Raw genomic sequence first — 57,671 nt, forward strand, 5'->3', positions numbered from 1 at the left:
TCCTCGGCCGCAGGCGCGGTGGCGGGGAGTGGGAGTTCGACGGACCGCATTTCAACGCGCAGGCGGTGTACGCGGTGGGGATCGACCGCAGCGCGGACACCCCCCGGCTGCTGGTGGGCGGGGACAGTGCGCACTGGGGCCCTTCGGTGTTCCACTCCGACGACCTGGGGGCGACCTGGACGGAGCCCTCGCAGCCCTCCGTCAAGTTCCCGAAGGACACCGGCACTTCACTGGAGCGGGTGTGGCAGCTGCATCCGGCGGGGCCCGCCGCACCGGGGGTGGTGTACGCGGGGACCGAGCCTGCGGCGCTGTACCGCTCGGCGGACCGGGGGGAGACCTTCGCGCTGGTGCGTCCGCTGTGGGAGCATCCGACGCGTTCGCAGTGGGTGCCCGGCGGGGGCGGTGAGGCGGTGCACACCGTGGTGACCGATCCGCGGGACGCGGACGCGGTGACGGTGGCGGTGTCGACGGCCGGGGTGTTCCGGTCGCGGGACGGCGGGGAGAGCTGGGCGCCGTCGAACAAGGGAGTGTCCGCGGTCTTCCTGCCGGACCCCGACCCGGAGTTCGGCCAGTGCGTGCACAAGATCTCGCAGGATGCCGCCGATCCCGACCGGCTGTATCTGCAGAACCACTGGGGCGTCTACCGCAGCGACGACGCGGGGGCCAACTGGACGGACATCGGCGCGGGGCTGCCGTCCACGTTCGGCTTCGCGGTGGCCGCGCATCCGCACCGGGGGGACACGGCGTACGTCTTCCCGATCACGGCGGACTCCGACCGGGTGCCCGCGGACCGCAGGTGTCGCGTCTACCGGACCTCGGACGCCGGCAAGAGCTGGGAGCCGCTGACGGCCGGCCTGCCGCAGGAGGAGCACTTCGGGACGGTGCTGCGCGACGGCATGTGCACGGACGACAACGACCCGGCGGGCGTCTACTTCGGCAACCGCAACGGGGAGGTCTTCGCGAGCGACGACGACGGGGACAGCTGGCGGCAGGTCGCCTCGCATCTGCCGGACGTGCTCTGTGTGCGGGCGGCGGTGATCGGCTGATTGTCGGACCGGCCCAGTAGAGTGACGCCCTGTGACAGCAAGACCGTTGAAAGAGAGCGTCGAGCCCGGCTGGGCGGACGCACTGGAACCCGTGGCCGGACAGATCGCCGCGATGGGCGACTTCCTGCGGGCGGAAGTCGCCGCGGGGCGCACCTACTTGCCGGCGGGCGCCAACGTACTGCGGGCGTTCCAGCAGCCGTTCGACGAGGTACGGGTCCTGATCATGGGCCAGGACCCGTATCCGACGCCGGGGCACGCGGTGGGGCTGAGCTTCTCGGTGGCACCGGACGTCCGCCCAGTGCCCGGCAGCCTGGACAACATCTACCGGGAGATGCACGCCGACCTCGGCCACCCGCGCCCTTCGGACGGGGACCTCACCCCGTGGACCCGGCAGGGGGTGCTGCTGCTCAACAGGGCGCTCACCACCGCACCTCGCAAGCCCGGCGCCCACCGGGGCAAGGGCTGGGAGCAGGTCACCGAGCAGGCGATCCGGGCGCTGGTGGCGCGCGGCAAGCCGCTGGTGGCGGTGCTCTGGGGCAGTGACGCCCGCAGGCTGAAGCCGCTGCTCGGCGATGTGCCGTGCGTGGAGTCGGTGCATCCCTCGCCGATGTCGGCGGACCGCGGGTTCTTCGGGTCGCGGCCGTTCAGCCGGACCAATGAGCTGCTGGCGGGGCAGGGAGCGGCCCCGGTGGACTGGCAGTTGCCGTAGGTGAAGGACACGGGGTACGTACTGGGGGTCGACTCCGGAGGGTCCGGCGTCCGCTTCGCGCTGGCGCGCGTCGGGGACACGGACCGTGCCGGGGGCGCTGATCGCGCCGGGGACGCCGACCGTGCCGGGCCGCTGACCGCGCCCGTGGTGTCCGGTACGCCGGTGCGCACCGGCCCCGGCGGGATCGAGGCCGGGCACCTGATGGAGCAACTGGCGCCCGCCGCACGGGAGTTGCTGGCCCGGGTGGGCGGTGACGGCTTTGCCGCCGTATGCGTCGGGGCGGCCGGGATGGCCACCCTGGGCGACGAGTTGCGGGCGCGGCTGCCCGGACTGCTGGTACGGGAGTGGGGTGTGCGGCGGGTCGCGCTGGCCGCCGACGCGGTGACCGCGTACGCGGGTGCGCTGGGGCTGCGGGCGGGGGCGGTGGTCGCCGCCGGTACCGGGCTGATCGGCGTCGGCACCGATCTGGTGCGGTGGCGGCGGGCCGACGGCTGGGGGTACTTGCTGGGCGACTGCGGCGGTGGGGCCTGGATCGGGCGGGCCGGCCTGGAGGCGGCGATGCGGGCCTTCGACGGGCGGGACGGCGGGAGTGCCGCGTTGCTCGCGCGGCTGGAGAAGGCGTTCGGGCCCGCGGCCGGGGTGCCCGGACAGCTCTATCCACGCAGCGACCGGGCCGCGGTGCTGGCCTCGTTCGCTCCCGAGGTGGCCCGCTGCGCGGCGGAGGATCCGGTGGCGGCGGGAATCCTGCGGGAGGCGGCGCGGCACATCGCGGGGACAACGGCGGCGGTGTGTCCGGCGGAGGGCGGCGAGGTGGCGCTCACCGGTGGGCTGTTGAAACTCGGGGACGTACTGCTGGAACCGCTGCGCACGGAGATTTCCGTACAAGTGCCGCGGGCCCGGCTGGTTCCGGCGGCCGGGGATCCACTCGACGGGGCGCTGTTGATCGCCGCACAGTTGGCGCACGACGAGCCATCATTTCCGTACGATCCACGCATGTTGGATGTATACGGACATCAAACCCGTTGAATTGCCGCGCATTCACCGTCATTCACTGGATAAATCGGGACAGATACCGCTCGAATACACCCTCCCCGAACGCCCGCACCCGTTAAGCCAGTAGCATGCGGCGCCATGAGCTCCCCCACTGGGCCCGCTTCCGGCCTGCCTGTACGAATGCCGCGCCCACGCCAGCCCGGACGCCACCGTCGTCCGGAGCCCGTGGCCGCTCCCGAGGGCGCACCCGCGCTCGTTCTCGCCGTTCCCGGCGAGCCGACCACCGCCACGCGAAGCCTGGCGGAAGAACTCCTGAGCATCGCCCGCTCCGAGCTGCCGGGCCTCGACGCCCGGATCGGCTACCTGGACGGCGACGACCGGAGCGAGTACCCGACGCTGGACGCCGTGCTCGCGCACGCCGCCGCCGAGCGCACCGCCCGCTACGAGCTGGCCCTGGCGGCCGGCCGCGAGGTGGCGAAGCCCGAGGGCCCCGTCGCCGTCGTGGTGCCGCTGCTCGCCGGTCCCGAGGCCGCGACGATGCGCCGGATACGGCAGGCACTGGTGGACAGCCACGCCGCCGCCGAGCTGACCGACGTACTCGGACCGCACCCGCTGCTCGCCGAGGCGCTGCACGTACGCCTCTCCGAGGCCGGTCTGTCGCGCGCCGACCGCGCCCGGCTGTTCACGGTCGCCACCGCGGCCGACGGCATCGTGCTGGCCACCGTCGGTGGCGAGGAAGCCGTCCAGGCGGCCGGCATCACCGGCATGCTGCTGGCCGCGCGCCTCGCCGTACCGGTGATGGCGGCGGCGCTGGACGAGGAGGGCTCGATCGCCTCCATCGCCGAGCAGCTGCGCGGTTCCGGTTCGGCCAACCTGGCGCTCGCGCCGTACCTGATCGGCCCGGAGGTCGCCGCCGACCTGCTGGAGACGGCCGCCAAGGAGGCAGGCTGCGCGTTCGCCGAGCCGCTCGGCGCCTACCCGGCGATCGGCAAGCTGGTGCTCTCGCAGTACACGACCGCGCTGGGCATCACGCCGCAGCCGCAGGGGGCCCCGGTCCACTGACCGAGGTTCACGCACGCCTCACGCACGCATGGGGAAGGGCCCGCACCGGACAGCCGGATGCGGGCCCTTCCCCATGCGTGAGGTTCCCCGTGCGCGAGGTTCCCCCGTGCGCAAGCCCGGAATCAGCCGAAGATCACGCAGGACGCCGCCGGGGCCTCCACCGACCCGCCCCGCTGCGGAATACCGCTCCCGGGGTCGATGTCGAACCAGGTGACGTCCCCGGAGCGCTCGTTGGCCGCGTACAGATGACGGCCCGCCGGGTCGATGGCCAGGTCGCGCGGCCAGTGCCCGCCGCAGGGCACCGTGGTGCGCAGCTCGGCGCGTGCGCCGCCGTCGGAGAGGCCGAGCACGGAGATGCTGTCGTGGCCCCGGTTGGCGACCCACAGGAAGCTTCCGTCGCGGGCGACGACGGCCTCGGAGGCGTAGCTGGGGCCCTCGGTGCCCTCCGGGACCAGCGGGACCTCCGAGAGGGGCGTGAGCGTGCCGGTGGCGGTTTCCCAGCGGCAGACCGTGACGGTGGGGGTCAGCTCGTTCACCACGTAGGCGTACGAGCCCTCCGGGTGGAAGGCCAGGTGGCGGGGGCCGCTGCCGGGCCGCAGGGCGACCTCCGAGGTCACCGCCAGGGTTCCGGTGGCGGTGTTGAGCGTACAGACGCGGACCGAGTCGGTGCCGAGGTCCACGCTCAGCACCCGGCTCCCGGAAGGGTCGGGCAGCACCTGGTGGGCGTGCGGCCCCTCCTGCCGGGACACGTCCGGGCCGCTGCCCAGGTGGTGCAGGACGCAGGACGCCTCGCCCGGGGTTCCGTCGTCGTGCAGCGGGAGCACGGTGACGCTGCCGGAGCCGTAGTTCGCGGCGAGCAGGTGTCCGTCGGCGAGCGCGAGGTGGGTGGGCGAGCCTCCGCCGACCGGCACCGGCTCCCCCAGCTTGGCGAGCCGCAGGTCGAAGGCCGCGACCGCGCCCTCCTCACGCTCGCTCACCGCGTACACGGTCCGGCCGTCGGCGGCGAGCGCCAGGTACGAGGGGTCGGGCACGGCATCGGTCGCGTCGAGCACCGTGAGGGCGCCGGTCGCCGGGTCCACGGCCGCGGCGATGACGCCACGACCGCCCGCCGAGGTGAACGAGCCGATGAAGGCGCGCGCCCCCGGGCCGTCGGGGTGTCCTGCGGGCTGTGCCTGAGATGCCGTGCTGCTGCTCACCGTGCAGCCTCTTTCCGCGAGTTCGAGGTGTGGGCACGCGCCTGCGGGTGCGTGCCGGGCCGACGGTAGCAGGGCGGTCTAGACCAAAATCGGGGTGTCCGTGCGGAGGCACCCGGCAGGGTGGGGACGCAGGCTCTCAGTACGGGCCCTCGCCCCGCGCCCGCACCAGGGCGTCCTCGTGGTGCGTGAACAGCGGGGTGAGCTCGGTGTTGTCGTAGGTCCGGTGGAAGACCGGGGTCGCCGCGCTCGACATCGGCGGCACGATCCACGACCAGTCGGCGGCGACCTCACGTCCTCTGGCCTCCTCGCGCTCCAGGTGGGTGAGGAAGCGCTCGGACTCGGTGTGGTGGTCTGCCATGGTGACGCCCGCGCGGTCGAAGGAGTGCAGTACCGCCCGGTTGAGTTCGACCAGCGCGCGGTCCTTCCAGAGCGAGCGGTCGGTGCTGGTGTCGAGGCCGAGGCGTCGGGCGAGCGGCTCCAGGAGGTTGTAGCGGTCCGCGTCGGCGAGGTTGCGGGCACCTATCTCGGTGCCCATGTACCAGCCGTTGAAGGGTGCGCAGGGATAGCAGATCCCCCCGATCTCAAGGCACATGTGGGAGATCGCCGGGACCGCGTGCCAGCGCAGCCCCCACTCCTGCGCCCAGGTGTCCTCGGGGTGCGCCAGCGGGACTTCGAGTACCGCGTCGTCCGGCAGTTGGTACTGCCGCGGCTTCTCGTCGCTGCCCTGCACGATCAGTGGCAGTACGTCGAAGGCGGTGCCGGGGCCACCGCGCCAGCCCAGGCGCATGGCGAGTTCGGTGAGGCCGGTGTTGCGGGGGTCGCCGACGATGTCGCCGCCGGCCGCGGTGTAACCGGCGTACCGGATCAGCTGTTCGTTCCAGATGCGGGGGCCCGGGCGGGCCGGGGTGTCCGGGGCGAAGATTGTGATCAGGGGGCGGACCCGGCCGCCGTTTCCCGCCTCGCGGAGGTGGTCGGCGCACTCGCGGGCGACGCTCTCGGCGTCGCTGATGTGGCGGAGGTCGCGGACGCGCAGGGAGTTCCAGTAGAGACGGCCGATGCAGCGGTTGCTGTTGCGCCAGGCGACACGGGCGCCGAAGGCGAGTTCGCCCGGGGTGTGCCGGTAGGTGCCGGTGGCGTCGATCTCCGCGTGCACGGCGGCGAGGCGGGCGGCCGGGTCGCCGTGGGCGGGCTGTTCGTGGCGGTGCAGGCGGATGAAGTCCTCGGCGAGGCGATGCAGTTCCTCGGGGGCGAGGGCGTAGGCCCGGTTGTCCGGTTCGCCGGGGACGGGCGCGGTGTACGCACCGGAGTGGCCCGGCCGGGTGCTGCCGCCGTGGCTGACCGGGCAGCGCGCGGGCTCCGCTTCCCCGGCGCCGGGGGCTGTCCCGGTGCCGAAGGCCCGGTCGTGCCGTTCGGGGCTCGACGTCGGGGCGCCGGGAGGAGTGGGAGTGCGGCCGTGCTGGTCGGCGGGGTCGGGGCGGGGGCCCGCCTGTGCGGGTACGCGGCCGGATCCGGAGGGGGCGGCCTGGGGCCCCGTCCGCCCGGAGTCGAACCATCCGCCGCCGTGAGCATGCGGCTCCGCCCCGTGCGGGCCGGTGGGCGGGGTTACCGCAGCGGGCTCGCCACCCGGGCCGGATATGGGGCCGACGGCTCGCTGAAGATCATTACGCATCCTGCTCGTATCCCCAGGCATCGAAGAATCACGCGGATCACGGCCCGGAATTCCACGCCTCCGGGCCGTTCTTCCGCATGATGCCGCCGGGTTTACCCCCGATGTACGCCGATCACCCGGTTACGCGGGCACCAACGGGGAGCGCGGAGAAGTGCGCAGCGGCGCGGCGAGCGCGGCGAGCGCCCTTTCGAGTTCGGTGAGGTGCGTCAGTGCGGCCTCGGCGCCGGGGTGGTGGGGCCGCGGTGCGGGTACGTCGACAAGCGCGACCGGCACCGGGAGGAGTGCCGCCGCCCGCTCCGGTGCGACCAGCGCCTCCACCGCCGCCTCGACCCTGGCGCACGCCGCCGTCAGCCGGGCGTCGTGCGAGGCGTCGGGGTCGGCGGCCACGGCGGCGAACGCGCGGACCAGACGGGCGCAGTCGTCGAGCAGTCCGGCCACCTGGCGGGCGCGGGCCTTGCGGGCGCGCAGCGGGCTGATCGGGTGCAGCAGCGGGCCCAGCGAGAGGCGGACGCGGCCGAGGAGCAGTTCGAGTTCGGCGGCGCGCGGGGCGGGGTCGGCCTGCTCGTCCCCGGCCAGTCGGCGGGCGGCCTCGGTGGTGCAGTGGCGGACGCAGTGCAGGGCGCGCTGGATCCAGGCGTCGGTGGAGGAGTGTGTGGTGATCGGCAGGATCACGGCGACGGCGAGGGCCGCGCCGAGTGCGCCGACGGCGGTCTCCTGGACGCGCAGCACGAGCAGCCCGGGGTGCAGGACGCCCAGCAGCCCGTACAGCAGACCGGCCATGACGGTGACGAAGAACATCATCCAGCTGTAGCTCGGCCCGGCCGTGTAGAAGATGCCGAAGACACAGACGGCGACCAGCGCCGCGGTGGGCGCGGGTGCCCCGTCGAGCGGGATGGCGATCAGGAATCCGGCGGCGATGCCCAGGACGGTGCCCAGCACCCGGCGGAAGCCGCGGACCAGGGTTTCGCCGCGCGAGGTGGTGTTGACGAAGATCCACCAGGCGGCGCCGACGGCCCAGTACCAGCGGTCCTGCGAGAGCACTTGACCGATCGCGAGGGCGAACCCGCAGGCGGCGGTGACCTGGAAGGCCTGCCGGGTGGTGGGCCTGGCGAAGCCGAGACCGGTGAGCGGGGCGGGGGCGGCGGGCGGCGGGGTGCGCCGCTCGATGCGCCACAGGCCGAAGCGCACGGTGGCCGCGACGGCGACGGCGAGCGCCACGGCGCCGTACAGCTCCGGAAGCTGACCGGGGACGGCGTGCAGGAACTGGGTGACGAAGAACATCATGAAGCCGAAGGTGCCGAGCGCGTGTCCGCGTGGCCCCCACCGCCTGGCGTACGCCCCGGCCAGCACCACGGCGAGGAAGGCCAGGTCACGCGGGAGCGGGTGGTCATGGAGGAGGGTGGCCAGGGCGAGGACGGGGAAGCCGGCGGCGGGCAGCAGGGCCGTGGTGACGGCCTGCCGCCCCACGGTCGGGTCCTGGACGGTGAAGAGCGCGAGCAGCGCGGCGAGACCGCCGACGATGGACGCGGTCAGCGACATCCCGCAGAGCTCGGCGACGGCGACCGCGCCGCCAATGCCGAGGACGGCGCGGGTGGAGACCCGCAGACGCAGCAGGCCAGGATCCGGTGCATGGAACATCCTCTTCACAGCGGCGGCCCCGCCCCCTTCGTGTTCGTGTACGTGCCAGGTCTCGTGTGCGTGCGTTCTCGTGTGCGTGCGGTCTCGTGCCGTCGTGCTCGGGCATGCAAAAGGCGCCGCGGGCCGGGCAGGGCGTCATCGCCTCGCCTGGCCGCTGCGCGGCGCCGTCAAGAGCAGCGATCAAGCAGTCAGTACGCAGAGGAAAGCATTAAGTGGGACAGTGGCTCAACTCGCTCTGCGAGGACTGAGCCATTGGCCCAGTGTTCAGAGGTACGGCAGGACCACGAGGAGACCAACGGACCATGGCGGTCGACGCACTCGACACCCGCATCCTGAAGCTGCTGATCGAGCAGCCGCGCACGAGCGTGCGCGAGTACGCCCGGATCCTGGGCATCGCGCGCGGCACCCTCCAGGCGCGGCTCGACCGGCTGGAGCGGGAGGGGGTGATCACCGGAACGGGTCCTTCCCTCTCCCCCGCCGCGCTGGGGCACCCGGTGCTGGCATTCGTCCATGTCGAGGTGACCCAGGGGCATCTGGTCGAGGTCGGGGACGCGCTCGCCGGGGTGCCCGAGATCGTGGAGGCCTTCTCGATCACGGGCGGCGGCGACCTGCTGACCAGGGTGGTGGCGCGGGACGCGGGCCACCTGGAGGACGTGATCCAGCGGCTGATCCAGCTGCCTGGAGTGGTCAGGACCCGGACGGAGGTGGCCCTCAGGGAGCGGGTGCCGCACCGGTTGCTGCCACTGGTGGAGGCGATCGGAAAGGCGGCGGGCGCCCGCGGCGGGTCGACTGCCGAGCCCCGTGACGGGCGTCCTCGCTGACCACCGGGCCGATGTCTCAGACTGAGCCCATGAGCACTTCGCGCCCCCTTTCGGTCATCTTCGATCTCGACGGCACGCTGGTGGACAGTGAGCCGAACTATTACGAGGCCGAGCGCCGCCTCCGCGCCCGATACGGCCTCCCGGACCACAGCTGGGAGGAGCACAGCCGCTTCATCGGGATCGGGACCCGCGAGACGCTGCAGGCCCTGCGCGACCAGTACGGAATCGCGACGGATGTGGACACGCTGCTGGCCGAGAACAACGGGTTCTATCTGGAGCTGGCCCGCACCTCGACCGAGGTGTTCCCCGAGATGCGCAAGCTGGTGGAGCGGCTGCACACTGAGGGGGTGCCGATGGCGGTGGCCTCGGGTTCCTCGCGGGAGGCGATCGTGGCGGTGCTCGCGGGAACGGGGCTGGACGCGCAGCTCGGCGAGGAGGCGGGCGGGGTGATCGTCTCTGCGGAGGAGGTCGCCCATGGCAAGCCCGCGCCGGACGTCTTCCTGGCGGCCGCGGCCCGGCTGGCGGCGGAGCCCGGCTACTGCGCGGTGTTCGAGGACGCGGCGCCCGGGGTGACGGCGGCGTTCGCGGCGGGGATGCGCTGCCTGGCGGTTCCGTATGTACGGGGCAGTGAGGACGATCCGGCGTTCGCCGCAGCGGACCTCCTCCTCCGGGGCGGCCACGCGGACTTCACGGCGGAGGCGGCGTACGTCTGGCTGGGGATCTGAGGCTCGGGCGGGCACGGAGGGGTCGGGTGCGCCGGGTGACGCACCCGACCGGGGATCGCTTCAGTGGCGCCGGTGGTGGATACGGCCGCCACGGTCAGGGCCGGAAGGCGTCGGGCACCAGGTCCGCGGGACCGGTGAGGACCACCTCGTTGAGGTGGAGGGCGCTGACGATCGGGGCGGGTACGGTGCCGAGCGCGCGTCCCTCCGCCGCGAGGACGTCGGTACGTCCACCGTCCGGGACGTCCACGTCCGGGACGTGCGCCGGGCGGGCGCGCGACCGAAGCGTGCGGTGAGCCGCTCGCACCCGATGGTCGGGTCGCGCCCGCCGAACTGTCAACGCGCGTGCCGCAGTTGAGCCTTGGCCGACCCGCTGGACACGGGCCCATAACCCCCGTCGTATGCCCTTCCGGGATGCCCCCAGTCGTCATGTCCACGCCCATACTCGCGACGTACACGTGAAGCACATGTGTCGTACCCGTACGCATGCGCACACAGCGACGCACATGTCTCTCCCACCCCCACCCACGATCGGAGTGGACGTTGCAGCCCACCAGATGGACGGCCACCGTGGCGGCGCTCGCGCTGACCGCAGGCCTCGTGAGCACGCTCGCGGGCACCGCGAGCGCCGCACAGCAGGACCCGAAACCCGCCCCGTCCCCGCAGGCCGAGTCCGCGGCGCGTGCGATCGCCGCAGCCGACCAGGCCGTGCGGAGCGGGATGGACAACGCGGTCAACGCCGCGTCCCAAACGTATGAAAGACGCCTGGTCACGCCCTGGGTGAAGGATCTGTACTCGGTGGCGTACGAGCGAAGATACCGAGGCCTCCCGGTCGTCGGCGGTGATGCGGTGGTCCTCGCCGACGGCCAGGGCAATGTCCGCTCGCTCCAGTCGGCCTCCGCCTCCCGCATCGATGTGGCGATCACCCCCTCCGTCACCGCGAAGCGCGCCGAGGCCCTCGCGCGCACCAAGCAGGCCAGGACCGACAAGGTCACCAGCAGCCGCCTGGTCGTGAAGATCAAGGACGGCAAGCAAGTACTGGCCTGGGAGACGGTGCTGAACGGCCGTCAGGCCAAGGCGCCCAGCACGCTGCATGTCTTCGTGGACGCGCGGACCGGCAAGTACCTGGACAGTTACGACGACGTGGTCGCCGGCACCGCGAACAGCAAGTGGAACGGCCCGGCCCCGGTCACCATCACCACCACCAACTCGGGCGGCACCTACTCCCTGCGCGACCCCAACCGCCCCGGCCTGAGCTGCGCGGACTACGCCACCGGAACGGTCTTCTCCAAGTCCACCGACACCTGGGGCAACGGCAACCCGACCTCCAAGGAGACCGGTTGTGCCGACCTCATGTTCGGCGCCCAGAAGCAGTGGGACATGCTCAGCCAGTGGCTCGGCCGCAACGGCGTCAACGGCCAGGGCCGCACCTTCCCCGCCAAGGTAGGGCTCAACGAGCTCAACGCCTACTGGGACGGCAGCTCGGTCACCATCGGCCGCAACAGCGCCAACGAGTGGATAGCCGGCGCGGACGTCGTCGCCCACGAGTACGGGCACGCCATCGACTCCAACACCCCCGGCGGCACCAGCGGCCAGGAATCCGGGCTCGGCGAGGGCACGGGTGACATCTTCGGTGCGCTGACCGAGGCGTACATGAACCAGCCGTCCCCGTACGACGTCCCCGACTACACCGTCGGCGAGATGATCAACCTCCAGGGGCGCGGCCCGATCCGCAACATGTACAACCCGCCGGCCGTGAACAACGACCCGGCCTGCTACAGCTCCTCGATTCCCGGCACCGAGACGCACGCCGCCGCGGGCCCGCTGAACCACTGGTTCTACCTGCTCGCCGAAGGCACCAACCCCGGTGGCGGCAAGCCCAGCTCCAGCACCTGCAACCAGTCCACGCTGACCGGTGTCGGCATCCAGAACGCCGGAAAGATCTTCTACGGCGGCATGCTGATCAAGACCAGCAGCATGAGCTACAAGAAGTACCGTACGGCGACGCTGACCTCGGCCAAGAACCTGGACCTGGCGACCTGCAACCTCTTCAACAAGACCAAGGCGGCCTGGGACGCGATCAGCGTGCCCGCGCAGCCCGGTGACCCGACCTGTGTGCCCGACGGACAGAACGCCGACTTCTCGATGGTGCTCAACCCCACCTCCGGCACCGTCCAGCAGGGCAGCGCGGTGAACACAGCCGTCACCACCAACACCACGACCGGCAACGCCCAGCAGGTGACGCTGTCCGCGAGCGGTCTGCCCGCCGGGGTCACCGCGTCGTTCAACCCGGCCACCGTGCAGTCCGGCCAGTCCTCGACGCTGACGCTTACGGCCACCGCGAACGCGGCGCCCGGCAGCTCCACGATCGTCGTCAAGGGCCAGGGCACCACGCTGTCCCACACGGTCGACTACGCGCTGAACGTCGGCGGCACCGTGCCCCCGACCGACCCGCCGAACATCAGCGTCGACAACATCCGCGCGCACCTCACCCAGCTCAACACCATCGCCACCCAGAACGGCGGCAACCGCCGTGCGGGCAGCGCCGGTTACACCCAGTCGCTGGCGTATGTGAAGGGCAAACTGACGGCGGCCGGCTTCCAGGTCTCCGAGCAGGCGTGCACCACCTGCACCTACCCCTCCAACAACCTGATCGCCGACTGGCCGGGCGGCCCCGCCGACCAGACGATCATGTTCGGCGCACACCTCGACGGCGTCTCCGCGGGGCCCGGAATCAACGACAACGGCTCGGGTTCGGCGACGCTGCTGGAGAACGCGCTCGTCCTCGCCGAGAAGAACCCGACGATGACCAAGCACGTCCGGTTCGCCTGGTGGACCGACGAGGAGCAGGGCCTCAACGGCTCGGAGTTCTACGTCAACCGGCTGACCGCCGCCCAGCGCGCGACCATCAAGGGCTACTACAACTTCGACATGGTCGGCTCGACCAACGCCGGCTACTTCATCAACAACGTCAACTCCACCACCGCCGCCCCGCTCAAGGCGTACTGGACCTCGCTGAACCTCGCCCCCGAGGAGAACGTCGAGGGCCAGGGCCGCAGCGACGACGCGTCCTTCCAGGCGGTCGGCATCCCGACCTCCGGTTACGCGGCAGGGGCCAGCGCCCGCAAGACGGCGGCACAGGCGCAGAAGTGGGGCGGTACGGCCAACTCGGCGTACGACTCCTGCTACCACAGCGCCTGTGACACCACAGCCAACATCAACGCCACCGTCCTGGACCGCAGCGCAGACGGCGTCGCCTACGCCGTCTGGAAGACCTCGGTCGGCACCGGCACCCCGGCCCAGGACTTCTCGGTCGGCGTCAGCCCGGCCTCCGGCAGCGCCAACCCGGGCGGTTCCACCACCGCCACCGTCAACACCATCACGGTGAGCGGCAACCCGCAGCAGGTCGCCCTGACCGTCTCCGGTGCCCCCGCCGGGGTCACCGCGACCGTCAGCCCGGCCTCGGTGCAGTCCGGCAGCAACGCCACGCTGAACGTCCAGGTCGGTGCGAGCACCGCCCCGGGCACCTACACCCTCACCGTCACCGGTACCGGCACGGTCGCCCACAGCACCACCTACACCCTGACCGTCGGCGGCGGCACCGGCTGCACGCCCCGCCAGGTCGTCACCAACGGCGGCTTCGAGAGCGGCAGCACCGGCTGGACGGCCACCTCGGGAGTCATCACCACCCAGGCGGGCCAGCCCCCGCACGGCGGCACCTACAAGGCATGGCTGAACGGCTGGGGCTCCGCCCGTACCGACAGCGCCTCCCAGTCGGTGACCATCCCGGCGGGCTGCGCCTCGTACAAGCTCGCCTTCTTCCTGCACATCGACACGGACGAGAACGAGAACGTGGTCTACGACCGCTTCACCGTGCAGGTCGGCAGCCAGACCCTCAAGACCTACTCCAACCTGGACGCCAACACCGGCTACACGGAGCAGACGTTCGACCTCGCGCAGTTCGCGGGGCAGACCGTGACGCTGAAGTTCACGGGTACGGAGGACCAGTCCCTCCAGACCTCGTACGTGGTGGACGACGTGACGCTCCAGGTGAGCTGACCCGAATCCGCTGCGGTGGATGCGGCGCCCGTTCCGGCTTCTCGGCCGGGGCGGGCGCCGTCCGTTGTCCGGGCGGGGGTACGGCTGACCGGGCGGGGACGCGCCAGCACGGGCGGGGACGCGCCTGTACGGGCGGGGCGGGTCGTCAACTCCCCTACTCGCGGCGATCGTTGTGACTCAGCCCACACCCCCTTCGATGTTTACTTAGGTAAGCCTAAGCTAAGTTTATCCACGTCGGCCTCCACCCAGGAGGCACTTCTGCCACAGGAGACGTACTTCGTATGTCCACGCTCACCCGTCACCTCCGCCGCACCGCCGCCACCGCCGTCGCGCTCGCCGCGGGCAGTTCCCTCGCCCTCACCGCGACCACCACCGCACACGCGGCGAAGCCCGCCGCCGGATCGACCGTGACCTCCGCACAGTTGACCGCCGGGCTCTACCAGTCGGCGTACTCGGAACGGAACAACGTGCTGTGGGCGACCGCCGCCGTGGGCCGTCCGCCGGTCACCAAGTCCTCGCTGCTGAAGGTCGACCCGGGCACCCTCAAGGTGAAGGCCACCTACACCCCGCCGGTCACCGACCCGGCCACCGGCGCCGTGGAGGCGGTCTACGGGGTCGCCGTCGACGACGAGCACAACACCGTCTGGACGACCAACACCCGTAACAACTCGGTGGCCGTCTACAGCCAGCGCGACGGCAAGCACCTGGCGACCCTGCCGAACGTGGCGCACGCCCGCGAGATCCTGGTCGACGCGCGGCACAACACGGTCTGGGCCAGCGGCTTCGGCGACGGCACCCTGGTCGCCTTCGACTCCCGTACCTACAAGGAGAAGAAGCGCGTCACCGTCGCGGGCACCCAGCCCACAGGCCTCGCCCTCAACGCGCGCACCGGCACCGTCTACGCGGCCGACCTGGGCGGCGACCGCATCGTGGAGGTGTCTCCCCGCGCCAAGGAGCCCCGCCTGATCCCCACCGGCGACGGCCCGATCTCCATCGCCCTGTCCGCCGACGGCCGCACCGCCTACACCGCCGACCAGGCCGCGGGCACCGTCTCGGTGGTCGACCTGCGCAAGGGAGCCGTCACCAAGTCCGTACCGACGGGCGCCGGGGCGCTGTCCGTCGCCGCCGACCCGCGCTCGGGCCGCGTCCTGGTCGCCAACCGCACCGCGGGCAATGTCACGGTCGTCGACCCGCGCAAGGGCACCGTCGTCGAGACTCTCGCCACCGGCGCCAACCCGAACCACATCACGGTGGCCCGCGGCTCGGCGTTCGTGGTCGACAAGTCAGCGGTCGGCGCGAACCGCGAGGACCAGGCGCACCGGATCCGCATCGGGCGCTGAGGCTCGGGCGCCGAGGTTCGGGTACCGAGCTTCGGGCGCTGAGCTTCGGGCGCCGTGTGACGACGGCTGTGGGGTCCGGTCTCCCCACCGGGCCGCACAGCCGTCGTGTGTCCACCGGGCCTACCCGGCCGCGAGTGGGCTGGTCCGTACCGCGGCCCGCCGACGGCGGACGAATCGCACACCCTCGTGCAGCAAGGTGATCGAGAACGCCAGTCCGAGACCGAGGGCCACACCGAGCAGCGGTTCGTGCTCGAAGGCGGCGCCACCGAGGTAGCCGAGGCCGGCGGAGTAGACGGCCCAGGTGGAGGCGGCGATCGCGTCGTAACGGGTGAAGGAACGGAGAGGGAAGCCGGTGGCCCCGGTGATGAGGGTGGCGGCGGTGCGGCCGCCGGGGATGTAGCGGGCGACGATCAGCACCAGTCCGCCGCGTTCGGCGAGGAGGGCGCCCACCCTGTCGTACGCACGCCGGGTCCTGCTGCCCGGCTTGAGCCGCGCGAAGATCCTGCTGCCCGACCTGCGGCCGATGGCGTAGGAGAGATGGTCCCCGGTGAAGGCGCCGAGCGCGGCGACCAGCACCACGAGCGGCAGTTGGGGTTCGCCGGTGGAGGCCGCGAAGACCCCCAGGGTGATCACCAGGGTCTCGCTGGGGACCACGGGGAAGAACCCGTCGAGTGCGGCGATGGCGAAGAGCACGACGTACACCCACGGGGTGCTGACGAAGCCTTCGACTGCCTGGATGATCGCGTCATTCATGACCGCAAATCTAGGAATCCGAGCAGGTCCTGACGGTGTGCCTTCGTCAGGACCTGCTCCTTACTTTCGTAAGGGACCTTCAGCGCAGCAGGTGGTCGACCAGCCCGTCGAGGTACTCCGGGGTGAGCGGGACCATGCCGAACAGAACGCGGATGTACATCGGGGCCATGATGTGGTCCAGCACGGCGAACGCGTCGAGGGCCTGCTCCCCGCGCTCGCCCGCCCGGTCGAGCATGGACTGCAATTGCCGCATGCGTTCGGCGCGGAGGCCGTCAGCCGCCGGGAGCCCCGGCCCGCCGTCGCCGGACAGCGCGACGGCCAGGCGCACCACCGCCAGACCGTCGGGTCCGGTGATCTCGCGGGCCACGTTGGCCGCGTAGGTGCGCAGGTCGCCTTCGAGGCTCCCGGTGTCGGGCATCGGCGACTGCTCGTTGAGGCGGCTGAGCGCCACCTCCGAGAGCAGGGCTTCCAGGCTGCCCCACCGGCGGTAGATGCTGCTGTCGGCCACCCCCGCGCGGGCCGCGACCTCGCCGACGGTGAAGTTGCCGTAACCGCGCTCCCTGACCAGGTCGGTGACGGCCCGGTGCACCTCCGCACCGATCCGGGCACTGCGCCCGCCGGGCCGCCGGGCTGCCTGTCGCTCACTCATGCACTCACCTTAACGCAGTTGGTACTTGCGTTTATGGGCGACCGTCCCTATGGTCTCCTAACGCAGTCACCGACTGCGTTAGAGCGCTCGGGCTGCTCAGGTGTTCTCCGGCAGGTGTTCTCCGGCGCAAGCGACGATCGAGAGGAATCCCCATGGCTGCATCGCATGCGGCACCAGCCGTAGGCAGTCGGTCGAACCGGGCCGCGCTGCTCACCGTGACCTGCCTGGGCCAGTTCATGGTCCTGCTCGACAACACGATCGTGGGAGCGGCCCTGCCCGACATGCAGCACCGGCTGCACACCGGGCTGACCGGTCTGCAATGGATCGTCGACGCCTATGTAGTGCTGGTCGCCATGCTGCTGCTGTCCGGCGGCATCTTCGCCGACCGGTTCGGCCGCAAGCGGGTGTTCCTGACCGGCGTGGTGGTGTTCACCGCCGCATCGGTGCTGTGCAGCCTCGCGCCCTCGGTGGGCTGGCTGGTGGTGGGCCGGGTGCTGCAGGGCATCGGGGCCGCGGCGTTGAGCCCTGCCTCGCTGGCGCTGCTCGCCGCCGCCCATCCCCGGCCGCAGGAACGCGTCAAGGCGATCGGGCTGTGGGCCGGACTCAGCGGAATCGGTCTGGCCGCGGGCCCGGTGGTCGGCGGTGTACTGACGGAGACCTTCGGCTGGCCCGCGATCTTTGTGGTCAATCTGCCCATCGGCCTGGTCCTTCTGGTGCTCGGTCTGCGCAGCCTCGAAGAGTCCCGCAATCCGGGCGCCCCCGCGATCGACATCCCGGGGACGGTGCTGTCCGTACTGGGAGTGGGGGCGCTGACCTATGGGCTGATCGAGGGCGGGGCCCGCGGCTGGACGTCGCCGGTGATCCTGGGCAGCTTCGCCGCCGGGGTGCTCCTCCTCGCCGCCTTCGTCGCCGTCGAAGCGCGCCGGGCCGCTCCGATGCTGCCGCTGCGGCTGTTCCGGCAGCGGCTGTTCACCGTGTCCAGCACCGCCATGGTCGTGGTGGGATTCGCACTGATGGGCTCGTCGTTCTTCTTCTCGCAGTTCTTCGTGTACGTCCAGGGCAGCTCGATCCTCCGTGCCGGACTGCAGACCCTGCCGGCCACCCTCGCCATGGTGATCGTCAGCCCGTACGCGGGCCGGCTCGCTGCCCGGCACGGCTTCCGTGTGGTGGTCACCGCCGGCCTGGCCCTGGCCGGTCTGGGGCTGGTGGCCCTCGGTACGGTGCACGCCGACACCGGCTACGGGAACGTGTGGTGGCGGCTGGCGATCATCGGCATCGGCTTCGCCCTGACCATGTCCCCGCTGACCGGAGCCGCCATTCAAGCGGTCAGCTCCCAGGAGGGCGGCCTCGCCTCGGGCATCAGCAGCACCACCCGGCAGATCGGCGCGGTGCTGGGTGTGGCGGTACTCGGCGCGGTCGTCCGCTCCCGGCAGTCCGGCGGTGCCTCCTTCGAGACCGGCCTCAACAGCGCCTTCGTCGCGGCCGGCGCCCTCACCTTGGCCACCGCGGTGTTCACCGGCCTCCTGTTGGCGCGGTCCGAGCCCGCACCGGCGCCCCTTGTGAGCCTCCCGCTCACCCCAGCAAGTCGGTCGCCCGCAGCATCTCCCGCGGAATAGCCCAGGCATCCACGAGGTCGCCCGCGAGCGGCCTGACCTTGCGGCAGAGGTCGTTCACCTCGCGGCTGATCGCCTTGGAACGCTGGACGGTCAGCCGGCCGTGCTCCATGAACCAGGCCCGGTCCGCCTCGATGGTGGAGAGCGCGAACAGGTCGCAGAGCAGCACGAGTGCGGCCCGGTTGCCGCCCTCGGGAAGCTGCCGCCACCCGTCGATGAAGGCCTCCAGGACCAGCCGCTCCACATGGACCCGGGCGACCGCGATGACATGGTCCTGCACCTGGGAGAAGACCGCGCCGGGGTGCCGCTTGTCGTCCATGCCGCGCTTGAGGCGGCGGGCCACCCCGGCGAGCATGTGCTCCTCGCGGAAGCGGAACATGGCGAGCTGGTACTCCGGGTCCAGCAGACCGGCCTCGCGGTCCCACTCGTCGCCGCCCGGCAGCAGGTCGCGCACCCGCTCCAGCAGCTTGTGCACGGAGGTCTTCTCGATGACCGTCTCGACGGCCATCGAGGTGACCTGGCGGACCATGCCGAGCTGGTCCAGGTCCTCGAACTCGCTGGCGTAGTCGGTGAGCAGCCCCTTGGCGACGAGCTGGAGCAGGACGTGGTTGTCGCCCTCGAAGGTGGTGAAGATGTCGGTGTCGGCCTTGAGGGCGGCGAACCGGTTGACGGCGAGATAGCCGGCGCCGCCGCACGCCTCGCGGCACTCCTGGACGGTACGGGTGGCGTGCCAGGTGCCGAGCGCCTTGGTGCCGGCGGCCCGCGCTTCGAGGCGGCGGCGGGCGTGCGCGTCGTCCGTGATGCCGGAGAAGACCTCGTGGAGCTGGGTGCGGGCCTGGTCCTGGGCGAAGTGGAGGGCGTAGGTTCGGGCGAGCAGGGGCAGCAGGCGGCGCTGGTGCAGTCCGTAGTCGAGGAGAAGCTGTTCCTCGGTGTCGGAGTCGGCGGTGAACTGGCGGCGCCGGTTGGCGTACTCGACCGCGATGGCCAGCGCGACCTTGGCGGCGTTGATGCCCGCGCCACCGATGCAGACACGTCCCTGGACCAGGGTGCCGAGCATGGTGAAGAAGCGCCGGGTGGGGTTCTCGATGGAGCTCTCGTAGACGCCCTCGGGGGTGACGTCGGCGAACCGGTTGAGCAGCGCCTTGCGCCCCACCCGCACCTGGTCGAACCGGATCCGGCCGTTGTCGACCCCGTTGAGGCCCATCTTGCGGCCGTCGTCCTCGATTCCCACGCCGGGCGCCACCTCGTCACCGTCCCGGATCGGCACGACGAAGGCGTGCACCCCCTCACGCTTCCCGCCGACCTCCAACTGGGCGAATACCACAGCGAGTTGACCGTGCCGGGCCGCATTGCCGATGTAATCCTTGCGGGCCTGGTCGTCGGGGGTGGTGAGGACGAACTCCTGGGTCCTCGGGTCGTACGTCGCGACCGTGCCCAGTGCCTGGACGTGCGAGCCGTGCCCGGTCTCGGTCATCGCGAAGCAGCCCATCAGCTTCCCGGTGATCACGTCCGGGAGGTACTTCGCGTGGTGCTCCTCGGTCCCCAGTTGCAGGATCGCCCCGCCGAACAGCCCGAACTGCACCCCGGACTTCACCAGCACCGAGAGATCCCCGAAAGCGAGCGTCTCGAACGCGGCGACCGAGGCGCCGATGTCACCGCCACCGCCGTACTTCGCCGGAAATCCCATCCCGGTCTGCCCGGTGGCCGCAAGCTCCACCACCACCTCGCGCACCCGCTCCCGGAACGCGTCGATCCCCAGTTCCTCGGCCTCCTCCAGCACCGAGGAGTACCTGGCGAGGTTGGCGCGGACGAGGTCGCGGATCTCCGCGTACTCGCCGTCGAGCAGTCCGGTCAGTGCCGGGACGTCGACCTCGGGCTGGACGTATGCGCTGGGGGTGGTGGTGTCGGTGGCCATGCAGGTTCGCTACCCCGTCGCGGGATGATCAAGCGGTGGGGCGGGGCCGTACGGCGCAATGGGCGCCACCCGGCGCCTTCGCCCCTGGGCGCCTTCGCTCCGAGCAGAGGCGCCGTCGTCCCAGGGCACCTCTTTCATCCCGAGCCAGGGCGCCTTCATCCCAAAAACGTGAGCCGCACCTGGCGCTGCGGGTTGACCTTGTTGGTGTCCACCAAACTCCGTTCAGGCAACCCACCGCACGGGAGCCTCCATTAAGGTCAAGTGCAAGGAGACGGCCCGGGGCCGGCTCGCGGCCAACGTCATCGGCGTGCTGACGCACTGCCCCTGGCCCGGCGTTTCTCTTCTTTCAGCACTGTCACGGCCTTTCCCGTCCGCACGGCGGAAAGTTCCTGGGAAGTCCCTCTGACAGGGCTGAAAGTCCCTAAAAAGCGCCTGGGTCCGTCACCTGCGGGCGCCGCCTTCCCTTTGCTCTACAGTGGCGCCATCTCAGCCGTTCCTCCTCTGCACGTTGGATCTCGAAGGCGGCTGAAGAGCAGTAACCAGCTAACGGTGGCCCTACAGGTTCCCCCTGGAGGCCTTGGTTGACGTCGTGTCCGAATCGGCCAACTTCTTGTTGGCCCTGCCGACACCTGACCGAGACTCGGAGAACATAGTGAGCAACGGTTGATCCCCCACCCTCAGACAGCGACCATAAGGGCCTTTTGCTTGAAATGTCGGCTTCCGTGAAAGTGAGTAAAACTCTCCACCGCGGATTGTAAATACGCTGCTCAGCAGCTGTGGTCCCCGCGCACGCGGGGGTGGTCCCCACTGCGCGCGGCAGGCCGAATCCGACAGCCAGTGGTCCCCGCGCACGCGGGGGTGGTCCCTGTCCTGGCATATCGCCGAGAGAGACCTGGACCGTGGTCCCCGCGCACGCGGGGGTGGTCCCGAGATCAGGCGCGTAATGACCGGGGTGCCTTCGTGGTCCCCGCGCACGCGGGGGTGGTTCAGGGAGTCGACGACGTTGCGGCCGAGGCGATCGACGGCTGCGGCGACCAGGCCGTCGTACGGGCCGCGCTCGTCGCGGAGCCACGGGCCCAGTTTGGGGCGGGTCATCGGGTCCGTGGCGCCGGAGACCTCCCAGTCGTCGGCCCAGCCGACGATGTGGCCGCCGACGGCCGCCGCGGCAGTCAGCATGTCGTCCCGCTGCCGCTCAGGGACGAGGTGGCCAGCTTCATGCGGGACAGTCGCCGCCCTCCCAGCAGGCACTTTCCGCACCCGTCATAAGGGAGCTCGATGTCGTTCGAGTCCATACCGCGCAAGTCCTTCTCCCGTTCTGCACGCGGAGTAAGGAGATTGGGCGGCCACCCCCAGGACGATCCTGGTCAGCCCAGGAAGCTCAGCCGCACCTTCCGGTCCGGGTTGTCGACGTTCGTGTCGACCAGGCAGACGGACTGCCAGGTGCCCAGCTCCAGGCGGCCGTCGATGACGGGCAGCGTGGCATGCGGCGGAACGAGGGCGGGGAGTACGTGGTCGCGGCCGTGGCCGGGGCTGCCGTGGCGGTGCTGCCAGCGGTCGTCGGCGGGGAGCAGGGTGTGCAGGGCGGCGAGGAGGTCGTCGTCGCTGCCGGCGCCGGTTTCGAGCACCGCGACGCCCGCGGTGGCGTGCGGGACGAAGAGGTTGAGGAGTCCGTCGCGGCCGTCGGCGGCTTCGGCGAGGAAGCTCTCGCAGTCGGACGTGAGGTCGGTGACGGTCTCGGTCGAGCCCGTGGTGATGTTCAGGACGCGGGTGGTGAATGTGTCGGCCATATTTCCATGTTCCCGCACAGGGCCCCCAAATGGCCGCCTGGTGAGATTCGGCATCCGGATGACGAGACGACTGTTGACCGTGTCCTGACGCTCTCGCTACGTTCTGCGCCATGTTGCGTTCAGCTCACCTCACCACGCGCGGTCACATCGACCTGCTGCGGGTGGCCTCGGCCGCGTGTCGCGCGTGCCGACGCGGCTGCTGACACCCCCCTCTTCCCGGCTTCCCGCTGTGTGCCGTTCCGCCGCGGGTCCGCCCGCTTCACCTCTCGCGCGGCATGCACTCCCTCCCGTCGTGACGCAGTAGTTCAACTGCTGCTTTGCGTACGGGCGTTGAGTCACGCGTGCCTTCCTCCTCCCTCTGACCTTCCCCTGGAGTCCCACCATGACCGTCAGTCATGCACCACCGGATATTTCGCCTTTGTCGGTAGGTGAGGAACCGGCGCCCCCGGGCCCCGAGCTGGAGCCCGTCGAGCCGCGCAGTACGTCCAGGGGGTGGCTCGGCACCGTGCCCCGGTGGTTGCGGCGCACCGTCGGACCGCTGCTGCTGCTCGTGCTGTGGCAGGTGCTGAGCGCGACCGGCGCCCTGCCTCCCGATGTGCTCGCCTCGCCCGGCACGATCGCCAGGGCCGGAGGGGACCTGATAGCGGACGGAACCCTGCCGGGGGCGATGCTCACCTCGCTCCAACGCGTCGCCGTGGGGCTGGTGCTGGGCGTCGTGGTGGGGGTGACGCTGGCGTTGGCGTCCGGACTCTCGCGGCTCGGCGAGGATCTGGTCGACGCGAGTGTGCAGATGCTGCGGACCGTGCCATGGGTCGGGCTGATCCCGCTGTTCATCATCTGGCTGGGGATCGGCGAGGCGCCGAAGGTGGCGCTGATCGCGCTGGGTGTGGCCTTCCATCTGTATCTGAATGTGTACGCCGGAATCCGGGGAGTGGACGCCCAACTCGTCGAAGCGGGCGAGGCGTTGGGGCTCGGCCGCTGGGGCCTGGTACGGCATGTGGTGCTGCCGGGGGCGTTGCCGGGAGCCATGACCGGGCTGCGCTACTCCCTCGCCACCGCCTGGCTGGCGCTGGTCTTCGGCGAGTCGATCAACGCCGATGCCGGGATCGGGTTCCTGATGAACCAGGCCCGCGAGTTCTTCCGTACCGACGTGATCGTGGTCTGCCTGGTCGTGTACGCATTCCTCGGCCTGATCGCCGATGCCGTCGTCCGTCTCCTCGAAAGGCTGCTGCTGCAATGGCGACCGACCTTCACCGGCCAGTGAGCCGGGACTCCGCCGGATCCGCCGCGGCGGTACGGGTGGCGGGGCTCACCCGCTCGTTCGACGGCCGGCCCGTGATCGACGATCTCGAACTGACCCTGCGGCCGGGTGAGTTCACCGCACTCCTGGGTCGGAGCGGATGCGGGAAGTCCACCTTGCTGCGGGTGCTCGCCGGGCTCGACCGGGAGATCGAGGGGACCGTGCTCGTACCCAAGCGGCGGGCCGTCGCCTTCCAGGCACCCCGGTTGATGCCGTGGAAGCGGGTGTGGCGCAATGTGTTGCTCGGCCTGCCCGGGGATCCGGGCCGGGAGGTCGCCGAAGCCGCACTCAGGGAGGTCGGCCTTGAGCACCGGTCCACCGCCTGGCCCAAGACACTGTCCGGTGGCGAGGCTCAACGCGCTTCCCTGGCAAGGGCTTTGGTGCGCGAACCGGACCTGCTGCTACTCGACGAGCCGTTCGGCGCACTGGACGCGCTGACCCGGATCAAGGCACAGCGGCTGGTCGCCGAGCTGTGGCAGCGGCGCGGCTGCGCGGTACTCCTGGTCACCCATGACGTGGACGAGGCTCTACTGCTCGCCGACCGGGCGCTGGTGATGCGCGACGGTGTCATCGCGTACGAGACCGAGGTCGCCCTGGAGCGGCCGCGCACGGTGGGCACCCCCGAGTTCGGGGCGCTGCGGTCGCGACTGCTGACCGAACTCGGGGTGGACGAATCCGCGGAGCCCGCCCCGCACGCGGCCTGAGCCACTCCCCTGCTCAGAGCCCCTGATCCCCGCCCCCACTCAGCCCCCTGCCCCCCTCCCACCCAGCGCCCGTGCCCACTCCCCTCAAGAAGGACCTGCCATGAAACGGCCCCTCCTGTCCGCCGCCCTCCTGCTCCCCCTGACTTCCCTGTTGCTGACCGGCTGCGGCGGCGCCTCCTCCGCCGACACCTCCGGCGGGGTCGACGGGTCCGGCTCGCTCACCCTCAACGTCGGCGATCAGAAGGGTGGTTCGGAGGCGATCCTGCGCGCCGCCGGTGAGCTCAAGGGACTCAAGTACAAGATCAAGTGGTCGACGTTCACCTCCGGACCGCCCCTTCTCGAAGCGGTCAACGCGAAGGCGGTGGATGTGGGCGGGGTCGGCAACACCCCGCCCGTGTTCGCCGCCGGGTCGAACTCGAAGATCACCGTCGTGGGCGCGTCGCACGGTTCCTCTGCGGGCGAGGCCATCGTCGTACCGAAGGATTCGCCACTGAAGTCACCTGCCGACCTCAAGGGCAAGGCGGTCGCGGTCGCCCAGGGCAGCTCCGCCCACTACCAGTTGATCGCCTCGCTCAAGAAGGCCGGGCTCGGCGTCGACGACGTACAGCTGAAGCTGTTGCAGCCGGCGGACGCACTGGCCGCGTTCAACCGCGGCAAGGTCGACGCGTGGGCGATCTGGGACCCGTACACCGCCCAGGTGCTGCGCACCCCCGGCACCCGCGTACTGACGACCGGTCAGGGACTCACCAATGGCCTCGCTTTCCAGGTGGCTTCACCCGCCGCACTGAAGGACAAGGAGAAGTCGCAGGCCATCGGGGACTACCTCACTCGACTGGAGCGGGCACAGGCCTGGGTGTTCAAGCATCCCGAGGAGTGGGCGAAGGTCTGGTCGAAGGAGACCGGGCTTCCCTACGAGGTGGCGCTGGACGCGGTGAAGCGCTCGTACGGGACGCGGGTGCCGGTGGCGCTCGACGACGCGGCGATCGCCTCCGAGCAGAAGATCGCCGACACCTTCGCCGAACTCAGGCTGATTCCGCGCAAGTTCGCCTTCGGGGACTTCGTCGACAAGCGGTTCAACGGATCGCGCCCCGCCTCCACCACCGCCCCCCTCTCCTACGGAAAGGCGTCCTCCTGATGAGCGTCCATCTGCACTGGTTCCTGCCCACCGGCGGCGACGGGCGCACCCTGGTCGACCGGCACGCCTATACGGACGGCGGGATCAGCCGGTCACGGATCGCCCCGGTGGGCGGGGTGCGGCCGCCCGACATCGACTATCTGATCCAGATCGCCAAGGCGGCCGAGCAGTTGGGCTTCGAGGCGGTACTGACACCGACCGGGACCTGGTGCGAGGACGCCTGGCTGACGACGGTGGCGCTGGCCCAGCACACGGAGCGGCTGAAGTTCCTGGTGGCGTTTCGGCCGGGGGTGATCTCGCCGACGCTGGCCGCGCACATGGCGGCGACGTACCAGCGGATCACTCGGGGACGGCTGCTGCTGAACGTCGTGACCGGCGGCGACTCGGTCGAACAGCGCCGCTTCGGCGACCATCTGGACCACGACCGCCGCTACGCGCGGACCTCGGAGTTCCTGTCGGTGGTGCGCGGGGCGTGGGGCGGAAAGCCGTACGACTTCGACGGGGAGCACTACCGGATCGAGGGCGGGCTGACCGCGCTGCCGCCGGACCCGGTGCCGGAGATCTTCTTCGGCGGTTCGTCCCCGGCTGCCGGCCCGGTGGCCGCCGACCACGCGGATGTATATCTGACCTGGGGTGAGCCGCCCGCGCAGGTGAAGCAGAAGATCGACTGGATACGGGAGCTGGCGGCCGAGCGCGGCCGGACCGTCCGGTTCGGCATCCGGCTGCACACCATCTCGCGGGACTCCGCGCGGGAGGCCTGGGCCACGGCGGACCGGCTGCTCGACGATCTGAGCCCCGAGACCGTCACCGCCGCCCAGGAGGCGCTCGGCAAGAGCGAGTCCGTGGGACAGCAGCGGATGCTGGCCCTGCACGGCGGCTCCCGCGACGACCTGGAGATCTCACCGAACCTCTGGGCAGGGGTCGGTCTGGTACGGGGCGGGGCCGGCACCGCACTGGTCGGCAGCCACGCGGACGTGGCCGACCGGATCGAGGAGTACCACGCGCTGGGCATCGAGCACTTCGTCCTGTCCGGCTATCCGCATCTGGAGGAGGCGTACTGGTTCGGGGAGGGGGTGCGGCCGGAGCTGGTGAGCAGGGGGCTCGTGACGTAGCCGGGACCGTACCCGACCTCCCACGGACGAGGACTTCCTCCGTACTGCTCACCGCACCGCTCACCGACCGGGAAGATCCACGCCCCGCACCCTGTTAGTAGAAACATGAACAACTTCGGGGTGCGGGACGTGGACGTCGTCGTGATCGGTGCGGGGCAGGCCGGACTGTCCGCCGCCCACCATCTGCGCAGGTCAGGGCTGATACCCGACCGCGACTTCGTCGTGCTCGACCACGCCCCGCGGCCGGGTGGCGCCTGGCAGTTCCGCTGGCCCTCGCTGACGTACGGGAAAGTGCACGGGATGCACGCGCTGCCCGGGATGGAGCTCACCGGGGCAGACGAAGCCCGGCCGTCGTCGGAGGTCATCGGCGAGTACTTCACCTCCTACGAGGAGACCTTCGACCTGCGGGTGCACCGGCCGGTGCACGTGACCGCCGTCCGCGAGGGCGAGGGCGGGCGCCTGCGGGTCGAGACCTCCGAAGGGGTCTGGGCGGCGCGGGCGCTGATCAGCGCCACCGGCACCTGGGACCGCCCGTTCTGGCCCCGCTACCCCGGCCAGGACACCTTCCGCGGCCGCCAGCTGCACACCGCGAACTACCCCGGGCCTTCTGATTTCGCGGGTCAGCGGGTCGTGGTGGTGGGCGGTGGGGCCTCCGGGACCCAACACCTGATGGAGATCGCCCCGGTGGCCGCGGCCACCACCTGGGTGACGCGTCGCCCGCCGGTCTTCCGCGAGGGCGAGTTCAACGAGGAGTGGGGGCGGGCGGCGGTCGCCCGGGTCGAGGAACGGGTACGCCGTGGGCTGCCGCCGGAGAGCGTGGTCTCGGTGACGGCACTCCCGGTCAACGAGGCGATCCGGTCGGCGCGGGAGAGCGGGGTACTGGACCGGCTGCCGATGTTCGACCGGATCACGGAGAGCGGCGTCTCCTGGGACGACGGCCGCTCCGTCGAGGCCGACGTGATTCTCTGGGCGACCGGATTCCGTCCCTCCGTCGAACACCTGGCGCCGCTCCGCCTGCGCGAGCCTGGCGGCGGAATCCGACTGGAGGGGACCCGGGTGGCCCGGGACGAGCGGATCCATCTGGTGGGGTACGGCCCTTCGGCGAGCACGATCGGTGCGAACCGGGCGGGCCGGGCGGCAGTCCGGGAGATCCGGGGATACCTCGCCCGGCCGACGAAAACCGGTGCCGCCGCCCTCACCGCACCCCCCGCCTGAACCCCCGCCTCCCGCCTGAACCCCCGCCTCCCGGCCGCCCGAGACGGCGCCCGTACGCGCCTCCCCCTGCCCCTCAGCCCCCCTCCCCCCTCCTCACCTCGTTGAACTCCGCCACATTCCGCTTCTGTACCTCATAGTCGTCCGTGAACCTCGTGTCCCCCGGCTTCACCGTCACGAAGTACAGCCAGTTGCCCGGCGTCGGACTGCGCGTCGCCCGCAGCGCGTCCATCCCCGGATTGCCGATCGGCGTCGGCGGCAGCCCCTTCCGCTCGTAGGTGTTGTACGGGCTGTCGATCCGGGTGTCCTCGTGGGTCGTGTCCAAAGTGCTGCGATTCATCGCGTAGTTGAGCGTGGAGTCCATCTGGAGCGGCATGCCGCGCTCCATCCGGTTCTGAATCACCCGGGCCACCTTGCCCATGTCGCTCGCCGTGTCCGCCTCCGCCTGCACGATGCTCGCGATCACGACTTCGCGGTGCACCTGAGGGCCGGTGCCGTACCGCTCGTTCGCCGTCCTGACCATGTAGGTGAGCAGACTCGCCGCAGTGGTGTCGTCCTTCACGGGGTACGTCGCCGGAAAGAGGAACCCCTCCGGGTTGCCCTTCGCCGCGGCGGGCAGCGCCAGTTCCGTCGTACCGGCGGCCTTTTTCGCGGTGCCGGGCGCCGCCCCCACCGCCTTGTCGACCGCCGCGTACACCTGCGAGGAACGCCGGCCCTCGGGAACGGTCAGGGCCGTGGCCTGGCCGCGCCGCTCCTTCTGCTGGAACAGGACGAACACCACTCCCGCGCCCAGCAGGGCGAGAGCGACCAGGGTGGACACCGACAGCACAAGCCGGCGACGCCGGGACCTGCGTCGCACCGGCGGGGACGATGACTCCGAAGACTCGAACTCCATACCGGAACGCTAACCGCCGGTAGCCCCGGGCACGGTGAACCGGAGACGATGATCACAGCGCCGCGAACGTACGAACAGGGGATCGGGTGTTCGCTGGAACGCGTGATCCAGCCGCTTTTCATTGCCCAACTCCCCTGTGACGCACGATGCTTACGGTGCGCAAGCGACGGGCTGCAGACCGTGTTGGCGCCAGTCCCACACATGCACCACCACAAGGAGAACCACAGATCATGAACGTCATCACCGACTTCCTCGCCGGCTTCGCCCACTTCCTGGGCTGGCTGGTCTGACCGAGCGAGGTCCTGCCGCGGCGCCGCTTCTTCCCCGTCCCAGGGGAGGGGCGGCGTCGCCGCATGTACGGGACAGGAACACGGCGGGGCGAGAGCACGCCGGAGCAGGAACACACCGCAGCGGACGCGCCCCTCAGGGTGCGATCGGCGCCAACCGGGCGTCCCTGCGCACCAGGCCGGCATAGCGGCCGTCCAGGGCGAGCAGTTCCTCATGGCTGCCGCGTTCGGTTATTCGCCCGCCGTCCAGTACCACGATCTGGTCCGCGTCGCGCACGGTGGAGAGCCGGTGCGCGATGGTGATCGTGGTGCGGCCCGCCGAGAGGGAGTCGATGGCCTGCTGCACCGCGTGCTCGGTACGGGTGTCCAGGGCACTGGTGGCCTCGTCGAGAATGAGGACGGGCGGGTCGCGCAGGATGGTGCGGGCCAGCGCCAGGCGCTGCTTCTCGCCGCCGGAGAAGCGGTATCCGCGTTCGCCGACGAGGGTGCCGTAGCCGTCGGGCAGTGAGGCGATGTGGTCGTGGATCTGGGCGGCTTCTGCCGCGGCGCGCAGCTCGTCGTCGGTGGCGTCGGGCTTGGCGAAGCGCAGGTTGTCGGCCACGGAGGCGTGGAAGAGATAGCTCTCCTGGGAGACCACGCCGACCGTGCGGGCGAGGGAGTCGAAGTCCAGGTCGCGGACGTCGGTGCCGTCGAGGGTGACCCGGCCGCCGGTGACGTCGTACAGCCTGGGGACCAGATAGCTCAGGGTGCTCTTGCCGGATCCGGTGGGGCCGACCACGGCCAGGCTGCCGCCCGCGGGGACGGTGAGGTCGATGCCGCGCAGCGTGGGGCCCGACTTCTCGTCGTACGCGAAGTCGACGTTCTCGAAGCGGACCTCGCCCTTGGGGGTGGTGAGGCGGACCGGCTCGTCGGGCTCGGTGATGTCCACCGGCAGGTCGAGGTACTCGAAGATCCGCTGGAAAAGGGCGAGCGAGGTCTGCATCTGGACACCGGTCGACAGCAGGCTGACGGCGGGGCGCAGCAGGCCCTGCTGGAGCGAGACGAAGGCGACGAGCGTACCGAGGGAGACCACCGGCGCCCCGGCGTTCATGGTCAGGCCCGCGACCCAGTAGATGACGGCGGGCATGGCGGCCATCACGATGCCGATGGTCGACATCCGCCAGCGGCCGGCCATGTTGGACCGGATTTCCAGGTCGACCAGACGCTCGGACTCCTCGGTGAAGTTCTTGGTGAGGGAGTCGGAGCGCCCCATCGTGCGGCCCAGCAGGATGCCGCTGACGGACAGCGACTCGGTGACCGTGGCCGACATGGCGGCCATCTGCTTCTGACGCTTGGTGGTGATCCTCTTGCGCTCACGGCCGACCTTGCGGCTGATCCACACGAAGACCGGCAGCAGGAGCAGCGAGACCAGGGTGAGCCGCCAGTCGAGCGCGAGCATCGCGACGACCGTGGCGACCACGGCGGTGAGGTTGGAGACCAGGGAGGTGGCCGTGGAGGTGACGGTGGCCTGCATGCCACCGATGTCATTGGCTATGCGCGACTGCACCTCGCCGGTGCGGGTCCTGGTGAAGAAGGCCAGCGGCATCCGCTGGAGCTGGGTGTAGACGGCTGTGCGCAGGTCGTGCATGACGCGTTGGCCGACCGTGGTGGATATCAGGGTCTGGAGGACACCGAAGACGCTGGTGACGACGGCCGTGACGATCATGCCGGCGGCGAGCAGCGTGAGCAGCCCGGTGCGGCCCTGCGGGATCGCGACATCCAGGATCTCGCGGAGCAGGAACGGCGAGGCGACGCCGACCAGCGAGGAGGCGCCGACCAGCAGCACCACGACCGTGAGCCGTCCCCGGTAGGGGCGGAACAGCCTCAGGATGCGGCGCACCTCGGCGGGCGGCTGCTTGGCGCCCGGCTCACCGGCCGGGGGTGTCCATGAATTCTCTTCGGGGCGCATGGGCTCCTTCGGGAGGTGTGAGGGAAGCGGGGCTTCCAGAGTTTAGTTCATTGTTACCTATACTCACAATGCACAAGGTCCTGTTATTGTTCCCGGTATGAGCAACACTCCGGATTCGGACACCGCCGACGGCATGCTGGCCGAGCAGCTGCTGCGGCTCACCCGCCGCCTGCACCGCAGCCAGAAGCGCCAGATGGAGCCCATCGGCATCACCCCGGGCCAGGCCAGGCTGCTGCGGGTGCTCTCCCGCTTCTCGCTGAACGACGGCCCGCCGCCCCGGATGGCCGATCTGGCGCACGGCCTGGAGGTCGTGCCGCGTGCCGTGACCACCCTGGTGGATGCCCTGGAGGAGCAGGGCCGGGTCCGCCGCGTACCCGATCCGGCGAACCGCCGGGTGATCCGGATCGAACTCACCGACGAGGGCCGCACCACCCTGCGCGCGTTGCGCAACGCGCGCCGCGACGCCGCAGAGGACATCCTGGCTCCATTGACCGCCGCGGACCGCAAGGTCCTGGGCGGCCTGCTGTCCACCCTGGTCGACGGGGGTACCCACCCCTGCTGAGCCGACCGCCCGCCGAGCCCGCCGCCTGATCGGCCCCTCACCAAGGGCCTCGGCCGCGACTGCGAGAGGATCCCCGTCATGCCGCTTCTGGAGCCGAAGCCGGGGGCCCTGCGTCCGCCCGCCCCGCAGGACCCGGCGGCCGAGCCCGCCTTCGACCGGGTGCCCGCCGCCCTCGCGGCCGGCACCCCGGAGCCGCTGCGCCGCGAGCTGACGGCGGTGCTCGGCGCGGAGAAGGTCCTGTGGAAGATCTCCGACCTGGTGCGGTACGCGGCGGACGCCAGCCCGTACCGGTTCGTGCCGCAGGTCGTGGTGGTGGCCGAAGACATCGACGACATCTCCGCCATCCTTTCCTACGCCCACGGCAAGGGCCGCGAAGTGGTCTTCCGGGCCGCCGGCACTTCCCTGAACGGCCAGGCCCAGGGCGAGGACATCCTGGTGGACGTCCGCCGCCACTGGTCGGGCGTCGAAGTGCTGGACGGCGGCGCCCGCGCCCGTATCCAGCCGGGTACCACCGTGGTCCGCGCCAATGCCTCGCTCGCCCGGTTCGGCCGGGTGCTGGGCCCCGACCCGGCGAGCGCCATCGCCTGCACCCTCGGCGGAGTGGTCGCCAACAACGCCTCGGGGATGGCCGCGGGCACCACGCGCAACAGCTACCGCACCCTGGCCTCCCTCACCTTCGTGCTGCCGACCGGCACCGTCGTCGACACCGCCGACCCGCGCGCCGACGAGGAACTCCGGCACGCGGAACCCCGGCTCTGCGAGGGCCTGCTGGCGCTCAAGGCCGAGATCGAGGGGGATGCCGCCCTGGTCCGGCGCATCCGTGCGAAGTACGAGATCAAGAACACCAACGGCTACCGGCTGGACGCCTTCCTCGACGGCTCCACCCCCACGGAGATCCTGCGCGGTCTGATGGTCGGCTCGCAAGGCACCTTCGGCTTCATCGCGGAGACCGTCTTCGACACCCTCCCGCTGGACCGCAGGCTCTCCTCCGCACTGCTCTTCTTCCCCACTCTCTCCGCCGCCGCGGCGGCCGTGCCCCTCTTCAACAAGGCGGGCGCCCTCGCCGTGGAGCTGATGGACGGCAACACGCTGCGCGCCTCGGTCAGCGTCGCGGGCGTACCGCAGGACTGGGCGGAGCTCCCCAAGGAGACCACCGCCCTGCTGGTGGAGTTCCGCGCCCCCGACGAGGCCGGGCAGGAGGAGTTCGAGCGGGCCGCGGCGGCCACCCTCGAAAAGCTCGAACTGGTCGCCCCCGTCGGTTCGGTGACCAATGAGTTCACCCGCGACGCCAGGACCATCGGCGGTTACTGGAAGGCCCGCAAGGCCTTCGTCACCGCCGTCGGCGGAGCCCGTCCCTCCGGAACCACGCTGATCACCGAGGACTTCGCCGTACCCCCCTCCCGGCTGGCCGAGGCCTGCGAGGCGCTGCTGGCGCTCCAGGAGAAGCACGGCTTCGACGCCGCCGTCGCCGGGCACGCCGCCCACGGCAATCTGCACTTTCTGCTGGCCTTCGACGCGGCCGAGCCCGACGACGTACGGCGTTACGCGGCCTTCATGGACGACTTCTGCCGGATGACCGTCGAGCGCTTCGACGGCTCGCTCAAGGCCGAGCACGCCACCGGGCGCAACATCACCCCGTTCCTGGAGCTGGAGTGGGGCCCGCAGGCCACCGACTTGATGTGGCGGACGAAGGAACTCATCGACCCCGACGGAGTGCTGGCCCCGCGCATCGTCCTCAACCGCGACCCCGAGGCCCATCTGCACGGCCTCAAGACCATCCCGCGCGTCGAGGCCGAGGCCGACCCGTGCATCGAGTGCGGCTTCTGCGAACCGACCTGCCCCAGCGGTGACCTGACCACCACCCCCCGCCAGCGCATCGTGCTGCGCCGCGAGATGATGCGCCAGCCGTCCGGCTCGCTGGTGGGCGAGAACCTTCTCCAGTCGTACGGGTACGACGCGGTCGACACCTGCGCGGGCGACTCCACCTGCAAGATCGCCTGCCCGGTCGGCATCGACACCGGCGCCCTGATGAAGGACTTCCGGCACCGGAGGCACTCCCCCCGCGAGGAGCGCATCGCCGCGCTGACCGCCAAGAACTTCCATGCGGTCGAGATCTCGGCACGTCTCGCCGTGGCCGCCGCCGACCGGATCAGCGATCGCCTGCTGACCTCGGTAACGGGCCTGGCCCGCAAGGCGATCCGGCCCGATCTGGTCCCGGAGTGGCTGCCAGAGATCCCGGGCGCGGCGGCCCGCGCCCTCCCCCGCACCTCGCGCAAGGACGCCGCCGCCGTCTACTACCCGGCCTGCGTCAACCGCATCTTCGGCGAGCCCGAGGGCCACCACGCACCGTCCCTCCCCGAAGCAGTGGTCGCCGTCTCCGCCCGCGCGGCCAAATCGGTCTGGATCCCCGGCGACCTCACCGGCACCTGCTGCGCCACCATCTGGCACTCCAAGGGCTACGAGGCGGGCAACCGCGTCATGGCCAACCGCATCGTCGAGTCGGCCTGGGGCTGGACCGGGGGCGGCGCTCTCCCGCTGGTGGTCGACGCCTCGTCCTGCACCCTCGGCATCGCGCACGAGGTCGTCCCGTATCTCACCGACGACAACCGGGAGCTGCACGCCGAGCTGCGGATCGTCGACTCGATCGTGTGGGCGGCCGAGGAGCTGCTGCCCGGGCTGACCGTGCTCCGCAGGTCCGCCTCCGCCGTGCTGCACCCCACCTGCTCCATGCAGCACCTGGGTGATGTGGAGCAGTTGCGCGAGGTGGCCGAGGCCTGTGCCGACGAGGTGGTGGTGCCCGACGACGTACGGTGCTGCGCGTTCGCCGGGGACCGGGGGATGCTGCACAAGGAGCTGACCGAGTCGGCGAGCGCGCGTGAGGCCGCGGAGGTCGCGGAGCGGACGTACGAGAGGTACCTCTCCGCGAACCGCATGTGCGAGGTCGGCATGGAGCACTCCACGGGCCGCCCGTACCACTCCATCCTCCTGGAGCTGGAGCGCGCCACCCGCCCCTGAGGCCCTCGGGCCCCTTCCGGCACAAGAGTCCATGGGCCGGAGCCGACAGTCCAACCCCCGTTTGCCACGGCCCCCTTGCGTCACCTGCATCACCTCCGTGACCCTGATCGGTCGGTACCCGATCACCCTTTACGGAGGTTCGATGTACGACGACAAGGTGACCCCTGCCCCCGACGACTCCCCCGACGGCGTCTCCCGCCGGTCGGCCCTGCGCGCCGCCGGTGCTGCCGGGGCCGGGCTCGGCCTGGGGCTGGGCGGCACCCTCGGCGCGGCAGGCACGGCCGCTGCCGCAGAAAGCAATGCCGCCGGTCAGGCCGCTGCCGCCGAGCCCAAGCGGCAGGGCAAGACCATGGCGAACGTCCCCTTCGAACGCCGCTCCACGGTACGCGTCGGGATCGTCGGACTGGGCAACCGCGGCGACGGAATGATCGACCTTTATCTCGCCATCCCCAACGTCAAGGTCGTCGCCGTCTGCGACCCGGTCAAGGCCAAGTGCGAGAAAGCCGTCGCCAAGGTCGTCAAGGCCGGTCAGCCGGCCCCGGCCGTCTACGCCAAGGGCGAGGACGACTACCGGAACCTCTGCAAGCGCGGCGACATCGACTTCGTGTACGTCGCCACCCCGTGGGACTTCCACTACGACATGTGCAAGACGGCCATGCTGAACGGCAAGCACGTCGGCGTGGAGTGTCCGCTCGCCATGCGGATGGACGAGCTGTGGGACCTGGTCGACCTCTCCGAGCGCACCAGACGCCACTGCATGCAGCTGGAGAACTGCTGCTACGGCAAGAACGAGATGCGGGTACTGCGGATGGCCCACGCGGGCCTCTTCGGCGATCTGCTGCACGGCGCGGGTGCGTACAACCACGACCTGCGCGGCCTGATGTTCGACCCCGACTACTACGAGGGCCCCTGGCGCCGCCTCTGGCACACCCGGCTGCGCGGCGACCTCTACCCCAACCACGGCTTCGGCCCGGTCGGCAATTACATGGACGTCAACCGCGGCGACCGCGCGGTGAGCGTCGTCAGCGTGGGCTCCCCCGCACTCGGCCTCGCCGAGTACCGCGAGAAGCACATGCCGCCGGGCGACCCCAGCTGGAAGGAGTCGTACATCGAGAGCGACCGTACGATCAGCCTCGTCCAGACCGCCAAGGGCCGGGTGATCCGCCTGGAGCACGACGTCTCCACCCCGCACCCGTACAGCAGGATCAACAGCCTCGGTGGCACCCTCGGCGTCTTCGAGGACTACCCGCCGCGGATCTACCTGGAGCCGGCCAACACCAATGACCAGTGGGACGACTTCGGCAAGTACGCCGCCGAGTGGGACCACTGGCTGTGGAAGGAGCACTCCAACCCGCCGGGCGGTCACGGCGGCATGGACTACATCATGATCTTCCGGCTGATGCAGTGCATGCAGCTGGGCCTGGTCCCCGACTTCGACGTGTACGACGCGGCCACCTGGACCGCGCCGGTACCGCTCAGCCACCTCTCGATCCGGGGCAAGGGCGCGCCGCAGGCGATCCCGGACTTCACCCGGGGCGAGTGGAAGAAGGCCCGCCCGGGCGTCGACTCGAAGAAGCCGACCGGCTGACGCGACGGGTGAGTTGAAGGGTTGAGGGAGGGGCCGGGCGCCGGTGGAGCCCGGTCCCTCCTCCGTGCGGCCGGGCGTCGGGGAGCCCGGCCCCTCCTCCGTGCGCGAACCCGTCAGGCCGTTCCGCCGTGCGCGAACCCGTCAGCCCGTTGGACCAGCCGGGCCCTTCCAGCCCGTCAGCTCTTCAGAAACGCCTTGTCGCCCATCACCACGACCGGCTCGCGCGCCGGGTCGACGCTGCGCAGCAGGGTTTCCATGGCGGCCCTGGAGACGCTGACGCAGCCCGAGGTACCGCTGCCGTGGTCCATGTGCAGCCAGATACTGCCGCCCTTCTTCTGTCCCTGGGGGCGGGTCGGATCGTTGGGCGGGGTGCCCTTGACGCGGTTGTAGTCGATGGCGATGGCGTAGTCGAAGTCGTGCCAGTGGGTCTTCGCCCAGGTGCGCGGGGCAGCCATCGAGGCGGAGCGGGTGTACGGCAGCCTGGCGCCCGGGTCGGCGAGCACACCGCCCGCGTCGGACAGCGTGAACACGCCGGCGGGGCTGCGCTTGTCGTCCTCGCGGTGGTCGGGGGTCCACCCCTTGACGCCGTTGTGCGCGGGCCAGGCGGCCACCCGGTCCCAGGTGGCACCCTTCTTGTCGTAGAGAACGACCGTGGCGTCGGCGGAGTTCCTGGCTTCGCCGTACACCGCGACGACCTGCCGCGAACCCGCCGGGATCTTGGCCTGCATCCGGTCGCCCACGTCGGGGATCCGCTTGAGGTCGTGGCTCGGTGAGGCGCCGGGCGTGCCCGCGGCGGCGGGCGGTGGGTCGGACTCCCCACTCGTACCGCCGCCGCAGGCCGTCAGGAGCAGCAGCCCGGCAGTCGCACCCGCGACGGCCGGTCCGCGTCGTATCTTCGCTGTCGGCATGCCTTCCATGCTGCCACTGGTGTCCCGCGAGGCACCGGAAGGGCCGGCACCGCCGGAAACACCGGAAGGGCCGTGCGGGTCAGCAGCGCCGCCGGTCCTCCACCAGGGTTCCCTGCACCGTCTTCACGCTGCGGTCGTAGCAGGTGCCGTCGGAGGCGGAGTAGCGGTAGTTCTCGCCGGTGGTGGCGACCGCGTGCCGCTGGTCGCGGGGCACATTGGCGGTGTACGTCGCATCGCCCCGGTAGGTGTCGTCGAGGTCGGTGAAGGCCACCCGGCGGCCGCCCACCAGGGTTTCGGTGGCGGCCTTGTCGCCGAGGGTCAGCACGGTCCGCAGCCGGTCCCCGGCGCCGAGGGTGGTGGTGCCGTCCATCGTGTAGGTGCGGCGCGTCCCGACGGCGCGCTCCGGCCCGTACCTGCCCCTGGTGGTGATCGTCTCCTCGTCCGTCCACTCACCCTTGAGCGCGTCCAGGGACTCGCCGTCGGTCCACCGGTGCACGGAGGTGTTGGCGAGACTGCGGGCGATACGGGTCTCGACGCGGCCGCGCGAGGTGTTCACATAGCCCGCCACCGACAGCCGGTGACCGCCCCGGGTGTCCAGCCGGTGCTCCGAACCAGGGGTGTACCGGGTGGAGTTGACCGGCGCGCCCTCCTCGTGCCGGGTCAGGCCGCCGGTGACGACGCGGCTGCCGTGGTCCTGCCAGACCAGCACGTTCACCGGGGTGCTCCACCCGCTCCCGCCCGCCGGTACCCCGACGACGCCGACCTCGACCTTGTGCGGGCGGCCGTCGTTGAGCAGCCCGGCGAAGGGGGTCAGGTCGTACTGGAGGGGCTTGATGTCCAGCGCGCGGGGTCCCGGAACGACGTACCAGAGGAAGGGGTTGGACCAGCCGCCGGTCCACACCGTCGGGAACGGCGCGGCGATTCCGGCGAGCTTTCCGTCGACCTTGATCTGGACTTCGCGGTACGGGCCGTCGGGCGTTTTGCAGGAGTACGGGGCCTGCTCGGGCACCGCGAGATACCAGTACTCCTCGCAGCCGCCGCCGGAGCCGGTGGCGTACACCTCGGCGAGGATGCGCTGCGCATTGCGGGGTGTGGTCAGGGAGTTGGCGTCCGGGCCGCCCAGGGTGAGGACACGGTCCGGGGTGGCGGCGGGCTTGGCCGCGCCCCCGGCGGCGTAGAAGGTCAGGGTCGCCTTCACGTCGAAGACGCCGGTGTACGTCTCGTTGACGACGTTGCCGATGAGCATCTCGACGTCCTGCGTACGCCGGAAGGTGTCGCTGTAGCGGGTGACGTCCTTCTCCACGGACCAGGTGATGCCGTCCGGCGAGGGCTGCGGGGTGGACGTGCGCAGCACCTCGACGCCGCCGACATGGACGTAGCCGAGGCGGTCGTACTGGCGGCCCTCGACCTTGCCGTCCAGCCGCAGCACCACCTTGCTCCACTTGCCGCCGCACTTCTCCGGCGGGGTGTAACTCCCCCTGTACGGCGTGAAGTCGCGGAACCGGGCCTCGCCGAGCGTCACTTGGCAGGAGCGGGAGTGCGGCTTGGCAACCGGCGGGGCGGCGGTCAGCGGGTCGTGCCAGTCGTTGCCGAACTCGGCGGGGGGTGGCTCGCCGCCGCCTGCCGCGACCGCCGGGCCCGCGCCGAACAGCGCCCCGGCGGCCAGCACCAGGCCACCGATCACGGAGATGACTCTTCGTTGTCTCATGCGACAGGAGTGAAGCGTGGGACGGTCCGGAGCGCCAGAGGCCACCCGCACGCGCCCTTGTGTCCGGTGGCGGAAAGTGGCGCGTTCCGGGCGGTCACGGGCATAAATCGATTGCCCCGGCCCTGGTGCGGGCGCGAACCTTGCACGTCACCCACTCGACTCTGCGGCGGCTCTTGGTGGCCGGGCTCCGTCCGGCCGTCCGCGATCCGCTCGCACCGATTCCACCCCCGCACCCCGAGCCGTAGGGCCCCATGCAGATTAAAGATCTTCCGTATCCAGACCCCGGCGAACCCGATGTCCGCTCCGGGGGCCGCTTCCTGCTGTGGCTGGGCCGCAACCAGCTGGGCGGGCAGCTCAAGTCCACCGGCTGGGGGCTGCTGCACCAGATAGGGGTGGCCGGGCTGCCGTTGGGGGTCGGGCTCGCCGTGCAGGCGGTCGTCGAGCGCTCCGGCGGGCGGCTCGCCCTGGCCGCGGGGCTGCTGGCGCTGATGGGGGTGCTGCTGGCGGTCGGCGACACCATGCTGCACCGCACCGCGGTCTCCAACTGGATCACCGCCGCCGCCCGGGTGCAGCAGTTGCTCGCCCGCAAGACCGCGGAGCTGGGCGCGGCGCTGACCCGCCGGGTCGCGGCGGGCGAGGTGGTCGCGGTCTCGACGGGTGACGTGGAGAAGATCGGCTGGTTCGTCGAGGCGCTGTCGCGGTTCGTCGCGGCGGTGGCCGCCGTGGTGATCGTCTGCGTCGGACTGTTCCTCTACCAGCCCGCACTGGGCCTGGTCGTCGCGATCGGCGCCCCGGCGCTCGCGCTCGCCGTGCTGCCGTTGCTCCCGAAGGCGACGCAGCGCGCGGACGTACAGCGTGAGAAGGCCGGAAAGGCGACGGAGCTGGCCTCCGACACGGTGGCCGGGCTGCGCGTGCTGCGCGGCATCGGCGGTGAGGAACTCTTCCTCGGCCGCTACCGCGAGGCCTCCCAGCAGGTCCGCAAGGCCGCCGTCCGCAGCGCCAGGATGTGGGCGCTGATCTCCGCGGTACAAGTGCTGCTGCCGGGACTGCTGCTGATCGCCGTGGTCTGGTACGGGGCGACGCTGGCCCGTGCGGGGACGGTGACCGTCGGCGAGCTGGTCACCGTGTACAGCGCGGTGACCCTGCTGATGTACCCGCTGCGGCACTTCGAGGAGATCGCGATGGCGTACTCCTTCTCGAAGCCGTCCGCCAAGCGTGCGGCGCGGGTGCTGGCGCTGTCCCGCACCGCCCCCGGCGACGGGCTCGGGGCCGCGCAGTCCCCGACCGGTGACCTCTACGACCCGGTGACCGGGCTGCTCGCGCCGACCGGTGTGTTCACCGCCGTGGTGTGCGGCGACCCGGATGTCGCGGGCCGCCTGGCGGACCGGCTCGGCGGGCATCCGGCGGACGCGGAGGATGCCGGGGACTCCCCCCACTCCCCCGGGGCCTCACGGGAATCGGAGAAGGTACGTTCCGTCCTGCTCGGCGGGGTCGCCCTCGACGAGCTGCCGCTGGCCGCCGCCCGCGCGTCCGTCCTCGTCCAGGACAAGGACCCGGTCCTGCTGTCCGGCACCCTGCGCGAGCTGCTCGACGTGCCCGGGTCGGGGAAGGTGTCCGCCGAGGACGCCCTCGCCGCCGCCCAGTGCACCGACGTGCTGGCCGCGCTGGCGCAGGCGTCGGTGGACAGCGACGGCGACCCGATGAACACCAGGATCACCGAACGCGGCCGGTCGCTCTCCGGCGGTCAGCGTCAGCGTCTGGCGCTGGCCCGGTCGTTGATCACCGACCCGGAGGTACTGGTCCTGGACGAGCCGACGTCCGCCGTCGACTCGCACACCGAAGCCCGGGTGGCAGCGGGTGTCCAACGGCTCAGGGCAGGTCGCACGACGGTGGTCCTGGCCTCCTCCCCGCTGCTGCTCGACCAAGCGGAACGCGTGGTCCTCGTCCACGAGGGCGAGGTCGTCGCGGTCGGCGTACACCGCGAGCTGCTGCACACCGAGCCGCGCTACCGGGCGGTCGTCACCCGCGAGACGGAGGAGGAAGCAGCGGACGCAAACCAACGGGACGCGAAAATCCGCACGTTGAAGGCACTGGAAGAGATCGAGGAATCGGCATGAGTACGGCCACGGCGCACCCGCGCCGGGGGGTCGCACCCCCGGAGTTCGACCCGGCGGCCCCCGAGTCCGCCACCACCCTGCCGGTCGGCAGCCCGGCGACCGTCCGGCTCTACGTCACCGACCTGCTGCGCCGCCACCGCACGGCGTTCCTCTCCCTCGTCGTGCTGAACACCCTCGCGGTGGTCGCCTCGATGGCGGGCCCGTACCTCCTCGGCGAGGTCATCGAAGGTCTGACGGCGGGCGCGGCGGAGCTCCATCTGGAGCGCACGGCGGCCCTGTTCGCGGGGGCGCTGCTGATTCAGGCGGTGTTCGTGGGGCAGACCAGGCTGCGCGGCGCGATGCTCGGCGAGGAGATGCTGGCGGACCTGCGCGAGGACTTCCTCGTACGTTCGGTGGGTCTGCCGCCGGGCGTGCTGGAGCGGGCCGGCACCGGCGACCTGCTCTCCCGTATCACCACCGACATCGACCGACTCGCCAACGCGATGCGTGAGGCGGTGCCGCAGCTCGCCATCGGTGTGGTGTGGGCGGCCCTGCTGATCGCGGGCATCACGGTGACCGCGCCGCCGCTGGCGCTCGCGGTGGTCGTCGCGCTGCCAGTGCTGATCGTGGGCTGCCGCTGGTACTTCAAGCGGGCGCCCTCCGCGTACCGTTCGGAGGCGGCGGGCTATGCGGCGGTCGCGGCGATGCTCGCCGAGACGGTCGACGCGGGCCGCACCATCGAGGCGCACCGGCTGGGGGCGCGGCGGGTGGCGCTGTCCGAGCGGCGGGTCAAGGAGTGGACGGCGTGGGAGCGTTACACGCTGTGGCTGCGTACGGTCCTCTTCCCCGTCATCAATCTCACCCACGTCACCATCCTGTGCGCGTCGGTCGTCATCGGCGGGGTCTTCGTGCTGCAGGGGTGGCTGACGGTCGGCCAGCTGACCACGGGGGCGCTGCTGGCCCAGATGCTGGTGGATCCGGTGAACCTGATCCTGCGCTGGTACGACGAGTTGCAGGTGGCGCAGGTGTCGCTGGCCCGTCTGGTCGGCGTCCGGGACATCGAACCGGACGCGGGCGACGGCTCCGTCTCGCCCGACGGGCGTCGACTGCGGTCCGACGAGGTGCACTTCGGGTACCGCGAGGGCGTGGATGTGCTGCACCAGGTGTCTCTGGACGTGGCGCCGGGGACCCGGGTGGCGCTGGTCGGCCCCTCCGGTGCCGGCAAGTCCACGCTGGGCCGCCTGATGGCCGGGATCTACGCCCCGCGCACGGGTGAACTCACCCTCGGTGGAGCGGAGTTGTCCGCCATGCCCGCAGAGCGGGTCCGCTCGCACGTGGCCCTGGTCAACCAGGAGCACCACGTCTTCGTGGGATCCCTCCGGGACAACCTGCGGCTCGCCCGTACGGCCGCCGGGGACGCCGAACTCTGGGCGGCACTCGGCGCGGTCGACGCGGACGGCTGGGCCCGCTCGCTGGACGAGGGCCTCGACACCGAGGTCGGCTCGGGCGGCTTCGCCCTGACCCCGGCGCAGGCGCAGCAGATCGCGCTGGCCCGGCTGGTGCTGGCGGACCCGCACACCCTCGTCCTGGACGAGGCGACGTCGCTGCTGGACCCGCGCGCCGCCCGGCATCTGGAGCGGTCGCTGGCCCGCGTCCTGGACGGCCGCACGGTCATCGCCATCGCGCACCGCCTGCACACCGCGCACGACGCGGATGTGATCGCGGTGGTGGAGGAGGGACGGATCACCGAACTGGGCAGCCACGAGGAGCTGGTCGCGGCCGAGGGCGCGTACGCGGCACTTTGGCGGTCCTGGCACGGGTAGCGGCGTCGGGGCGGGGCACGGCGGGGGCGGCGGCAGTGACTCCGTTGCCCCGGCCGGACCGCACCGGCACCCCGCCGTTCCCGCCTGGCCACGCCCATGATGCGACGCGCACGCCCGCACCCCACCGCCCCCGGCTCAGCCGCGCCCGTACCCCCGCCCCCACTTCGTCACCCCTGCTTCGCGAACCGCTCCACCGCCTCCCCCAGCGCCGCCCCGAACTCCGCTCCTCCCGTGTGGCCCGAGTCGTCGAAGATCCTCAGTTCCGCACCGGGCCACACCTGCGCCAGCTCCCACGCGGTACCCGGCGGCCCCGCGAGGTCACGCCGTCCCTGCACCAGCACACCGGGAATCCCCGCCAGCCGGTGTGCCTCCCGCAGCAGCACGCCCTCTTCCAGCCATGCCCCGTGCGCGAAGAAGTGCGAGGCGATCCGCACCAGCGAGATCCGGCCCCGTTCCGGCCGCCCCGCGTACGCCTTGGTCCGCGACGGGGACGGCTCCAGCCCCAGTACCGCGTCCTCCCACGCACACCAGTCCGCCACCGCCCTGTCCCGCACCGCCGGGTCGGAGCTGGACGCCCGCCGCGCGTAGGCCGCCACCGGATCTCCCCGCTCCGCCTCCGGCAACCCGTGCAGGAACCGGTCGTACGCCTCGGGGAAGAACCGTCCGACGCCCCCGTACAGCCAGGCGACCTCCGAGCGCCGCGTGGTCGTGACCCCGGCCAGCACGATCTCCGAGACCCGCTCCGGGTACGCCTGCGCGTAGGCGAGGATCAGCGTGGAGCCCCACGATCCGCCGAAGAGCAGCCACCGTTCGACGCCCAGCCGGGTCCGGAGCCTCTCCATGTCGGCGACGAGGTGCGCGGTCGTGTTGTGCTCCATGCTCGTCCCCGGGTCGGCGACATGGGGAACGCTCCGCCCGCACCCGCGCTGGTCGAAGAGCACCAGCCGGTAGCGGTCCGGGTCGAAGAACTTGCGGTTCCCCGGGCGACTGCCGGAACCGGGCCCTCCGTGCACCACGACGGCGGGCTTGCCCGCCGGGTTGCCGGAGACCTCCCAGTGGATGCGGTGGCCGTCGCCGACATCGAGCAGGCCCTGGTCGTACGGTTCGGGCATCGGGTACGGGAAGCTCATCGGCCGGCACCTCCAGAGGTACGTCACGGTGGGCCGCAGCCCGGGCCCGGCCCACCGTAACGTCGCGCACGAGGCAGCCGCCCCAGGGTTTTCAGCCGGTCAGCCGGTCAGCCGTCAGCCGGTCGACCGGCCCACCGGTCAGTCCCTCAGCCCGTCCCAAGCCGCCCGCCGCTCCCCCGTCGGGTCCTCGGCCAACTCCGGCCGCGCCGTGATCAGCATCATCGGCCGCGCCTTCTCGTCGTACCCGGGCCAGTGCGGCCCGTCCGGCAGAACCGGCCGCCCCTCGCGGACCATGCCCAGCACCGCGTCCTGCAACGCCGCCGAGGCCGCCTTGTCGTCCTCGCTCATCGGCAGGAAGCCGTCGGCCGGCTCGCCACTCAGCGCGCACAGGTCGAAGGAGGGTTCGCGGCTCCACAGGCAGGGGATGTCCGCCGCGTGGGTGGGGCCAAGGACGTGGTACGGCTCCATCGGCGGCTGGTGGTCGAAACGGTGCATCCAGGCCCGGCCACCGGCCCTTACCTGCGCCTCGGCCAGACGTACCGACGGCATCACGAACATCGCGTCACCGAGCAGCGTCTTGCGCGGGCTGCCGCCGACGGTCGCACCCTCCGGCTCGAACTGCTCGTACCGGCCCAGGAGTTCGGCCCACGCCTCCTCGCCGACCGCCGCCTCCAGGGACTTGGTGATCGGGGTGTCGTCGCCGCCGAGGGTGAAGATGGCCATCTCGTCGCGGCAGTAGGCGACCAGCAGCGGCACCTCGGCGGCCTCGCCCCTCTCGACGGCGGCCAGCGGGACCTCGGGGACGAGGTCGCCGTCGACGACGGGAAGGTAGGGGATGCCCTGCTTTCCCTCGTGGCCGCCGGTCATGGCGAGCCGGAAGGTGGCGTCGCGGAGTTCGGCGACGGGCACCTCGCGCAGCCTGGCCGCCTCCGTCTCCGGGATGCCGAGGGCGGACAGCAGGCCCTTCGCGGCGGCCGTGCCGGTGGCCGCGTCGTGCTGCTCGGCGGCGCCGCCGCTGAGCACGACCGCACCGTGGAAGAGGCCCCGCGCGGCAGGGACACCGAGGAGGGTGCCCACGCTCATGCCGCCCGCGGACTCGCCGACGAGGGTCACCCGGGCCGGGTCGCCACCGAAGGCCGCGATGTTGTCGCGCACCCATGCGAGGGCGGCGACCTGGTCCCGTACGCCCACGTTCGTGTCGGCGACGGACGGGTCGACCCCGGCCAGGTGCAGGAAGCCCCAGGAGCTGAGCCGGTAGTTGAAGGTCACCACCACGCAGTCGCCGCGCTCGGCCAGAACCGTGCCGTCGTAGTCCTTGCCGGTGCCGAAGACGAAGCCGCCGCCGTGGATCCACACCAGGACGGGGCGCGCGGTGGCCGACTCCGCCATCGGGGCGAAGACGTTCAGGTAGAGGCAGTCCTCGCTGTCGCCCTCGTAGGGCGGAGCAGTCGGGTCGAACCGCGGCAGCTGTACGGCGGCGGGCCCGAACCCGGTCGCCTCGCGCACCCCCTCCCAGGGCAGCGGGGCACGCGGCGCACGCCACCTCAGCTCGCCGACCGGCGGCTGGGCGAACGGAACGCCGAGCCAGGCGTGGCTGCTGTGACGGACGGTGCCACGCACCGCTCCGGCCGAGGTGGCGACGACGAGACGGTCCTCGTCGGCAGGGCCCGTGGCCGGGGTGGCCATTTCAGTTGTTGACACGTGTCACTGCCTTTCGTGAAAGGTGCACTGGCCCGAACGTACACCCGCCCCGGGAAAGCGAAAGGGGCGGGAGGCATCCCGCCCTCCCGCCCCTCCCGCACGCTCAGATGAACCCGAGCGCCGCTGCCCCGCCGACCCCTCCGGCCAGCATGAACACCGGCATCAGCACCTTCAGCTCCACCCAGCTGCCGGCCCGGAACCGCATCGGCTTGGGCGGCCCCAGCGCGTACCAGCGCTTGCCCGCGATCGGGATGGGCCAGAGGATCGGGCAGCCGGAGACGGTCAGCGCGTCCCCGATGTCGTGCACCAGCGCGCCGAGCACGATCGGCAGCCCCAGCCAGAGGTACTCCTGGCCCGGCCCGTCGAAGAGCCAGTTGGACCCGTTGCCCGGCTTGTCGAGCACCCCCGCCAGAATCCACGCGCTGGTGGCCCCCAGCAGCCACACCAGCACATCGCTCGACACCCGCGCAGCCCGCCACAGCAGTCCCTCAACCGCCAGCACCAGGTGCACGAAGAGGATCGCCAGGACCGCCCAGCGCCCGCCCCAGATCGCGGCCGCCGAGCAGCCGCCGCCGATCATGACCGCCCAGACCCAGGTGTGGGTGAGGGTGCGGTGGCCGCCGGTGCGGCGGGGGTCGGAGCTGGTGCGGGTGGCCTTGTAGACGGCGTACGACAGCTTGTCGACGATCTCGCAGAGCAGGCGCGAGATCGGGCCGAAAGCGCGCGAGATGGTCGCCGACTTGTGATCGAGGTCGGGGGCGAGGGCAGCGCCCGCGCAGATCAGTGCGCCGACGACGAGCACCGGCCACGGCATGGCGTGGCCCGCCGCTGCGGCGGCGGCACCCACCCCCAGCCAGGCCGCTGCCCCTGACAGTGAGTGTGCCGGTCCCATCATGGTCGTACCCGCCCCTAAGGTTCCTGTGCCCATCCGCTGTACCGGGCCGCCGAGTTGACGCCGGGCTTTCGGTGGGCTGACCCGTCACCCTATCCAGGATGATCTTCGGTCGGCCCTCCGGTTGCCCGATCCGGGAGGACGCCAGGCAAGATGGGGGCGTGACCCTTATCGATCAGCTCCCGCCGAACGCCGACCCCGACACCCTCTTCGAGGCCTTCTCGTCCTGGGCCGAGGACCAGGGCATCAACCTGTACCCGGCGCAGGAGGAGGCCCTGATGGAGGTGGTCACCGGCGCGAACGTGATCTTGTCGACGCCGACCGGTTCCGGAAAGAGCCTGGTCGCGGCGGGTGCGCACTTCACCGCGCTGGCCCAGGACAAGGTCACCTTCTACACGGCGCCGATCAAGGCCCTGGTGTCGGAGAAGTTCTTCGAACTGGTCAAGCTCTTCGGTCACGAGAACGTCGGCATGCTCACCGGCGACGCCTCGGTGAACTCGGACGCCCCGGTCATCGCCTGCACCGCCGAGATCCTCGCCTCGATCGCGCTGCGCGACGGCAAGGACGCCGACATCGGCCAGGTCGTGATGGACGAGTTCCACTTCTACGCGGAGGCGGACCGCGGCTGGGCGTGGCAGATCCCGATCCTGGAGCTGCCGCAGGCGCAGTTCATCCTGATGTCGGCGACGCTCGGCGATGTCTCCATGTTCGAGAAGGACCTCACCCGGCGGACCGGGCGCCCGACGGCGGTCGTCCGCTCGGCGACCCGGCCGGTGCCCCTCTCCTACGAGTACCGGATGACGCCCATCACCGAGACGCTCACCGAGCTGCTCGACACCCGGCAGTCCCCGGTCTACATCGTGCACTTCACGCAGGCGGCGGCCGTCGAGCGCGCCCAGTCGCTGATGAGCATCAACATGTGCACCAAGGAGGAGAAGGAGAAGATCGCCGACCTTATCGGCAGCTTCCGCTTCACCACCAAGTTCGGCCAGAACCTTTCGCGTTACGTCCGCCACGGCATCGGCGTGCACCACGCGGGCATGCTGCCCAAGTACCGCCGCCTGGTGGAGAAGCTGGCGCAGGCCGGTCTGCTGAAGGTCATCTGCGGGACGGACACGCTCGGTGTCGGCGTCAACGTCCCCATCCGCACGGTGCTGTTCACGGCTCTCACCAAGTACGACGGCACCCGCGTCCGCACGCTCCGCGCCCGCGAGTTCCACCAGATCGCGGGCCGCGCGGGCCGGGCGGGCTTCGACACGGCGGGCTTCGTGGTCGCCCAGGCCCCCGAGCACGTCGTCGAGAACGAGAAGGCGCTCGCCAAGGCCGGCGACGATCCCAAGAAGCGCCGCAAGGTGGTCAGGAAGAAGGCCCCCGAGGGCTTCATCGCCTGGTCCGAGTCCACCTTCGACAAGCTGATCGGCTCCGACCCCGAGCCGCTGACCAGCCGTTTCAGGGTCACCCACACCATGCTGCTGTCGATCATCGCCCGGCCCGGCAACGCCTTCGAGGCGATGCGCAGCCTCCTTGAGGACAACCACGAGCCCCGCAAGGCGCAGCTCCGCCACATCCGCCGCGCCATCGCGATCTACCGCTCGCTCCTCGACGGCGGCGTGGTCGAGCAGCTCGACACCCCCGACGCCGAAGGCCGCATCGTCCGCCTCACCGTCGACCTCCAGCAGGACTTCGCCCTCAATCAGCCGCTCTCCACCTTCGCCCTCGCCTCCTTCGACCTCCTCGACCCCGAGTCCCCGTCCTACGCGCTCGACATGGTCTCGGTCGTCGAATCCACCCTGGACGACCCGCGCCAGATCCTCGGCGCCCAGCAGAACAAGGCGCGCGGCGAGGCGATCGGCCAGATGAAGGCCGACGGCATGGAGTACGAGGAGCGGATGGAGCGCCTCCAGGAGGTCACCTACCCCAAGCCTCTCGAAGAGCTGCTGTGGCACGCGTACGACGTCTACCGCAAGAGCCACCCGTGGGTCGGCGACCACCCGGTCTCCCCCAAGTCGGTCATCCGTGACATGTACGAACGCGCCATGACGTTCGCCGAGTTCACCTCGCACTACGAGCTGGCCCGCACCGAGGGCATCGTGCTGCGCTACCTCGCCGGCGCCTACAAGGCCCTGGAGCACACCATCCCGGACGACCTCAAGTCCGAGGACCTCCAGGACCTGATCGCCTGGCTCGGCGAGCTGGTCCGCCAGGTCGACTCCTCCCTCCTGGACGAGTGGGAGCAGCTGGCCAACCCCGAGGTGGAGACCGCCGAGCAGGCCCAGGAGCGGGCCGACCAGGTCAAACCGGTCACCGCCAACGCCCGCGCCTTCCGCGTGCTCGTCCGCAACGCCATGTTCCGCCGCGTCGAACTCGCCGCCCTCGACAACGTCCGCGCGCTGGGCGAGATGGACGCCGAGTCCGGCTGGGACGAGGACGCGTGGGGCGAGGCCATGGACGCGTACTGGGACGAGCACGACGACCTCGGCACCGGTCCCGACGCACGCGGCCCCAAGCTCCTGATGATCGAGGAGGACGCGGCGCACGGTCTGTGGCGGGTCCGGCAGGCGTTCGCCGACCCTGCGGGCGACCATGACTGGGGCATCAGCGCCGAGGTCGACCTCGCGGCCTCCGACGAGGAGGCGCGGGCGGTCGTCCGCGTCACCTCCGTCGGCCAGCTCTAGTCCGTACCCGAACGCGAGGAACCCCGGGCCCCCGGCCCGGGCCCCGTCCCCCACCACCCGAGGAACCCACACCATGACGAATCCGGCCGAGAGACTCGTAGATCTGCTCGACCTGGAGCAGATCGAGGTCAACATCTTCCGCGGGGCGAGCCCCCAGGAGCACCTCCAGCGCGTCTTCGGCGGCCAGGTCGCCGGTCAGGCCCTGGTCGCCGCGGGCCGCACCACCGACGGCGATCGCCCGGTCCACTCCCTGCACGCCTACTTCCTGCGTCCCGGCCGCCCCGGTGTCCCGATCGTCTACCAGGTGGAGCGCGTCCGTGACGGCCGCTCCTTCACCACCCGCCGGGTCACCGCCGTCCAGCAGGGCCGCACGATCTTCAACCTCACCGCCTCCTTCCACAAGCCGGAGGAGGGCGGCATCGGGCACCAGCTGCCGCCCCGCCGCGAGGTGCCCGGCCCCGAAGCGCTCCCCTCCGTCTCCGACGAGATCCGCGAACACCTCGGCGCGCTCCCCGAGCAGCTGGAACGCATGGCCCGCCGCCAGCCCTTCGACATCCGTTACGTCGACGGCCTGCGCTGGACCCGCGACGAGATCGAGGGCGCCGAGCCGCGCAGCGCGGTCTGGATGCGCGCGGTCGGCCCCCTCGGCGACGACCAGCTCGTCCACACCTGCGCCCTCGCCTACGCCTCCGACACCACCCTGCTCGACGCGGTCCGCCTCCCCGTCGAACCCCTCTGGGGCTCCCGCAACTTCGACATCGCCTCCCTGGACCACGCCATGTGGTTCCACCGCCCGTTCCGCGCCGACGAGTGGTTCCTCTACGACCAGGAGTCCCCCATCGCCACCGGCGGCCGCGGCCTGGCCCGCGGCCGCATCTACGACCGCGAGGGCCGTCTCCTCGTCTCGGTCGTCCAGGAGGGGCTGTTCAGGAAGCTGGGCGATTGATCCGGATACGTCTGGTGGCCCTGGGAGCGGCGGCGGCAGTGATCGCCGCCGCTCTCGGCATCCGCGCCGCCACGTCCGGCGACCTCGCCAAGTACGCGGGCGACGCGCTCTACACCGTCCTGCTGTATGCCCTGGTGGTCGCGGTGGCCCCCCGGGTACGTCCACTCGTCGCCGCTTCGGTCGCGCTCGGCGTCAGCTGGGCCGTGGAGTTCGCCCAACTCACCTCCGTACCGGCCACGTTGAGCGCACACAGCACGCTCGCGCGGCTGGCGCTCGGATCGACGTTCAATGCGCCCGACCTCTTCTGGTACGCCGTCGGGGCGGCCTGCGCGTACGGGGTGCACCGGGCCTGCGGCGGGGGCTGGAGGCCCAATAGGCCCCAGCTATCAGGCGCATACCCTAATCGCCCGTTGTGAGGACCCCCCGCGTGGGCGAGTCTGACCAGGTCCGGCGCAGCACACCGCGCCGGCCCCGGCTTGGTCCAGCGAAGGGGAGGGCATGGCACCCGCATCGGAGCGCAATCGACCCGCGACCGCACCGCACCTACGGCTCAATTTCATCGGCGGACAGTGGGTGGCGGCGGAGTCCGGGCAGACCCGGGAGAACGTCAACCCGGCTGACTTCGCCGACCCGATCGGCGAGTTCACCGAGTCCGGCGGTGTGGACGCCGACCACGCGGTGGACGCGGCGTCGGCGGCGCTGGCCGCGTGGCGCGGGCTCGGCCCCATCAAGCGGGCCGCGTACCTCACCGAGGCGCACCGGGTGCTGGGCGAGCGCGCCGAGGAGGTCGCCGCCGCCATCACCCGTGAGCAGGGCAAGCTCCTCGCCGAGGCCCGGGGCGAGGTGGAACGGGCGCGCGCCATCCTGGAGTTCACGGCCGGGCAGGCCCGGACCCTGGGCGGGGTGACCGCCCCGGCCGAGGAGGACCGTACCCTCGCGTTCACCTTCCGCAAGGCGATCGGTGTCGTCGGACTGATCTCCCCGTGGAACTTCCCTCTCGCGATCCCCCTGTGGAAGGTGGCTCCCGCGCTGCTCGCCGGGTGCACCGCGATCCTCAAGCCGTCGCCGCTTACCCCGCTGACGTCCGCACTGCTGGTGGAGATCTTCCAGCAGGCCGGGGTGCCGGACGGGGTGCTGAACCTGGTCCAGGGCGATGTGGCGGCCGGCGAGGCACTGGTCGCGAACCCCGCCGTGGTGGGCATCAGCTTCACGGGTTCACTGCCGGTGGGCACCGCGATCCATCAGGGCGGGGCGCACCGACTGCTGCGTACCCAGCTGGAGCTGGGCGGCAAGAACGCGGTGATCGTGTGTGATGACGCCGACCTGGACAAGGCAGTGGACGCGGTGCTGAAGGGCGCGTTCGGGCAGGCGGGCCAGCGGTGCAGTGCGACCAGCCGGGCCGTGGTGGACGTGCGGGTGCGGGACGAGTTCCTGGCGCGGCTGCTGCCGAGGCTGGAGAAGCTGCGGGTGGGGCCGGGTGACGATCCGGACGCGAAGATCTGCCCGGTGGTGAACACGGCCAGGCTGGACGCGGCGCTGGACGCCGTCGCGGGCGCGGTGCGCGAGGGCGGGAAGGTGCTGTGCGGCGGCGGGCGGGAGGTCCGTGAGGATCTGCCGGAGGGTTGTTATGTGCAGCCGACGGTCGTGCACACCGCGTGGGACAGCGAGTTGGCGCAGGAGGAGGTCTTCGGTCCGGTGCTCGCGGTGATCGACGCGGACGGTTTCGAGAACGCCATGGAGATCGCCAACTCGGTGAAGTACGGCATGTCGGGGACCATCTTCACCGCCTCGCAGTCGCGTGCCTTCGAGGCGATCGACCGCTTCGAGGCGGGCATGCTGCACGTCAACCGGCCGGGTGTGGGCGCGTACGCACATCTGCCGCACGTGGGGTCGAAGGCGTCGCAGTACGGGCCGCCGGAGTGCTCGCCGGAGGTGTGGGACTTCTATACGGAGTGGCACTCGGCCTGCATCAGCTACTGAGTGCCGCAGGCAGGAACACGGCTGGGCCGCTCGTCCCGAGACCTAGGACGAGCGGCCCAGTCGTGTTACTGCCGGGGCCGGTGCCGGGTGGACCCCGGGCCCCTGCACACTGAGCCTCATGACCAACTCCTGGCCCGCCCATCTCGACGTCGGCGCCGTCCGTTTCGCCCGGCCCACCGCCCGCTACGACGACGTCCTCGCCTTCTACCGCGACGACCTCCAGCTCCCCGTCCTCGCCGACTGGCGCGGGCACGACGGTTACGACGGTGTGGTGCTCGGTCTGCCCGGCTCCCCCGTGCACATGGAGATCACCCAGCACGGCAACCCGCCCCTGATCCCGCAGCCGCACCCGGAGAACCAGCTGGTGCTGTACGTGCGCGGGCCCGAGGCGGTCGAGGCCGCGGTGCGGCGGCTGCGCGAGCGCGGGCACCAGCCGGTGGAGGCGGCCAACTCGTACTGGCCGAAGCGGGGTGCGGTGGTGTTCGCCGACCCGGACGGCTGGATGGTCGTACTGGCACCCTGGGTGTTCGGTGAGGATCCCGTACCGACGCCCACGGACTGACAGCTCCAGGGCTGACAGCGCAAGGACTCACAAAGGGCCGGGCCCCGGCAGTCAACAACCGCCGGGGCCCTCACTCATGACGTGACGTCAGCTGCTCGGGATCAGCTCCTGGGCCAGGCCGAAGGAGAGCGTCATGCCCGCGCCGCCGACTCCGTTGACGACGGTGACGCCCGGCTCGGGGGTCTCGACGAGTTCGGTGCTGCCGTCGCGCAGGGACGGGTAGAAGCCGACCCAGCGTTCGGTGATCTCGGGCTCGGGGAGCCTCGCGAAGGTGCCCAGGTAGTCCAGGACGGCCCGGTTGATCTCCTCGCTCTCGAAGGGGTCGAGGGTCTTGGCGTAGGCGTGGCTGTCGCCGATGGTGAGGCGGCCGTCGGCGGTCTGGGAGAGCAGGACATGGATGCCGTTCTCCCGGTGGAAGGGGTACTGCTCGCCCATCCGCTCGGCCAGGGCGGTGCGCGAGGAACAGTCGTCGAAGGCGGCGTAGTGGAGGAGGGTGAGGCCGCCGCAGAGCATCGGGCCGAGTTCCCAGCCCCCGGGCTGGACGCCGGTGCGCATCATCTGGAGTTTGCAGCGGACGATGCCGGAGGCGGCGAACACCTCGGGGTAGAGGGTCTCGAAGTCGTTGCCGCTGCACACGAAGACGTTGTCGGCCTGCCAGTCGCCGGCCGTGGTGGAGAGGGTCGGCATGTCGATGCCGCGCACGGTGGTGCCGAAGCGGATGTCGACGCCGTACTCGCTGACCAGGTATGCGGCGACCGCGGGTATCGCGCGGCGGGGGTCGACGTTCAGCTCGGTGGGGCTCCACATGGCGGCGAGCAGCCCGTTCTCGACGGCGGTCGAGCTGCGCTCCAGGGCCTCGGCGGCAGTGATCATCCTGGTGCCGTTGGCGCGGGCGGGCTCGGTGATGTCGACGAATTCCTCAAGGACCGCGACCTCGTCGGCATGGTGGGCGAGGTGCAGGGAACCGCTGGGGGCCGCCCACAGTCCGGTCTTCTCGGAGATCTCCTGCCATACGGCCCGGCTGCGCAGTCCGCGGTCGTACATGGCGCCGCGCTGCTGGCCGACCGACCAGATCATGCCGAAGTTGCGGATGGAGGCGCCCACCGCGTAGTCGTCGCGTTCGAACAGGACGACCTTGTCACCCCGCTTGGCGGCGGCGAGGGCGTGGGCGAGTCCGACGATGCCGCCGCCGACGATCGCGGTGTCCGCACGGTTGACGGCGGCTTTGCCGGCCACGGCGCTCTTCACTGACATGGGGTCCCCTTCTCAAGACGCACGACAGGAACAAGATCAATTCGGGCTGTACGGGGGGCGACATCCGCAGGAACGCCGCCCCAGCGGGGAGTTGACTTCCGTGCGGGTACGCCGGTTACGCGGCCCTCGGCAACCGGTTCCAGTGCGGCACCATCAGTACGCCGGCCAGCAGGGCGGCCACCGCGAAGATGGCGAACAGGACTCCGCCGGAGAGGAATCCGGGCAGCAGCCCGCCCAGGATCGCGCCGACCGAACCGCATCCGTTGACCAGCCCCGCGGCCGTGCCCGCACCCTTGGCACTGCCGAAGTCGACGGCCGCGACACAGGAGATCATCGCGTCGGCGGCGTACACCGAGATCCCGATGACGGCGAGCACCGCGATCATCACGCCGACGCTGCCGGTCGCGGTGAGCGGCATGAAGAGGGCGAGGGCGGCGGTCAGGATGCCCAGCGAGATCACACAGGCGGGTGCGCGGCGGGACGTGAAGACGTGGTCGGAGACCCAGCCGATGAGGATCGGCGCGATGACTCCGGCGACCCCGAAGGCGACCGGGATGAGGGTGGCGCCCGCCTTGTCGATCGCGGGGATGCGCTCGGCGACGATCACCGGACCCCAGAGCAGGATCGCGTACCGGGCGGGCTTGAGCAGGAAGTAGCAGAGGCCCAGGGTGAGGACCATGCGGTCGCGGACGGTCTCGCGGTAGAGGGCGAGACCGGTGAGCTTCTCCTCGGGGGCGCCGTCGGCGGCGTGGGCCGCGTGCGGGTCGTGGTCCGGGTCCTCCAGGCCCACGTCCCTGGGCGAGTTCCGCTGGAGGACCAGGAAGAGTCCGAGGACGACGGCGAGGGTCGCGGCACCGGCGAAGAAGGCCGCCTGCCAGCTGTCGAACACCGAGTACGCCATCCAGCCGAGGAAGGGCGGGGCGGCCAGGCCGCCGAAGGCGTAGTTGGTGCTCCACAGCCCCAGGACGCGCCCGCGCTCCTTGACGGTGAAGAAGTTGCCCATGTTCTTGCAGAGCGGCGCCCATCCGGCGGACTGGGCGAGGCCCTGGAGGACCATCGCACCGCCGAAGACGAGGACGGCACTGCTGAGGCCCATCAGGCAGGAGGCGACGATCGCCCCGATCATGCCGCCGATGACGACGACGCGCGGTCCGAACCGGTCGGCCCACATGCCCCACAGGAACTGGCCGGCGGCGTAGGCCGCGAGGTAGACGGAGTCGATGACTCCCAACACCCCTTTGGTGAGGACGGTGTTGACGGCGGGGTCGTCCAGGATGCCGAGTTTGGCGACGGAGAAGGCCTGCCGTACGAAGTAGAAACCCGCGTAGGCGACCCAGGTGATCGCGAAGATCTGCCAGCGCCAGCGGGAGGCGCGGGCGGCGCCCAGGACCGGGTTGACCTGGTCCAGTGCTTCTCGGGTGGTGAGGGTCTGTGGTGGCTCTTCGGTTCCTTGCTGTGGTGCGAGGTCGGCCATGGCGGCGGCGTCCTGTCCTCGGCGTGCACGGGTAGGGGATGAGCGGTGCGGCTGGGCCGCGGCCGTGGCTTCGGCCGTGAACGGCTGGCACGGTGAACGGGCATGGCCCGGCCCCGGCGCGCGCCCGGGCCTGCGCGCCGGGGCCGGGTGGGTGGGATGGATGGCTGGAGCAGTGACCTCAGACGGTCAGGGAGCGGCCCGCCGCGAGGGTGGTGGCGACCCAGTACGCGTCGAAGTTGCGCAGCCGGTGTCCGGCGGGCAGTTCGACGGGTGCGTTGACCAGGAACGGGACCTTCTGCTCGGTCAGTCCGCCGTGCGAGCGCAGCGGCTCCTTGAAGCCGGAGATGTCGTGGCGCGAGGGCGTCGTACCGAGGGCGGTGTTGCGGGTCGCGATGACGACGATGTCGCCGATCCGGTCGTCCGGCAGCTCGAAGCGCTCGCAGGCCTCCTCGCGGGTGAGGACGGTGTCGACGCCGTCGATCGCGGCGACCTCGGCGACGAGGGCGGCCCGGTCCGCGTCCTCGGGCAGGTGCACGGTGGCGTAGGAGCCGAGCGCGCCGTGGTGGACGGTGTACGGGTCGGTGATCGGCAGGATCACCCTGGCGCTGCCCTCGCCGAGCCTGCCGTCCAGGAAGTCCTGGAGGAAGACCACTTGGGCCACCCCGTCGGAGTCCGACTTGGCGTTCATGCCGTGGTCGGCGGTGACCACGAGGATCGCGCCGAGGGCGTCGATCCTGGCGAAGTAGCCGTCCAGCATGGCGTAGAAGTCGTTGGCCACCGGCGACCCCGGGGCGTGCTTGTGCTGGATGTAGTCGGTGAGCGACAGATACATCAGCTGTGGGCCGGTCCGCTCCAGCACGTCGACGCCCGCGGCCATCACCAGCTCGCTGAGTTCGGCGCTGTAGACGGACGGCAGGTCCATGCCGACCCGCTCCAGGACCTTGCTGATCCCGTTGTCCTCGTCGGTGACCTGGTCGGCCTTCTCGGCGGAGAAGCAGATGCCGTCGACCAGGTCGCGGCCGAGCAGCCTGCGCAGTTTGTCCTTGGCGGTGATGACGGTGACCTTGCCGCCCGCCCTGGAGAACTCCGAGAAGAGGGTCGGCACCCGCAGCAGCTCGGGGGCGTTCATCATGATCTCGGTGCCGGACTCGGTGTCGTAGAAGTAGTTGCCGCAGATGCCGTGCACGGCCGGCGGCTGCCCGGTGGCGATGGAGATGTTGTTGGGGTTGGTGAACGACGGCATCGTGCAGTCGCCGCGCAGGTCCGCCCCCCGCTCCAGCATCTTCTCCAGGAACGGCATCCGCCCGTCCGCGACGGCCCGCTCGTGGTACGCGTCCTCGCTGCCGTCGATGCAGACCACGACGACGGGCCGCTGGGGCCACGGGTAGTCGCGGCCGTTGACCTGAAGCTGCTCCATGTACGGATCCACCTCTGAGAGTCGAAGTCGCGGAGCGGTGGCTGCCGCCCCGTGTGACATAGGTACACCCGGGGCACGGGAGGGAAGAACCTCTCGGATTGCTATAGCGGCCATAGCCGTATTCGGGCCAACGGGCCCCCTCCCCACGCGGCCGGATCGCGGTTAGGCTCACCGCGCGCACATGATCAAGAAGCGTGATCGACGTGAGGGGGCACGTGGAACTCAACCTCCACCGGCTGTGGATCTTCATGCAGGTCGTCGAGCACCAGGGCTTCTCCGCCGCCGCCCAGAAGCTCTACATGAGCCAGCCGTCGGTCTCCAACCAGGTGCGCCGCCTGGAACAGTCGCTGCGCGTCACCTTGATCGACCGCTCCGGCGCCAGGACCCGCCCCACCGCGGAGGGCGAGGTACTCGCCGAGTACGGCAAGCGGGTCTTCCTGCTCGCCGAGGAGGCGGTCTCCGCGGTGCAGCAGGTCAGCGGTCTGGCCTCGGGCCGGCTCCTGGTCGGCGGTACGACGACGGTCGGCACGTATCTGCTTCCCCCGCTGCTCTCCCGCTACCAGCAGGAGCACCCGGGCATCGTCTGCGACCTCTTCGTCGGCAACAACGAGGCGGTACTGGAACGGCTGCTGGGCGGCGGCATCGGCATCGCGGTGGTGGCCGGGACCCCGACCGCCAACCAGTTGGTGGTCGAGAGGGTCCTCGACGAGCGGCTGGTGGTGGTCGCCTCGCCGGCGCACCCGCTGGCCGGCTCCGCGGACGTGCGTCCGCAGGATCTCCGGACGTCCCGCTTCCTGTTGCGCGAGCCGGGTTCGCAGACCCGGGAGTTGCAGGAACAGGTGCTCGGTGACTGGGAGTTGGCGGACGTGCCGCACGGGGACGTATGGGGTCCGGAGGCGGTGAAGCAGTGTGTGGCGGCGGGCCTCGGGGTCACGCTGATCTCGGAGCACGCGGTGGTGGACGACGTACGGTCCGGGGCGCTGGTCGTGGTCCCGGTGTCGCCCGCGCCACGCTCGCGCCCGGTGAATCTGGTGCGGCGGCGCGACCGGCTGCTCTCCCCCGCGGAGCACGCCTTCATGGCGCTGATCCGTGAGATCGGCGGCTGGCCGCGCGAACTGCCCGAGGTCCGAAGTACCGACGGATGCTAGGGAGCGTTGACGCTAGGATTCAAGGAGCATTTCGCTCCGGGATCTGGGAGAACCGTGACCGCCCGAGAACTGAAGTTCCGCAAACTCACCGCCGATCTGCGGCGCGGCATCCAGGACGGCACCTGGCCACCGGGCAGCAAGCTCCCCACCGAACGGGCGCTGGCCGCCGAGACGGGCCTCTCCGTGACCACGGTCCGACGCGCCTACGAGGACCTGGTCGCCCAGGG

The 57,671-nt window shown here is 71.1% G+C and carries 46 protein-coding genes (2 of these 46 only partly in view); 28 read left to right on the forward strand and 18 right to left on the reverse strand.

The genetic code is table 11. The features are described 5' to 3' along the window. From ACIA73_RS18440 to ACIA73_RS18455, 4 genes are all read left to right on the forward strand, one after another. Positions 1-1,046, forward strand: partial view of a WD40/YVTN/BNR-like repeat-containing protein gene (locus ACIA73_RS18440; RefSeq protein WP_399439595.1) — the 3' portion only. 43 nt of this gene lie to the left of the window's left edge; 1,046 of the gene's 1,089 nt are visible here — the last part of the coding sequence; the start codon falls outside the window, past its left edge; its stop codon occupies positions 1,044-1,046. A gap of 31 nt (positions 1,047-1,077) precedes the next feature. Continuing rightward, on the forward strand, positions 1,078-1,755 hold the full coding sequence (locus ACIA73_RS18445) for a uracil-DNA glycosylase (RefSeq protein WP_399439596.1): 678 nt from the start codon (positions 1,078-1,080) through the stop codon (positions 1,753-1,755). Beyond that, positions 1,756-2,781: an N-acetylglucosamine kinase gene (locus tag ACIA73_RS18450; protein ID WP_399439597.1), complete on the forward strand. Its 1,026-nt coding sequence runs from the start codon at positions 1,756-1,758 to the stop codon at positions 2,779-2,781. Positions 2,782-2,886: 105 nt separating this feature from the next. Next, complete coding sequence (locus tag ACIA73_RS18455) at positions 2,887-3,810, forward strand: sirohydrochlorin chelatase (RefSeq protein ID WP_399439598.1); 924 nt, start codon at positions 2,887-2,889, stop codon at positions 3,808-3,810. A 122-nt stretch (positions 3,811-3,932) separates the two neighbouring features. Here the strand turns inward: ACIA73_RS18455 and ACIA73_RS18460 are convergent, their stop codons facing one another. The 3 genes from ACIA73_RS18460 to ACIA73_RS18470 all read right to left on the reverse strand — a co-directional run bounded on the left by ACIA73_RS18460 (position 3,933) and on the right by ACIA73_RS18470 (position 8,313). Next, positions 3,933-5,006 carry a lactonase family protein gene (locus ACIA73_RS18460; RefSeq protein WP_399439599.1) on the reverse strand — a complete coding sequence of 358 codons (1,074 nt, stop codon included), beginning with the start codon at positions 5,004-5,006 and terminating at the stop codon, positions 3,933-3,935. A 136-nt stretch (positions 5,007-5,142) separates the two neighbouring features. Next, positions 5,143-6,243, reverse strand: coding sequence for a nitric oxide synthase oxygenase (locus ACIA73_RS18465; RefSeq protein WP_399439798.1), 1,101 nt, complete (start codon positions 6,241-6,243; stop codon positions 5,143-5,145). A 552-nt stretch (positions 6,244-6,795) separates the two neighbouring features. After that, entirely contained in the window at positions 6,796-8,313 is a 1,518-nt protein-coding gene (locus tag ACIA73_RS18470) for an FUSC family protein (RefSeq protein ID WP_399439600.1), read from the reverse strand. Positions 8,314-8,615: 302 nt separating this feature from the next. Between ACIA73_RS18470 and ACIA73_RS18475 the strand changes: the two genes are divergently transcribed. Continuing rightward, positions 8,616-9,134 carry an Lrp/AsnC family transcriptional regulator gene (locus tag ACIA73_RS18475; RefSeq protein ID WP_399439601.1) on the forward strand — a complete coding sequence of 173 codons (519 nt, stop codon included), beginning with the start codon at positions 8,616-8,618 and terminating at the stop codon, positions 9,132-9,134. Between the two features lie 29 nt (positions 9,135-9,163). Further along, positions 9,164-9,859, forward strand: coding sequence for an HAD family hydrolase (locus ACIA73_RS18480; protein ID WP_399439602.1), 696 nt, complete (start codon positions 9,164-9,166; stop codon positions 9,857-9,859). Positions 9,860-9,953: 94 nt separating this feature from the next. On the opposite strand, the gene ACIA73_RS18485 is transcribed toward ACIA73_RS18480, so the two are convergent. Beyond that, positions 9,954-10,106, reverse strand: a complete 153-nt coding sequence (locus ACIA73_RS18485; protein ID WP_399439603.1) for a hypothetical protein — start codon at positions 10,104-10,106, stop codon at positions 9,954-9,956. A gap of 293 nt (positions 10,107-10,399) precedes the next feature. Here ACIA73_RS18485 and ACIA73_RS18490 point away from each other — a divergent pair, with 293 nt between their 5' ends. Together ACIA73_RS18490 and ACIA73_RS18495 are read left to right on the forward strand one after the other, a co-directional pair. Then, entirely contained in the window at positions 10,400-13,915 is a 3,516-nt protein-coding gene (locus tag ACIA73_RS18490) for a M28 family peptidase (RefSeq protein ID WP_399439604.1), read from the forward strand. Between the two features lie 281 nt (positions 13,916-14,196). Next, entirely contained in the window at positions 14,197-15,255 is a 1,059-nt protein-coding gene (locus ACIA73_RS18495) for a YncE family protein (protein ID WP_399439605.1), read from the forward strand. Positions 15,256-15,375: 120 nt separating this feature from the next. On the opposite strand, the gene ACIA73_RS18500 is transcribed toward ACIA73_RS18495, so the two are convergent. Both ACIA73_RS18500 and ACIA73_RS18505 read right to left on the reverse strand, forming a co-directional pair. After that, the gene (locus tag ACIA73_RS18500; RefSeq protein ID WP_399439606.1) at positions 15,376-16,008 is read right to left on the reverse strand and encodes a DedA family protein; all 633 of its coding nucleotides are present in this window, start codon (positions 16,006-16,008) and stop codon (positions 15,376-15,378) included. 79 nt (positions 16,009-16,087) lie between these two features. Then, a complete protein-coding gene (locus tag ACIA73_RS18505; RefSeq protein WP_399439607.1) occupies positions 16,088-16,657 on the reverse strand; it encodes a TetR/AcrR family transcriptional regulator in 570 nt (189 codons plus the stop codon). 152 nt (positions 16,658-16,809) lie between these two features. On the opposite strand from ACIA73_RS18505, the gene ACIA73_RS18510 reads away from it, so the two are divergent. After that, a complete protein-coding gene (locus ACIA73_RS18510; RefSeq protein WP_399439608.1) occupies positions 16,810-18,273 on the forward strand; it encodes an MFS transporter in 1,464 nt (487 codons plus the stop codon). On the opposite strand, the gene ACIA73_RS18515 is transcribed toward ACIA73_RS18510, so the two are convergent. After that, positions 18,230-20,185 (reverse strand): acyl-CoA dehydrogenase, encoded by a 1,956-nt coding sequence (locus ACIA73_RS18515; protein ID WP_399439609.1) that lies wholly within the window; start codon positions 20,183-20,185, stop codon positions 18,230-18,232. The genes ACIA73_RS18510 and ACIA73_RS18515 overlap by 44 nt on opposite strands. 960 nt (positions 20,186-21,145) lie before the next feature. On the opposite strand from ACIA73_RS18515, the gene ACIA73_RS18520 reads away from it, so the two are divergent. Then, positions 21,146-21,451 carry a hypothetical protein gene (locus ACIA73_RS18520; RefSeq protein WP_399439808.1) on the forward strand — a complete coding sequence of 102 codons (306 nt, stop codon included), beginning with the start codon at positions 21,146-21,148 and terminating at the stop codon, positions 21,449-21,451. A 98-nt stretch (positions 21,452-21,549) separates the two neighbouring features. On the opposite strand, the gene ACIA73_RS18525 is transcribed toward ACIA73_RS18520, so the two are convergent. Continuing rightward, the gene (locus ACIA73_RS18525; protein ID WP_399439610.1) at positions 21,550-21,972 is read right to left on the reverse strand and encodes a YjbQ family protein; all 423 of its coding nucleotides are present in this window, start codon (positions 21,970-21,972) and stop codon (positions 21,550-21,552) included. Between the two features lie 110 nt (positions 21,973-22,082). Between ACIA73_RS18525 and ACIA73_RS18530 the strand changes: the two genes are divergently transcribed. The 6 genes from ACIA73_RS18530 (at position 22,083) to ACIA73_RS18555 (ending at position 27,438) form a co-directional block, all read left to right on the forward strand. Further along, a complete protein-coding gene (locus ACIA73_RS18530; protein WP_399439611.1) occupies positions 22,083-22,175 on the forward strand; it encodes a putative leader peptide in 93 nt (30 codons plus the stop codon). 179 nt (positions 22,176-22,354) lie between these two features. Continuing rightward, positions 22,355-23,236 carry an ABC transporter permease gene (locus ACIA73_RS18535; RefSeq protein ID WP_399439612.1) on the forward strand — a complete coding sequence of 294 codons (882 nt, stop codon included), beginning with the start codon at positions 22,355-22,357 and terminating at the stop codon, positions 23,234-23,236. Further along, complete coding sequence (locus tag ACIA73_RS18540) at positions 23,209-23,976, forward strand: ABC transporter ATP-binding protein (protein WP_399439613.1); 768 nt, start codon at positions 23,209-23,211, stop codon at positions 23,974-23,976. The genes ACIA73_RS18535 and ACIA73_RS18540 overlap by 28 nt, the downstream gene beginning before the upstream one ends. A 100-nt stretch (positions 23,977-24,076) precedes the next feature. Then, a complete protein-coding gene (locus tag ACIA73_RS18545) occupies positions 24,077-25,111 on the forward strand; it encodes an ABC transporter substrate-binding protein (protein WP_399439614.1) in 1,035 nt (344 codons plus the stop codon). Further along, positions 25,111-26,223, forward strand: coding sequence for an LLM class flavin-dependent oxidoreductase (locus ACIA73_RS18550; RefSeq protein ID WP_399439615.1), 1,113 nt, complete (start codon positions 25,111-25,113; stop codon positions 26,221-26,223). The genes ACIA73_RS18545 and ACIA73_RS18550 overlap by 1 nt, the downstream gene beginning before the upstream one ends. Before the next feature lie 120 nt (positions 26,224-26,343). Next, the gene (locus tag ACIA73_RS18555) at positions 26,344-27,438 is read left to right on the forward strand and encodes an NAD(P)-binding domain-containing protein (protein ID WP_399439799.1); all 1,095 of its coding nucleotides are present in this window, start codon (positions 26,344-26,346) and stop codon (positions 27,436-27,438) included. Positions 27,439-27,511: 73 nt separating this feature from the next. Here ACIA73_RS18555 and mltG read toward each other — a convergent pair whose 3' ends face one another. Both mltG and ACIA73_RS18565 read right to left on the reverse strand, forming a co-directional pair. Next, entirely contained in the window at positions 27,512-28,330 is an 819-nt protein-coding gene (mltG, locus tag ACIA73_RS18560; RefSeq protein WP_399439616.1) for an endolytic transglycosylase MltG, read from the reverse strand. Positions 28,331-28,753: 423 nt separating this feature from the next. Then, a complete protein-coding gene (locus tag ACIA73_RS18565; protein ID WP_399439617.1) occupies positions 28,754-30,565 on the reverse strand; it encodes an ABC transporter ATP-binding protein in 1,812 nt (603 codons plus the stop codon). 97 nt (positions 30,566-30,662) lie between these two features. Between ACIA73_RS18565 and ACIA73_RS18570 the strand changes: the two genes are divergently transcribed. The 3 genes from ACIA73_RS18570 to ACIA73_RS18580 all read left to right on the forward strand — a co-directional run bounded on the left by ACIA73_RS18570 (position 30,663) and on the right by ACIA73_RS18580 (position 35,730). Further along, positions 30,663-31,127 (forward strand): MarR family winged helix-turn-helix transcriptional regulator, encoded by a 465-nt coding sequence (locus tag ACIA73_RS18570; protein WP_399439618.1) that lies wholly within the window; start codon positions 30,663-30,665, stop codon positions 31,125-31,127. A 78-nt stretch (positions 31,128-31,205) separates the two neighbouring features. After that, on the forward strand, positions 31,206-34,142 hold the full coding sequence (locus ACIA73_RS18575) for an FAD-binding and (Fe-S)-binding domain-containing protein (RefSeq protein WP_399439619.1): 2,937 nt from the start codon (positions 31,206-31,208) through the stop codon (positions 34,140-34,142). 142 nt (positions 34,143-34,284) lie between these two features. Next, complete coding sequence (locus ACIA73_RS18580; RefSeq protein ID WP_399439620.1) at positions 34,285-35,730, forward strand: Gfo/Idh/MocA family protein; 1,446 nt, start codon at positions 34,285-34,287, stop codon at positions 35,728-35,730. 176 nt (positions 35,731-35,906) lie between these two features. Here ACIA73_RS18580 and ACIA73_RS18585 read toward each other — a convergent pair whose 3' ends face one another. Both ACIA73_RS18585 and ACIA73_RS18590 read right to left on the reverse strand, forming a co-directional pair. Continuing rightward, positions 35,907-36,638 carry a L,D-transpeptidase family protein gene (locus tag ACIA73_RS18585; RefSeq protein WP_399439621.1) on the reverse strand — a complete coding sequence of 244 codons (732 nt, stop codon included), beginning with the start codon at positions 36,636-36,638 and terminating at the stop codon, positions 35,907-35,909. Positions 36,639-36,717: 79 nt separating this feature from the next. After that, positions 36,718-38,346 (reverse strand): peptide-N4-asparagine amidase, encoded by a 1,629-nt coding sequence (locus ACIA73_RS18590; RefSeq protein WP_399439622.1) that lies wholly within the window; start codon positions 38,344-38,346, stop codon positions 36,718-36,720. Positions 38,347-38,597: 251 nt separating this feature from the next. Between ACIA73_RS18590 and ACIA73_RS18595 the strand changes: the two genes are divergently transcribed. Further along, complete coding sequence (locus tag ACIA73_RS18595; RefSeq protein ID WP_399439623.1) at positions 38,598-40,463, forward strand: ABC transporter transmembrane domain-containing protein; 1,866 nt, start codon at positions 38,598-38,600, stop codon at positions 40,461-40,463. Next, positions 40,460-42,265 carry an ABC transporter ATP-binding protein gene (locus ACIA73_RS18600; protein WP_399439624.1) on the forward strand — a complete coding sequence of 602 codons (1,806 nt, stop codon included), beginning with the start codon at positions 40,460-40,462 and terminating at the stop codon, positions 42,263-42,265. Before ACIA73_RS18595 ends, ACIA73_RS18600 begins: the two co-directional genes overlap by 4 nt. 167 nt (positions 42,266-42,432) lie before the next feature. Here ACIA73_RS18600 and pip read toward each other — a convergent pair whose 3' ends face one another. The 3 genes from pip to ACIA73_RS18615 all read right to left on the reverse strand — a co-directional run bounded on the left by pip (position 42,433) and on the right by ACIA73_RS18615 (position 45,991). Then, a complete protein-coding gene (gene pip / locus ACIA73_RS18605) occupies positions 42,433-43,395 on the reverse strand; it encodes a prolyl aminopeptidase (RefSeq protein WP_399439625.1) in 963 nt (320 codons plus the stop codon). A gap of 138 nt (positions 43,396-43,533) precedes the next feature. Then, on the reverse strand, positions 43,534-45,096 hold the full coding sequence (locus tag ACIA73_RS18610; RefSeq protein ID WP_399439626.1) for a carboxylesterase/lipase family protein: 1,563 nt from the start codon (positions 45,094-45,096) through the stop codon (positions 43,534-43,536). 103 nt (positions 45,097-45,199) lie between these two features. Further along, on the reverse strand, positions 45,200-45,991 hold the full coding sequence (locus ACIA73_RS18615; RefSeq protein WP_399439627.1) for a metal-dependent hydrolase: 792 nt from the start codon (positions 45,989-45,991) through the stop codon (positions 45,200-45,202). Positions 45,992-46,149: 158 nt separating this feature from the next. Between ACIA73_RS18615 and ACIA73_RS18620 the strand changes: the two genes are divergently transcribed. The 5 genes from ACIA73_RS18620 (at position 46,150) to ACIA73_RS18640 (ending at position 52,151) form a co-directional block, all read left to right on the forward strand. Continuing rightward, positions 46,150-48,663 carry a DEAD/DEAH box helicase gene (locus tag ACIA73_RS18620; protein ID WP_399439628.1) on the forward strand — a complete coding sequence of 838 codons (2,514 nt, stop codon included), beginning with the start codon at positions 46,150-46,152 and terminating at the stop codon, positions 48,661-48,663. Between the two features lie 73 nt (positions 48,664-48,736). After that, on the forward strand, positions 48,737-49,609 hold the full coding sequence (locus tag ACIA73_RS18625) for an acyl-CoA thioesterase (protein ID WP_399439629.1): 873 nt from the start codon (positions 48,737-48,739) through the stop codon (positions 49,607-49,609). Then, a complete protein-coding gene (locus ACIA73_RS18630) occupies positions 49,606-50,025 on the forward strand; it encodes a DUF2809 domain-containing protein (RefSeq protein ID WP_399439630.1) in 420 nt (139 codons plus the stop codon). The genes ACIA73_RS18625 and ACIA73_RS18630 overlap by 4 nt, the downstream gene beginning before the upstream one ends. Before the next feature lie 82 nt (positions 50,026-50,107). After that, complete coding sequence (locus ACIA73_RS18635; RefSeq protein ID WP_399439631.1) at positions 50,108-51,589, forward strand: aldehyde dehydrogenase family protein; 1,482 nt, start codon at positions 50,108-50,110, stop codon at positions 51,587-51,589. 118 nt (positions 51,590-51,707) lie between these two features. Next, positions 51,708-52,151: a VOC family protein gene (locus ACIA73_RS18640; protein WP_399439632.1), complete on the forward strand. Its 444-nt coding sequence runs from the start codon at positions 51,708-51,710 to the stop codon at positions 52,149-52,151. Positions 52,152-52,238: 87 nt separating this feature from the next. On the opposite strand, the gene ACIA73_RS18645 is transcribed toward ACIA73_RS18640, so the two are convergent. The 3 genes from ACIA73_RS18645 to phnA all read right to left on the reverse strand — a co-directional run bounded on the left by ACIA73_RS18645 (position 52,239) and on the right by phnA (position 56,296). Next, positions 52,239-53,405, reverse strand: coding sequence for a TIGR03364 family FAD-dependent oxidoreductase (locus ACIA73_RS18645; RefSeq protein WP_399439633.1), 1,167 nt, complete (start codon positions 53,403-53,405; stop codon positions 52,239-52,241). A gap of 115 nt (positions 53,406-53,520) precedes the next feature. Further along, positions 53,521-54,879, reverse strand: coding sequence for an MFS transporter (locus tag ACIA73_RS18650; RefSeq protein ID WP_399439635.1), 1,359 nt, complete (start codon positions 54,877-54,879; stop codon positions 53,521-53,523). 178 nt (positions 54,880-55,057) lie between these two features. Next, the gene (gene phnA / locus ACIA73_RS18655) at positions 55,058-56,296 is read right to left on the reverse strand and encodes a phosphonoacetate hydrolase (protein WP_399439637.1); all 1,239 of its coding nucleotides are present in this window, start codon (positions 56,294-56,296) and stop codon (positions 55,058-55,060) included. A 194-nt stretch (positions 56,297-56,490) separates the two neighbouring features. On the opposite strand from phnA, the gene ACIA73_RS18660 reads away from it, so the two are divergent. Both ACIA73_RS18660 and ACIA73_RS18665 read left to right on the forward strand, forming a co-directional pair. Next, positions 56,491-57,444: a LysR family transcriptional regulator gene (locus ACIA73_RS18660; protein ID WP_399439638.1), complete on the forward strand. Its 954-nt coding sequence runs from the start codon at positions 56,491-56,493 to the stop codon at positions 57,442-57,444. A 54-nt stretch (positions 57,445-57,498) separates the two neighbouring features. Next, on the forward strand, positions 57,499-57,671 hold the start of the coding sequence (locus ACIA73_RS18665; RefSeq protein WP_399439640.1) for a substrate-binding domain-containing protein. Its footprint extends 916 nt past the window's final position; the window shows 173 of its 1,089 coding nt (coding positions 1-173); its start codon is at positions 57,499-57,501; the stop codon falls past the right edge of the window.

Source organism: Streptomyces sp. NPDC051561, from assembly GCF_044454195.1.
GTDB lineage: Bacteria > Actinomycetota > Actinomycetes > Streptomycetales > Streptomycetaceae > Streptomyces.

Coding starts and splice junctions, on each gene's coding strand:
- ACIA73_RS18455 (WP_399439598.1), top strand. CDS start 2,887: ATGAGCTCCCCCACTGGGCCCGCTTCCGGCCTGCCTGTACGAATGCCG.
- ACIA73_RS18470 (WP_399439600.1), bottom strand. CDS start 8,313: ATGTTCCATGCACCGGATCCTGGCCTGCTGCGTCTGCGGGTCTCCACC.
- ACIA73_RS18475 (WP_399439601.1), top strand. CDS start 8,616: ATGGCGGTCGACGCACTCGACACCCGCATCCTGAAGCTGCTGATCGAG.
- ACIA73_RS18480 (WP_399439602.1), top strand. CDS start 9,164: ATGAGCACTTCGCGCCCCCTTTCGGTCATCTTCGATCTCGACGGCACG.
- ACIA73_RS18495 (WP_399439605.1), top strand. CDS start 14,197: ATGTCCACGCTCACCCGTCACCTCCGCCGCACCGCCGCCACCGCCGTC.
- ACIA73_RS18500 (WP_399439606.1), bottom strand. CDS start 16,008: ATGAATGACGCGATCATCCAGGCAGTCGAAGGCTTCGTCAGCACCCCG.
- ACIA73_RS18505 (WP_399439607.1), bottom strand. CDS start 16,657: ATGAGTGAGCGACAGGCAGCCCGGCGGCCCGGCGGGCGCAGTGCCCGG.
- ACIA73_RS18510 (WP_399439608.1), top strand. CDS start 16,810: ATGGCTGCATCGCATGCGGCACCAGCCGTAGGCAGTCGGTCGAACCGG.
- ACIA73_RS18515 (WP_399439609.1), bottom strand. CDS start 20,185: ATGGCCACCGACACCACCACCCCCAGCGCATACGTCCAGCCCGAGGTC.
- ACIA73_RS18525 (WP_399439610.1), bottom strand. CDS start 21,972: ATGGCCGACACATTCACCACCCGCGTCCTGAACATCACCACGGGCTCG.
- ACIA73_RS18530 (WP_399439611.1), top strand. CDS start 22,083: ATGTTGCGTTCAGCTCACCTCACCACGCGCGGTCACATCGACCTGCTG.
- ACIA73_RS18535 (WP_399439612.1), top strand. CDS start 22,355: ATGACCGTCAGTCATGCACCACCGGATATTTCGCCTTTGTCGGTAGGT.
- ACIA73_RS18540 (WP_399439613.1), top strand. CDS start 23,209: ATGGCGACCGACCTTCACCGGCCAGTGAGCCGGGACTCCGCCGGATCC.
- ACIA73_RS18545 (WP_399439614.1), top strand. CDS start 24,077: ATGAAACGGCCCCTCCTGTCCGCCGCCCTCCTGCTCCCCCTGACTTCC.
- ACIA73_RS18550 (WP_399439615.1), top strand. CDS start 25,111: ATGAGCGTCCATCTGCACTGGTTCCTGCCCACCGGCGGCGACGGGCGC.
- mltG (WP_399439616.1), bottom strand. CDS start 28,330: ATGGAGTTCGAGTCTTCGGAGTCATCGTCCCCGCCGGTGCGACGCAGG.
- ACIA73_RS18565 (WP_399439617.1), bottom strand. CDS start 30,565: ATGCGCCCCGAAGAGAATTCATGGACACCCCCGGCCGGTGAGCCGGGC.
- ACIA73_RS18570 (WP_399439618.1), top strand. CDS start 30,663: ATGAGCAACACTCCGGATTCGGACACCGCCGACGGCATGCTGGCCGAG.
- ACIA73_RS18575 (WP_399439619.1), top strand. CDS start 31,206: ATGCCGCTTCTGGAGCCGAAGCCGGGGGCCCTGCGTCCGCCCGCCCCG.
- ACIA73_RS18580 (WP_399439620.1), top strand. CDS start 34,285: ATGTACGACGACAAGGTGACCCCTGCCCCCGACGACTCCCCCGACGGC.
- ACIA73_RS18585 (WP_399439621.1), bottom strand. CDS start 36,638: ATGCCGACAGCGAAGATACGACGCGGACCGGCCGTCGCGGGTGCGACT.
- ACIA73_RS18590 (WP_399439622.1), bottom strand. CDS start 38,346: ATGAGACAACGAAGAGTCATCTCCGTGATCGGTGGCCTGGTGCTGGCC.
- ACIA73_RS18595 (WP_399439623.1), top strand. CDS start 38,598: ATGCAGATTAAAGATCTTCCGTATCCAGACCCCGGCGAACCCGATGTC.
- ACIA73_RS18600 (WP_399439624.1), top strand. CDS start 40,460: ATGAGTACGGCCACGGCGCACCCGCGCCGGGGGGTCGCACCCCCGGAG.
- pip (WP_399439625.1), bottom strand. CDS start 43,395: ATGAGCTTCCCGTACCCGATGCCCGAACCGTACGACCAGGGCCTGCTC.
- ACIA73_RS18615 (WP_399439627.1), bottom strand. CDS start 45,991: ATGATGGGACCGGCACACTCACTGTCAGGGGCAGCGGCCTGGCTGGGG.
- ACIA73_RS18625 (WP_399439629.1), top strand. CDS start 48,737: ATGACGAATCCGGCCGAGAGACTCGTAGATCTGCTCGACCTGGAGCAG.
- ACIA73_RS18635 (WP_399439631.1), top strand. CDS start 50,108: ATGGCACCCGCATCGGAGCGCAATCGACCCGCGACCGCACCGCACCTA.
- ACIA73_RS18640 (WP_399439632.1), top strand. CDS start 51,708: ATGACCAACTCCTGGCCCGCCCATCTCGACGTCGGCGCCGTCCGTTTC.
- ACIA73_RS18645 (WP_399439633.1), bottom strand. CDS start 53,405: ATGTCAGTGAAGAGCGCCGTGGCCGGCAAAGCCGCCGTCAACCGTGCG.
- ACIA73_RS18650 (WP_399439635.1), bottom strand. CDS start 54,879: ATGGCCGACCTCGCACCACAGCAAGGAACCGAAGAGCCACCACAGACC.
- phnA (WP_399439637.1), bottom strand. CDS start 56,296: ATGGAGCAGCTTCAGGTCAACGGCCGCGACTACCCGTGGCCCCAGCGG.